General features: G+C 68.5%; 58 protein-coding genes and 4 tRNA genes (2 of these 62 cut by a window edge). 46 read left to right on the top strand and 16 right to left on the bottom strand.

Going from position 1 to position 54,787, the window contains the following annotated elements:
* From dapB to gshB, 13 genes are all read left to right on the top strand, one after another.
* Positions 1 to 611 carry the 3' portion of a 4-hydroxy-tetrahydrodipicolinate reductase gene (gene dapB / locus EZ313_RS08485; RefSeq protein WP_135262731.1) on the top strand. It extends 217 nt beyond the left edge of the window, so 611 of the gene's 828 nt are visible here — the last part of the coding sequence; its start codon lies beyond the left edge, outside the window; the stop codon is at positions 609 to 611.
* Positions 612 to 654: 43 nt separating this feature from the next.
* Entirely contained in the window at positions 655 to 1,305 is a 651-nt protein-coding gene (locus EZ313_RS08480) for a MotA/TolQ/ExbB proton channel family protein (protein ID WP_135262730.1), read from the top strand.
* Entirely contained in the window at positions 1,305 to 1,721 is a 417-nt protein-coding gene (locus EZ313_RS08475; protein WP_135262729.1) for an ExbD/TolR family protein, read from the top strand. Before EZ313_RS08480 ends, EZ313_RS08475 begins: the two co-directional genes overlap by 1 nt.
* Before the next feature lie 47 nt (positions 1,722 to 1,768).
* On the top strand, positions 1,769 to 4,414 hold the full coding sequence (leuS, locus tag EZ313_RS08470) for a leucine--tRNA ligase (protein ID WP_135262728.1): 2,646 nt from the start codon (positions 1,769 to 1,771) through the stop codon (positions 4,412 to 4,414).
* On the top strand, positions 4,414 to 4,899 hold the full coding sequence (locus EZ313_RS08465; protein WP_135262727.1) for an LPS-assembly lipoprotein LptE: 486 nt from the start codon (positions 4,414 to 4,416) through the stop codon (positions 4,897 to 4,899). Before leuS ends, EZ313_RS08465 begins: the two co-directional genes overlap by 1 nt.
* Positions 4,900 to 5,009: 110 nt before the next feature.
* Positions 5,010 to 6,245, top strand: a complete 1,236-nt coding sequence (gene rocD, locus EZ313_RS08460; protein ID WP_135262726.1) for an ornithine--oxo-acid transaminase — start codon at positions 5,010 to 5,012, stop codon at positions 6,243 to 6,245.
* 49 nt (positions 6,246 to 6,294) lie between these two features.
* Positions 6,295 to 7,365 (top strand): DNA polymerase III subunit delta, encoded by a 1,071-nt coding sequence (gene holA / locus EZ313_RS08455; RefSeq protein WP_135262725.1) that lies wholly within the window; start codon positions 6,295 to 6,297, stop codon positions 7,363 to 7,365.
* A gap of 46 nt (positions 7,366 to 7,411) precedes the next feature.
* Positions 7,412 to 8,710, top strand: a complete 1,299-nt coding sequence (locus tag EZ313_RS08450; protein ID WP_135262724.1) for a glutamate-5-semialdehyde dehydrogenase — start codon at positions 7,412 to 7,414, stop codon at positions 8,708 to 8,710.
* Entirely contained in the window at positions 8,710 to 9,726 is a 1,017-nt protein-coding gene (locus EZ313_RS08445) for a DUF6352 family protein (protein WP_240788565.1), read from the top strand. The genes EZ313_RS08450 and EZ313_RS08445 overlap by 1 nt, the downstream gene beginning before the upstream one ends.
* A 93-nt stretch (positions 9,727 to 9,819) precedes the next feature.
* Positions 9,820 to 11,115: a glutamate--cysteine ligase gene (gshA, locus tag EZ313_RS08440; RefSeq protein ID WP_135262723.1), complete on the top strand. Its 1,296-nt coding sequence runs from the start codon at positions 9,820 to 9,822 to the stop codon at positions 11,113 to 11,115.
* 127 nt (positions 11,116 to 11,242) lie between these two features.
* The gene (locus tag EZ313_RS08435; protein WP_135262722.1) at positions 11,243 to 13,111 is read left to right on the top strand and encodes a potassium transporter Kup; all 1,869 of its coding nucleotides are present in this window, start codon (positions 11,243 to 11,245) and stop codon (positions 13,109 to 13,111) included.
* A gap of 78 nt (positions 13,112 to 13,189) precedes the next feature.
* Positions 13,190 to 13,903: a glutathione S-transferase N-terminal domain-containing protein gene (locus EZ313_RS08430; RefSeq protein ID WP_135262721.1), complete on the top strand. Its 714-nt coding sequence runs from the start codon at positions 13,190 to 13,192 to the stop codon at positions 13,901 to 13,903.
* Positions 13,904 to 13,967: 64 nt separating this feature from the next.
* Positions 13,968 to 14,924, top strand: a complete 957-nt coding sequence (gene gshB / locus EZ313_RS08425) for a glutathione synthase (protein ID WP_135262720.1) — start codon at positions 13,968 to 13,970, stop codon at positions 14,922 to 14,924.
* Here the strand turns inward: gshB and EZ313_RS08420 are convergent.
* The 6 genes from EZ313_RS08420 to EZ313_RS08395 form a co-directional block, all read right to left on the bottom strand.
* The gene (locus tag EZ313_RS08420) at positions 14,914 to 15,261 is read right to left on the bottom strand and encodes a DUF1428 domain-containing protein (protein ID WP_135262719.1); all 348 of its coding nucleotides are present in this window, start codon (positions 15,259 to 15,261) and stop codon (positions 14,914 to 14,916) included. The genes gshB and EZ313_RS08420 overlap by 11 nt on opposite strands.
* A gap of 111 nt (positions 15,262 to 15,372) precedes the next feature.
* Positions 15,373 to 16,137 carry a class II glutamine amidotransferase gene (locus EZ313_RS08415; RefSeq protein ID WP_135262718.1) on the bottom strand — a complete coding sequence of 255 codons (765 nt, stop codon included), beginning with the start codon at positions 16,135 to 16,137 and terminating at the stop codon, positions 15,373 to 15,375.
* 27 nt (positions 16,138 to 16,164) lie between these two features.
* The gene (locus EZ313_RS08410) at positions 16,165 to 16,380 is read right to left on the bottom strand and encodes a cysteine-rich CWC family protein (RefSeq protein WP_135262717.1); all 216 of its coding nucleotides are present in this window, start codon (positions 16,378 to 16,380) and stop codon (positions 16,165 to 16,167) included.
* Between the two features lie 45 nt (positions 16,381 to 16,425).
* Positions 16,426 to 17,709, bottom strand: coding sequence for a glutamate carboxypeptidase (locus EZ313_RS08405; RefSeq protein WP_135262716.1), 1,284 nt, complete (start codon positions 17,707 to 17,709; stop codon positions 16,426 to 16,428).
* A 61-nt stretch (positions 17,710 to 17,770) separates the two neighbouring features.
* Entirely contained in the window at positions 17,771 to 19,966 is a 2,196-nt protein-coding gene (locus EZ313_RS08400; protein WP_135262715.1) for a malate synthase G, read from the bottom strand.
* A 41-nt stretch (positions 19,967 to 20,007) separates the two neighbouring features.
* Positions 20,008 to 20,685 (bottom strand): haloacid dehalogenase type II, encoded by a 678-nt coding sequence (locus EZ313_RS08395; RefSeq protein WP_135262714.1) that lies wholly within the window; start codon positions 20,683 to 20,685, stop codon positions 20,008 to 20,010.
* A 208-nt stretch (positions 20,686 to 20,893) separates the two neighbouring features.
* Here EZ313_RS08395 and EZ313_RS08390 point away from each other — a divergent pair, with 208 nt between their 5' ends.
* The 10 genes from EZ313_RS08390 to EZ313_RS08345 all read left to right on the top strand — a co-directional run bounded on the left by EZ313_RS08390 (position 20,894) and on the right by EZ313_RS08345 (position 30,380).
* Positions 20,894 to 21,889 (top strand): LysR family transcriptional regulator, encoded by a 996-nt coding sequence (locus EZ313_RS08390; RefSeq protein ID WP_135262713.1) that lies wholly within the window; start codon positions 20,894 to 20,896, stop codon positions 21,887 to 21,889.
* Complete coding sequence (locus tag EZ313_RS08385; protein WP_135262712.1) at positions 21,886 to 22,338, top strand: DUF2214 family protein; 453 nt, start codon at positions 21,886 to 21,888, stop codon at positions 22,336 to 22,338. Before EZ313_RS08390 ends, EZ313_RS08385 begins: the two co-directional genes overlap by 4 nt.
* Before the next feature lie 44 nt (positions 22,339 to 22,382).
* Positions 22,383 to 24,056, top strand: coding sequence for an arginine--tRNA ligase (gene argS, locus EZ313_RS08380; RefSeq protein WP_135262711.1), 1,674 nt, complete (start codon positions 22,383 to 22,385; stop codon positions 24,054 to 24,056).
* Positions 24,057 to 24,061: 5 nt separating this feature from the next.
* Complete coding sequence (locus EZ313_RS08375; protein ID WP_135262710.1) at positions 24,062 to 24,688, top strand: SPOR domain-containing protein; 627 nt, start codon at positions 24,062 to 24,064, stop codon at positions 24,686 to 24,688.
* Between the two features lie 64 nt (positions 24,689 to 24,752).
* Positions 24,753 to 25,403 carry a thiol:disulfide interchange protein DsbA/DsbL gene (locus EZ313_RS08370; RefSeq protein WP_135262709.1) on the top strand — a complete coding sequence of 217 codons (651 nt, stop codon included), beginning with the start codon at positions 24,753 to 24,755 and terminating at the stop codon, positions 25,401 to 25,403.
* Between the two features lie 107 nt (positions 25,404 to 25,510).
* The gene (lptA, locus tag EZ313_RS08365; protein ID WP_135262708.1) at positions 25,511 to 26,116 is read left to right on the top strand and encodes a lipopolysaccharide transport periplasmic protein LptA; all 606 of its coding nucleotides are present in this window, start codon (positions 25,511 to 25,513) and stop codon (positions 26,114 to 26,116) included.
* Positions 26,113 to 26,907, top strand: coding sequence for an LPS export ABC transporter ATP-binding protein (gene lptB / locus EZ313_RS08360; RefSeq protein ID WP_135262707.1), 795 nt, complete (start codon positions 26,113 to 26,115; stop codon positions 26,905 to 26,907). The genes lptA and lptB overlap by 4 nt, the downstream gene beginning before the upstream one ends.
* 19 nt (positions 26,908 to 26,926) lie before the next feature.
* On the top strand, positions 26,927 to 28,486 hold the full coding sequence (rpoN, locus tag EZ313_RS08355) for an RNA polymerase factor sigma-54 (RefSeq protein ID WP_135262706.1): 1,560 nt from the start codon (positions 26,927 to 26,929) through the stop codon (positions 28,484 to 28,486).
* A gap of 273 nt (positions 28,487 to 28,759) precedes the next feature.
* The gene (locus tag EZ313_RS08350; RefSeq protein ID WP_135262705.1) at positions 28,760 to 29,989 is read left to right on the top strand and encodes a THUMP domain-containing class I SAM-dependent RNA methyltransferase; all 1,230 of its coding nucleotides are present in this window, start codon (positions 28,760 to 28,762) and stop codon (positions 29,987 to 29,989) included.
* On the top strand, positions 29,982 to 30,380 hold the full coding sequence (locus EZ313_RS08345; protein WP_338106296.1) for a PIN domain-containing protein: 399 nt from the start codon (positions 29,982 to 29,984) through the stop codon (positions 30,378 to 30,380). The genes EZ313_RS08350 and EZ313_RS08345 overlap by 8 nt, the downstream gene beginning before the upstream one ends.
* Here EZ313_RS08345 and EZ313_RS08340 read toward each other — a convergent pair.
* From EZ313_RS08340 to apaG, 8 genes are all read right to left on the bottom strand, one after another.
* The gene (locus tag EZ313_RS08340; protein WP_135262703.1) at positions 30,377 to 30,865 is read right to left on the bottom strand and encodes a CinA family protein; all 489 of its coding nucleotides are present in this window, start codon (positions 30,863 to 30,865) and stop codon (positions 30,377 to 30,379) included. The genes EZ313_RS08345 and EZ313_RS08340 overlap by 4 nt on opposite strands.
* A complete protein-coding gene (locus EZ313_RS08335; protein WP_240788564.1) occupies positions 30,862 to 31,401 on the bottom strand; it encodes a phosphatidylglycerophosphatase A family protein in 540 nt (179 codons plus the stop codon). The genes EZ313_RS08340 and EZ313_RS08335 overlap by 4 nt, the downstream gene beginning before the upstream one ends.
* Positions 31,402 to 31,458: 57 nt before the next feature.
* Positions 31,459 to 31,965, bottom strand: coding sequence for a thermonuclease family protein (locus EZ313_RS08330; protein ID WP_135262702.1), 507 nt, complete (start codon positions 31,963 to 31,965; stop codon positions 31,459 to 31,461).
* 46 nt (positions 31,966 to 32,011) lie between these two features.
* Positions 32,012 to 32,995 (bottom strand): thiamine-phosphate kinase, encoded by a 984-nt coding sequence (thiL, locus tag EZ313_RS08325; RefSeq protein ID WP_135262701.1) that lies wholly within the window; start codon positions 32,993 to 32,995, stop codon positions 32,012 to 32,014.
* A gap of 41 nt (positions 32,996 to 33,036) precedes the next feature.
* A complete protein-coding gene (locus tag EZ313_RS08320) occupies positions 33,037 to 33,294 on the bottom strand; it encodes a GlsB/YeaQ/YmgE family stress response membrane protein (protein WP_135262700.1) in 258 nt (85 codons plus the stop codon).
* 132 nt (positions 33,295 to 33,426) lie between these two features.
* Entirely contained in the window at positions 33,427 to 34,605 is a 1,179-nt protein-coding gene (locus EZ313_RS08315) for a YbdK family carboxylate-amine ligase (protein ID WP_240788563.1), read from the bottom strand.
* The gene (locus EZ313_RS08310; RefSeq protein ID WP_135262699.1) at positions 34,598 to 35,851 is read right to left on the bottom strand and encodes a cation:proton antiporter; all 1,254 of its coding nucleotides are present in this window, start codon (positions 35,849 to 35,851) and stop codon (positions 34,598 to 34,600) included. Before EZ313_RS08310 ends, EZ313_RS08315 begins: the two co-directional genes overlap by 8 nt.
* Before the next feature lie 110 nt (positions 35,852 to 35,961).
* Positions 35,962 to 36,342: a Co2+/Mg2+ efflux protein ApaG gene (apaG, locus tag EZ313_RS08305; RefSeq protein WP_135262698.1), complete on the bottom strand. Its 381-nt coding sequence runs from the start codon at positions 36,340 to 36,342 to the stop codon at positions 35,962 to 35,964.
* Between the two features lie 43 nt (positions 36,343 to 36,385).
* On the opposite strand from apaG, the gene rpe reads away from it, so the two are divergent.
* Positions 36,386 to 37,072 (top strand): ribulose-phosphate 3-epimerase, encoded by a 687-nt coding sequence (gene rpe / locus EZ313_RS08300; RefSeq protein WP_135262697.1) that lies wholly within the window; start codon positions 36,386 to 36,388, stop codon positions 37,070 to 37,072.
* 6 nt (positions 37,073 to 37,078) lie between these two features.
* Here the strand turns inward: rpe and EZ313_RS08295 are convergent, their stop codons facing one another.
* Complete coding sequence (locus EZ313_RS08295; protein WP_135262696.1) at positions 37,079 to 37,372, bottom strand: hypothetical protein; 294 nt, start codon at positions 37,370 to 37,372, stop codon at positions 37,079 to 37,081.
* 440 nt (positions 37,373 to 37,812) lie between these two features.
* On the opposite strand from EZ313_RS08295, the gene EZ313_RS08290 reads away from it, so the two are divergent.
* Positions 37,813 to 39,966, top strand: a complete 2,154-nt coding sequence (locus EZ313_RS08290; protein WP_135262695.1) for a catalase — start codon at positions 37,813 to 37,815, stop codon at positions 39,964 to 39,966.
* 37 nt (positions 39,967 to 40,003) lie between these two features.
* The gene (locus EZ313_RS08285) at positions 40,004 to 40,666 is read left to right on the top strand and encodes a phosphoglycolate phosphatase (protein WP_135262694.1); all 663 of its coding nucleotides are present in this window, start codon (positions 40,004 to 40,006) and stop codon (positions 40,664 to 40,666) included.
* On the opposite strand, the gene EZ313_RS08280 is transcribed toward EZ313_RS08285, so the two are convergent.
* Complete coding sequence (locus EZ313_RS08280; protein ID WP_135262693.1) at positions 40,663 to 41,268, bottom strand: chalcone isomerase family protein; 606 nt, start codon at positions 41,266 to 41,268, stop codon at positions 40,663 to 40,665. The two genes, EZ313_RS08285 and EZ313_RS08280, sit on opposite strands and share 4 nt — an antisense overlap.
* A 297-nt stretch (positions 41,269 to 41,565) precedes the next feature.
* On the opposite strand from EZ313_RS08280, the gene trpE reads away from it, so the two are divergent.
* The 20 genes from trpE to rpoB all read left to right on the top strand — a co-directional run.
* On the top strand, positions 41,566 to 43,065 hold the full coding sequence (trpE, locus tag EZ313_RS08275) for an anthranilate synthase component I (RefSeq protein ID WP_135262692.1): 1,500 nt from the start codon (positions 41,566 to 41,568) through the stop codon (positions 43,063 to 43,065).
* Between the two features lie 66 nt (positions 43,066 to 43,131).
* On the top strand, positions 43,132 to 43,689 hold the full coding sequence (locus EZ313_RS08270; protein ID WP_135262691.1) for a GxxExxY protein: 558 nt from the start codon (positions 43,132 to 43,134) through the stop codon (positions 43,687 to 43,689).
* Positions 43,577 to 44,146, top strand: a complete 570-nt coding sequence (locus EZ313_RS08265; protein WP_135262690.1) for an aminodeoxychorismate/anthranilate synthase component II — start codon at positions 43,577 to 43,579, stop codon at positions 44,144 to 44,146. The genes EZ313_RS08270 and EZ313_RS08265 overlap by 113 nt, the downstream gene beginning before the upstream one ends.
* Positions 44,143 to 45,192 carry a low-specificity L-threonine aldolase gene (gene ltaE, locus EZ313_RS08260; protein WP_135262689.1) on the top strand — a complete coding sequence of 350 codons (1,050 nt, stop codon included), beginning with the start codon at positions 44,143 to 44,145 and terminating at the stop codon, positions 45,190 to 45,192. The genes EZ313_RS08265 and ltaE overlap by 4 nt, the downstream gene beginning before the upstream one ends.
* A gap of 8 nt (positions 45,193 to 45,200) precedes the next feature.
* On the top strand, positions 45,201 to 45,851 hold the full coding sequence (locus EZ313_RS08255) for a LysE family translocator (RefSeq protein WP_135262688.1): 651 nt from the start codon (positions 45,201 to 45,203) through the stop codon (positions 45,849 to 45,851).
* Between the two features lie 14 nt (positions 45,852 to 45,865).
* Positions 45,866 to 46,897: an anthranilate phosphoribosyltransferase gene (gene trpD / locus EZ313_RS08250; RefSeq protein ID WP_135262687.1), complete on the top strand. Its 1,032-nt coding sequence runs from the start codon at positions 45,866 to 45,868 to the stop codon at positions 46,895 to 46,897.
* A 3-nt stretch (positions 46,898 to 46,900) separates the two neighbouring features.
* Positions 46,901 to 47,692, top strand: coding sequence for an indole-3-glycerol phosphate synthase TrpC (trpC, locus tag EZ313_RS08245; RefSeq protein ID WP_135262686.1), 792 nt, complete (start codon positions 46,901 to 46,903; stop codon positions 47,690 to 47,692).
* On the top strand, positions 47,689 to 48,438 hold the full coding sequence (locus EZ313_RS08240; RefSeq protein WP_240788562.1) for a uracil-DNA glycosylase: 750 nt from the start codon (positions 47,689 to 47,691) through the stop codon (positions 48,436 to 48,438). Before trpC ends, EZ313_RS08240 begins: the two co-directional genes overlap by 4 nt.
* A 79-nt stretch (positions 48,439 to 48,517) precedes the next feature.
* Positions 48,518 to 48,603, top strand: a tRNA-Tyr gene (locus EZ313_RS08235).
* A 143-nt stretch (positions 48,604 to 48,746) separates the two neighbouring features.
* A tRNA-Gly gene (locus EZ313_RS08230) sits at positions 48,747 to 48,820 on the top strand.
* Positions 48,821 to 48,850: 30 nt separating this feature from the next.
* Positions 48,851 to 48,925 (top strand) — tRNA-Thr (locus tag EZ313_RS08225).
* A 92-nt stretch (positions 48,926 to 49,017) separates the two neighbouring features.
* The gene (tuf, locus tag EZ313_RS08220) at positions 49,018 to 50,208 is read left to right on the top strand and encodes an elongation factor Tu (protein WP_135262685.1); all 1,191 of its coding nucleotides are present in this window, start codon (positions 49,018 to 49,020) and stop codon (positions 50,206 to 50,208) included.
* Positions 50,209 to 50,274: 66 nt separating this feature from the next.
* Positions 50,275 to 50,350: transfer RNA gene (locus tag EZ313_RS08215), tRNA-Trp, on the top strand.
* A gap of 113 nt (positions 50,351 to 50,463) precedes the next feature.
* The gene (gene secE / locus EZ313_RS08210; protein WP_135262684.1) at positions 50,464 to 50,847 is read left to right on the top strand and encodes a preprotein translocase subunit SecE; all 384 of its coding nucleotides are present in this window, start codon (positions 50,464 to 50,466) and stop codon (positions 50,845 to 50,847) included.
* A 6-nt stretch (positions 50,848 to 50,853) separates the two neighbouring features.
* A complete protein-coding gene (gene nusG, locus EZ313_RS08205) occupies positions 50,854 to 51,453 on the top strand; it encodes a transcription termination/antitermination protein NusG (RefSeq protein WP_135262683.1) in 600 nt (199 codons plus the stop codon).
* 140 nt (positions 51,454 to 51,593) lie between these two features.
* Positions 51,594 to 52,025, top strand: coding sequence for a 50S ribosomal protein L11 (gene rplK / locus EZ313_RS08200; RefSeq protein ID WP_135262682.1), 432 nt, complete (start codon positions 51,594 to 51,596; stop codon positions 52,023 to 52,025).
* The gene (gene rplA, locus EZ313_RS08195) at positions 52,026 to 52,730 is read left to right on the top strand and encodes a 50S ribosomal protein L1 (protein ID WP_135262681.1); all 705 of its coding nucleotides are present in this window, start codon (positions 52,026 to 52,028) and stop codon (positions 52,728 to 52,730) included.
* A gap of 260 nt (positions 52,731 to 52,990) precedes the next feature.
* Positions 52,991 to 53,491, top strand: coding sequence for a 50S ribosomal protein L10 (gene rplJ, locus EZ313_RS08190; RefSeq protein WP_135262680.1), 501 nt, complete (start codon positions 52,991 to 52,993; stop codon positions 53,489 to 53,491).
* A gap of 46 nt (positions 53,492 to 53,537) precedes the next feature.
* Positions 53,538 to 53,921: a 50S ribosomal protein L7/L12 gene (rplL, locus tag EZ313_RS08185; protein ID WP_135262679.1), complete on the top strand. Its 384-nt coding sequence runs from the start codon at positions 53,538 to 53,540 to the stop codon at positions 53,919 to 53,921.
* Positions 53,922 to 54,206: 285 nt separating this feature from the next.
* Positions 54,207 to 54,787, top strand: the 5' portion of a protein-coding gene (rpoB, locus tag EZ313_RS08180) for a DNA-directed RNA polymerase subunit beta (RefSeq protein WP_135262678.1). It continues 3,532 nt past the right edge of the window; only the first 581 of its 4,113 coding nucleotides appear in the window; it begins with the start codon at positions 54,207 to 54,209; its stop codon lies off the right edge, out of view.

Raw genomic sequence — 54,787 nt, 5'->3', positions numbered from 1 at the left:
GCCTCGCGCGGGCCAAGGTGCTGATCGACTTCACCCGCCCCGAGGGCACGATGACCCACCTCGCGGCGTGCCGCGAACTCGGCGTCAACGCGGTGATCGGCACCACCGGTTTCTCGGCCGACCAGAAGACGCAGATCGCCGAGATCGCGCGGGACATCGCCATCGTCATGGCGCCCAACATGAGCGTCGGCGTCAACGTCACGCTCAAGCTGCTGGACATGGCGGCCCGCGCGCTGGCCACCGGCTACGACATCGAGATCATCGAAGCGCACCACCGCCACAAGGTGGACGCGCCCTCCGGCACCGCATTGAAGATGGGCGAGGTGATCGCCGAGGCGCTCGGCCGCGACCTGAAGTCGTGCGCGGTGTACGCGCGAGAGGGCGTCACCGGCGAGCGCGATCCTTCCACCATCGGCTTTTCCACCATCCGCGGTGGCGACATCGTGGGCGACCACACGGTGCTGTTCGCGGGCACCGGCGAACGCATCGAGATCACGCACAAGTCGGCCAGCCGCGCCACTTACGCGCAGGGAAGCCTGCGGGCCGTCCGCTTCCTCGCGGGCAAGCGCAGCGGCCTGTTCGACATGTTCGACGTGCTGGGCCTCAATTAAGGCGAGCCAGCGCGCCCGGCGCGCATGAGGGGAGAGGGCGACGATGGACATTCCGCAGCTGTTCAGCCAGGCCGACGCGATCGGCCGCGCGGTCGCGCTGCTGCTGCTCGTGATGTCCGTGGCCAGCTGGGTCGTGATCCTCTGGAAGGGCTGGCTGCTGCGCCGCGCATCGTCGGACGTCGCGCGGGCCACGGCCGCGTTCTGGCAATCCCCGTCGCTGGCTGAGGCGCAGCACCGCGTGTCCGGCTTCGACCGCGAGCAGCTGGTGGTGCCGCTGATCGCGGCCACCCGCGCGCAGCCCGCAGGCTCGCTGGCCGCCGCGGGCGATCGCGCCCAGCAGCTCACGCGCGTGCTGCGCGACGCCTTGCATGCGGTGCTCGACAAATTGCAGTTCGGCCAGGTGCTGCTGGCCACGGTGGGTTCGACGGCGCCCTTCGTCGGCCTGCTGGGCACCGTCTGGGGCATCTACCACGCGCTCACGGGCATCGCGGCTGCCGGCCAGATCAGCATCGACCGCGTCGCAGGTCCCGTCGGAGAGGCGCTGATCATGACCGCCGCCGGCCTGGCCGTCGCCATTCCCGCCGTGCTGGGCTACAACATCTACGGCCGCCGCATCGGCCGCATCGAAGCCGACCTGGAAGGCTTCGCGCGCGACCTGCGCGAGTTGGTGGCGCAGCATCCGGAGGCGGGCTGATGGCCTTCGGCCGGCTCGAGCGCACCGAGGGCCCGCGCCCGATGAGCGACATCAACGTCACGCCACTGGTCGACGTGATGCTGGTGCTGGTCGTCATCCTGATCATCACCGCGCCGCTGATGGCCAGCTCGCTGCGGCTGGATTTGCCCAAGGCCGAAGGCGCGAAGCCGCAGGACGCGCCCAGGTTCGTGACCGTGGGAATGGACGGCAAGGGCGGCCTGTTCCTGGACGACAAGCCCGTCACGCCCGAACAGCTGGCCCAGGGCCTGGCCGCGGCGGCCCGGCAGAACCCCGAGACCGAGGTGCAGCTGCGCGCCGACCAGTCCGTCGCCTACGGCAAGGTCATCGAGGTCATGGGCGCCGCGCAGAAGGCGGGCCTGTCCCGCATCGGCTTCGTCGCCGAGCCCCCGCGCTGAAGGCCTTGCGCCCCGGGCTCGCAGCAGGCCCATCCTAGAATTCCGCCATGCAAGAAAAGTACAACCACCTCGAGGTCGAGCGGGACGCGCAGGCGCACTGGACCGCGCGCGACGCCTACCGCGTGGTCGAGGATGCGCGCAGGAAGAAGTTCTACGCCTGCTCCATGCTGCCCTACCCCAGCGGCAAGCTGCACATGGGCCACGTGCGCAACTACACGATCAACGACATGTTGACGCGCTACCTGCGCATGAACGGCTACAACGTGCTGATGCCCATGGGCTGGGACGCCTTCGGCCTGCCGGCGGAGAACGCGGCGCTGAAGAACGGCGTGCCGCCGGCGAAGTGGACGTACGAGAACATCGCGTACATGAAGGGCCAGATGCAGGCGATGGGCCTGGCCATCGACTGGTCCCGCGAGGTCGCCACCTGCGATCCCGATTACTACAAGTGGAACCAGTGGCTGTTCCTCAAGATGCTGGAAAAGGGCATCGCCTACCGCAAGACCCAGGTCGTCAACTGGGACCCGGTCGATCAGACGGTGCTGGCCAACGAGCAGGTGATCGACGGCAAGGGCTGGCGCACCGGCGCGGTGGTGGAAAAGCGCGAGATCCCGGGCTACTACCTCAAGATCACCGACTACGCGGGCGAGCTGCTGGACCACGTGCAGCACAAGCTCCCGGGCTGGCCGGAGCGCGTCAAGCTGATGCAGGAGAACTGGATCGGCAAGAGCGAGGGCGTGCGCTTCGCGTTCACGCACGACATCCGCGACGCCGAGGGCCGGCTGATCGGCGACGGCCGCATGTACGTCTTCACCACGCGCGCCGACACCATCATGGGTGTCACGTTCTGCGCCGTCGCGCCGGAACATCCGCTGGCCACGCACGCGGCGCGCAGCAACCCGAAACTCGCCGCCTTCATCGAGGAATGCAAGAGGGGCGGCACCACGGAAGCGGAGCTCGCGCTGCGCGAGAAGGAAGGCCTGCCCACCGGGCTGGCGGTGTTCCATCCACTCACCGGCGAGCCGATCGACCTCTGGGTGGGCAACTATGTCCTCATGGGCTACGGCGACGGCGCCGTGATGGGCGTGCCGGGCCATGACGAGCGCGACTTCGCGTTCGCGCTCAAGTACAACCTGCCCATCCTGGAGGTGGTGCACGTCGACGGCGAGACCTACGACTACCACCGCTGGCAGGAGTGGTACGCCGACAAGGAACGCGGCATCACCATCAACTCCGACAACTTCAGCGGGTACAACTACCAGCAGGCCGTCGATGCCGTGGCCCATGCGCTGGAGCAGAAGGGCCTGGGCGAGAAGAAGGTGACCTGGCGCCTGCGCGACTGGGGCATCAGCCGCCAGCGTTACTGGGGCACGCCGATCCCGATCATCCACTGCGAGCAGCACGGCGCCGTGCCCGTGCCGGAGAAGGATTTGCCGGTGGTGCTGCCGCAGGACTGCGTGCCCGACGGCAGCGGCAACCCGCTGAACAAGCGCGAGGACTTCCTTGCCTGCAGCTGCCCGGTGTGCGGCAAGCCCGCGCGGCGCGAGACCGACACCATGGACACCTTCGTGGATTCGTCCTGGTACTTCATGCGCTACTGCGACCCGAAGAACGACCGCGCCATGGTGGGCGAGGGCACGCAGTACTGGATGCCGATGGACCAGTACATCGGCGGCATCGAGCACGCCATCCTGCACCTGCTGTACGCGCGCTTCTGGACCAAGGTGATGCGCGACCTGGGGCTGGTGAAGATCGACGAGCCCTTCACCCGCCTGCTCACGCAGGGCATGGTGCTCAACGAGGCCTTCTCGCGCACCGGCGACAAGGCGGGCCGGCAGTACTACTGGGCGCACGACCTGGACATCGTGCGCGACGAGCACGCGCGCGTGGTCTCCGCCACCGCCAAGGCCGACGGCAAGCCGGTCGTGTACGAGGGCTGGACGACGATGTCCAAGTCCAAGAACAACGGCGTCGACCCGCAGGACCTGATCGAGAAGTACGGCGCCGACACGGCGCGGCTGTACACCATGTTCACGGCGCCGCCGGAGGCGACGCTGGAGTGGAACGATGCCGCGCTCGAAGGCAGCTACCGCTTCCTTCGCCGTGTGTGGCAATGCGGTCATCGCCTCGCGGGCGCTGCTTCGGTGGCGGGCTACGTGCAACGCCTGGGCGCCGCCGGCCACTTCGGCAAGCAGACGAAGGCGCTGCGACGCGAGGTGCACACGGTGCTCAAGCAGGTGGACTACGACTACGTCCGCATGCAATACAACACCGTCGTGTCGGGCGCGATGAAGATCCTGAACGCGCTCGAAGACTTCAAGGGCGCGGGCGAGCAGGGCGCCGACACCGCGGTGGCCGAAGGCTTCGGCATCCTGCTGCGGGTGCTCTATCCGGTCACGCCGCACGTCACCCATGCGCTGTGGGAAGAGCTGGACTACATCGGCTCGCACGGCGAGCTGCTCGACGCGCCCTGGCCCAAGGTGGACGACGGCGCGCTGGTGCAGGAAGAGGTCGAACTGGTGCTGCAGGTCAATGGCAAGCACCGCGGCTCGGTGTCCGTGCCGGCGGGCGCGAGCAAGGAGGAGATCGAGCGGCTGGCGGTCGCCAGCGAGGCCTTCGCCAAGTTCGGCGGGGGTGCCACGCCCAGGAAGGTGATCGTCGTGCCGGGCCGGCTCGTCAACGTGGTCGTGTGATGGAACGCCGCCTGTTCCTGGCCGGCTGCGCCGCGCTAGCGGGATGCGGCTTCGAGCTGCGCAAGCCGCCCGACTTCGCCTTCCGCAGCATCGCCATCCCCGCCGCCGGTCCGCTGGCGAACGAGCTGCGCCGCACCATCGGTTCGGCCGGCGCCGTGCAGGTGACGCCTCGCCAGGCCCCGCCCGAGCAGGCGCAGGTCGTGCTGGACCTGCTGAACGAGCAGCGCGAAAAAGTGGTGGTGGGCCTCAACGCGAGCGGCCAGGTGCGGGAGTTCCAGCTGCGCTCGATCATCCGGTTCCGCCTGCGCACGCCGCAGGGGCGCGAGCTGATCCCCGAGACCGAGCTGGTGCAGCAGCGCGACATCAGCTTCAGCGAATCCGCCGTGCTGGCCAAGGAGGCCGAGGAGTCGTTGCTCTACCGCGACATGCAGACCGACCTGGTGCAGCAGTTGATGCGGCGCCTGGCGGCGGTCAAGACCGTTTAGCGCTTAACCCTGACGGGCTATCGGCTCGAGGCGTTCTCCGACGCTGTTGGACGGGACCGAGGCCTAGACTGGCTCAACAAGGGCCGTTCCCCGGCCCTGGGAGAGCCGCCATGGACAGCCAGGCCGGACCCGGAAGCCGCGACTACGTCGCGCTGGAGGCGCGCTACGGCGCGCGCAACTACCACCCCGTACCCGTTGTCGTGGACCGGGCGCTCGATTGCCTGGTGTGGGACGTCGAAGGCCGCGAGTACATCGACATGATGGGCGCGTACTCGGCCGTGAGCCATGGCCACCTGCACCCGCGTCTGGTCGCAGCGGCCCAGCGGCAGCTCGGGAAGGTGGCGGTGACTTCGCGCGCCTACTACGGCAACACGCTCGGCCCCTTCCTCGCCAAGCTGTGCTCGATCGCCGGGTTCCAGCGCGCGCTGCCCATGAACACGGGCGCCGAAGCCGTCGAGACCGCCATCAAGTGCGCGCGCCGCTGGGGCTATCGCGTCAAGGGCATCCCGGACGGGCAGGCCGAGATCCTCGTCGCGCGCGGCAACTTCCACGGGCGCACCAACACCATCATCGGTTTCTCCAGCGAGCCCGAGTACCGTGCCGGCTTCGGTCCGTTCGCGCCGGGCTTTCGCCACTTCGACTTCGGCGACATGGCCAGCATCGAGGCGGCGGCCACGCCCAACACCTGCGCCGTGCTGATCGAGCCGATCCAGGGCGAGGCCGGCGTGATCGTGCCGCCGGCCGGCTTTTTCCGCGAGCTGCGCGACTGGTGCACGCGCAACCGCGTGCTGCTGATCGACGACGAGGTGCAGGCGGGCCTCGGGCGCACCGGCCGCTGGTTCGCGTTCGAGCACGAGGGCATCCGGCCCGACGCGCTGATCCTGGGCAAGGCGCTCGGCGGCGGGCTGCTGCCGGTCAGCGCCTTCCTGGCGGACGACGCGGTGATGGACGTCTTCAATCCGGGCAGCCACGGCTCCACTTTCGGCGGCAACGCACTCGCGGCGGCCGTGGCGCTGGAAGGGCTGCGCGTGATCGAGGAAGAGCGGCTGGTCGAGCGGGCCGCCGAGATGGGGCCTTATTTGATGCGCCGGCTGCAGGACGTGCAGGCAGCCGCGGGCCCGCTGATCCGCGACGTTCGCGGCCGCGGCCTGTGGATCGGCGTCGACATCGACCCGGCGCATGGCAGCGCGCGCCGACTGGTCGAGCGTCTCGCCGAGCGCGGCGTGCTGTCCAAGGAAACGCACGAGACGGTGATCCGCTTCGCGCCGCCGCTGACGATCACGCGTGAGTTGATCGACAGGGCGGTGGACATCTTCCGCGGAGTGGTGCTGCAAGGGCGGCCCTGACGCTCCATCGCGGCCGGGAATCGAGGGGCGCCACCTACAATCTGCGCCCATGCAGCTTGCCGCCGCCCAGCTGGCCGCCCATCTCGCCAAGGGCCTGAAGTCGCTGTACGCCCTGCACGGCGACGAGCCGCTGCTGGTGCAGGAGGCGGCCGACGCGATCCGCGCCACGGCGCGCACGCAGGGCTACACGGAACGCACCGTCCACACCGTGGCGGGCGCGCATTTCGACTGGAGCGAGGTGCTCGCCGCGGGTGGGTCCCTGAGCCTGTTCGCCGAGCGGCAGATCGTCGAGATCCGCATTCCCTCCGGCAAGCCGGGCAAGGAAGGCAGCCCCGCGCTGCAGCAGCTCGCGCAGAGCGCCGAAGGCAACGACAGCACGCTCACGCTGGTGCTGCTGCCCAGGCTGGACAAGATGACGCGCACCGGCGCGTGGTTCGGCGCGCTGGACAGCTACGGCGTGACCATCCAGATCGACGGCATCGAACGCGCGGCCCTGCCCCAGTGGATCGCGCAGCGCCTGGCCAGGCAGGAGCAGCGTGTCGCGACCGGCGAGGAGGGCCAGCGCACGCTGCAGTTCTTCGCCGATCGCGTCGAGGGCAACCTGCTCGCGGCGCACCAGGAAATCCAGAAACTCGCCCTGCTGTACCCGGCGGGCGAATTGAGCTTCGAGCAGGTGGAAAGCGCCGTGCTCAACGTCGCCCGCTACGACGTCTTCAAGCTCTCCGAAGCCGTGCTCGCCGGCCAGCTGGCGCGCGTGCAGCGGATGCTCGACGGACTTCAGGCCGAGGGCGAGGCGGAGGTGCTGGTGCACTACACGCTGGCGGAGGACATCCGCGCACTGAAGCGCGTCAAGGACGCGATGAGCGCGGGCCGGCCGCTGCCGATCGCCCTGCGCGAGCAGCGGGTCTGGGGGCTGAAGGAGCGGCTGTTCGAGCGCGTGCTGCCGCGCCTTTCCGGCACCGCGCTGGACAACCTGCTGCACGCCGCCCATGTGGTGGACGGCATCGTCAAGGGCCTGAAGGCCCCGGGCTGGCCCACCGACGGCTGGCAGGCGCTGCACCGGCTCGCGGGCGACCTGTGCCGCGAATGCGCGCCGGCCGCCGCGGCGCAGCGGCGCTGAATCCCGCATCCGGCGGGCGATCTCCCTGCAAGGGATAATCCCCCTCGTGAACGCGCTGAACGTCGCCGAATACATGCAGACGCTGGGCTTGCAGGCCCGGCAGGCCGCCACGCGCATGTCGTCCGCGAACGCGGCCGCGAAGAACGCGGCGCTGCGCTCGCTCGCGGCCAAGCTGCGCGCATCGACCGCGGCCCTTTTCGCCGAGAACGCGAAGGACATCGAACGCGCCCAGGCCGCCGGCCTCGCCGCGCCGATGGTCGATCGGCTGAAGCTCACGCCGAAGATCGTCCAGACGCTGGCGGAGGGCTGCGAGCAGCTCGCGGCCATGCCGGACATCATCGGCGAGATCCGCGGCATGACGCAGCAGCCCAGCGGCATCCGCGTCGGGCAGATGCGCGTGCCGATCGGCGTCTTCGGCATGGTGTTCGAAAGCCGCCCCAACGTGACCATCGAAGCGGCCAGCCTGTCGATCAAGAGCGGCAACGCCTGCATCCTGCGCGGCGGCTCCGAGGCGATCGAATCCAACAAGGGGCTGGCGCGGCTGGTACGCGAAGCTCTCGCCGAAGCCGGTCTCCCCGAGGACGCGGTGCAGCTGGTGCAGACCACCGACCGGGAGGCGGTGGGCCAGCTGATCGCGATGCCGCAGTTCGTCGACGTCATCATCCCGCGCGGCGGCAAGGGCCTGATCGAGCGCATCAGCCGCGAAGCCAAGGTGCCGGTGATCAAGCACCTGGACGGCAACTGCCATGTGTACGTCGACGATCCGTGCGACATCGACATGGCCGTGACCATCGCAGACAACGCCAAGACGCAGAAGTACAGCCCGTGCAACGCCAGCGAAGGCCTGCTCGTGGCGCGCGGCGTGGCGGCGCAGTTCCTGCCGAGGATCGGCGCGATCTATGCATCCAAGGGCGTGGAGATGCGCTGCGATCCCGAGGCGAAGACGATCCTGGCCAGCGGCCTCGACAAGCTCGGCCCGCACGGGCCGTTGCTCAAGGACGCGACGGAACAGGACTGGTACGAGGAATACCTCGCGCCGGTCATCAGCATCAAGGTAGTCGCGGGGCTCGATGAAGCCATCGCCCACATCAACCACTACGGCAGCCACCACACCGATGCCATCGTCACCCGCGACCACGTGCATGCGCAGCGCTTTCTGCGCGAGGTGGATTCGGCCAGCGTGATGGTCAACGCCAGCACGCGCTTCGCCGACGGCTTCGAATACGGGCTCGGCGCCGAGATCGGCATCAGCACCGACAAGTTCCACGCACGCGGGCCGGTCGGCCTCGAAGGGCTGACGTCGCTGAAGTGGGTCGTGCTGGGCCAGGGCGAGATCCGCCGCTGATGGCCATGCCCGACTTCTGGCCCGGCTGCGGCTGGCGACTGCTCGAACACGACGCGGACGGCCAGCTCCTCGTCACCGACGATTTCCTGCGCAGCCTGCTGCTGCGCCCCGAGCTAGCCCCCGTGCCCGAGTCCTGCGACAACGAGCGCGCGCTGCACCACTCGCTGCTCGATTCGCCGCGGCAAGAGGTCGACCCGCGCCGCCTGCAGGCGCTGTCCGATGAAGACGCGCGCGCCAACTACGCGGTCTGGCTGCGGTTCCGCAGCCGGCTGCTGGCGCGCCCGACGCTCGAGGGCAGCTACCTGCAGCTGTTCCGCGCCGACGTCGACGTGCCGCCGGTGCTGGTGCACCTGCTGACGCAGGTCCTGCTGCGCGAAGTGCTGGGCGACAACGCGACGCCGATGGAAGTCCGCGCGGCCGAGATGCTGTTCCGGCCGCAGCGCATCGCGATCCAGGAAGACGGCAACGTGATGGCGGCCGACGAAGAGACCGTCGAGCGGCGCGCGGAGGCCAGCTTCGCCGGCATCGGCGAGCTGCTGCGCAAGGCCGGCGCCACGCCGCGCACCGCGGAACTCGACGTGCTCGGCGAGGCCAACGCCGGCGAGTACTGGAACCGCAGCGAATCCTTCGATTTCGTCGTCAGCCTCAACCACGGCCAGCCCGCGCTCGCCGCGTTGTGCCGTGTGATCGAACGCTGGGTGCGGCATTTCCTCGCTCTGGACGTTCGTGTGCAGCCCGAGGGCGAGATCGACGACGAGCACTGGGTCTGGCACGTGGGCCTGGACGCGCAGGCCACCGCGGTGCTCAATGCGCTCTACCAGGGCGAGGACATCGACCCGGCGCAGGGCAAGCGCATGCTGTGCCTGTTCCGCATGGATTTCGAGGAGCCGCAGGCCCTGCTGCCGCAGGTGGCCGGCCATCCGGTCTACCTGGCGATGGCCATGGACGAAGCCAATCGATTGCGGCTCAAGCCGCAGAACCTGCTGCTCAACCTGCCGCTCGCCCGCCAGGGCTAGAGCCGCCGGCTCCCGGCCGCGGCTTGCAACCGGCGCGGCCGGCCCCAGCTTCCTACAATGGTTCTCGGATAACCCTCCTCGAGAGAGCGCTGCATGGTCCCCCACCTCATCACGGCCTTATCCGGGCCGATCAACGAACTCGAGGAACGCATCCTGGAGTCGATGCCCGCCATCGAGCGCTGGTTCCGGCTCGAGTGGATGGAGCACACGCCGCCGTTCTACACGTCGGTGGACGTGCGCAATGCCGGCTTCAAGCTGGCGCCGGTGGACACCAACCTCTTTCCCGGCGGCTGGAACAACCTGACGCAGGAAATGCTGCCGCTCGCGGTGCAGGCGGCGATGGCCGCCATCGAGAAGATCTGCCCGGAAGCGCGCAACCTGCTGGTCATCCCCGAGAACCACACGCGCAACACGTTCTACCTGGCGAACGTGCTGCAGCTCAAGCGCGTCTTCCACATGGCGGGCCTGAACGTGCGCATCGGCTCCATCAGCCCGGAGATCAAGGAACCGACCACGATCAACCTGCCCACGGGCGAATCGATCGTGCTGGAGCCGGTGGTGCGCAGCAAGACGCGCCTGGGCCTGAAGGACTTCGATCCCTGCACCATCCTGCTCAACAACGATCTTTCTGCCGGCCCTCCGGGCATCCTGGAGGACCTGCACGAGCAGTACCTGCTGCCGCCGCTGCACGCGGGCTGGTCGGTGCGGCGCAAGAGCCGCCACTTCCAGAGCTACGAGGAGGTGGCCAAGCGGTTCGGCAAGATGCTCGGCATCGACCCGTGGCTGATCAACCCCATGTACAACAAATGCGGGGAGATCAACTTCGCCGAAGGCTCGGGCATGGACTGCCTGACCACCAACGTCGACGCGCTGCTCACGCGAGTGCGCAAGAAGTACAAGGAATACGGCATCAACGAGAAGCCGTTCGTGATCGTCAAGGCGGACAACGGGACGTACGGCATGGGCATCATGACCGTGCGCGACGTCAAGGACCTGGACCAGCTCAACCGGCGCGCCAAGAACAAGATGGGCCTCGTCAAGGACGGCCAGGAGGTGCACGACGTCATCATCCAGGAAGGCGTGCAGACCTACGAGCGCATCCATGACGCCGTGGCCGAGCCGGTGGTCTACATGATGGACCGCTACGTCGTCGGCGGTTTCTACCGCGTGCATCCCGAGCGCGGCATCGACGAGAACCTCAACGCTCCCGGCGCGGGGTTCGTGCCACTGGCTTTCGCGGAGAGTACGCACTTGCCTCAGCCGGGGCAGAAGCCCGGCGCCAGCGCGCCGAACCGCTTCTACATGTACGGCGTGATCGGCCGCCTGGCCATGCTGGCCGCCAGCTATGAGCTGGAAGCCACCGACCCCGAAGCCGAAACCTACGACTGACTCCCCCCGGGCGAGTTGCTGCGCTGCAACATGGCCCAACCAAGGCCTTGGCAGCGGCGCAAAATAGCGCTCCCTCAAGGAACGGAACCCCGCCGCCGCCTCAGCCGGCGCCAAGACGGGGCCCCTCGTGCAAAGCTCGAAATCCTCGCTAGCCGCGCTGACCCTCGGCGCCATCGGTGTCGTCTACGGCGACATCGGCACCAGCGTCCTGTACGCCGTCAAGGAAGTATTCGGCTCGGGCCACGTCCAGTTCACGACCGGCAACGTGTACGGGATCCTCTCGATCTTCTTCTGGACGCTGACGGTCATCGTCTCGATCAAGTACGTGGTGCTCGTGCTGCGCGCCGACAACAACGGCGAAGGCGGGCTGGTCGCGATGCTGGCGCTGGCCTCGCAGGCGGTGAAGGACAGGCCGGACCTGCGCCGGGTGCTCCTCGCGCTGGGCATCTTCGGCACTTCGCTCTTCTACGGCGACGGCGTCATCACGCCCGCGATCTCGGTGCTGTCCGCCGTCGAGGGCCTGGAGGTCGTCTCGCCGCGCTTTTCGCAGTGGGTGATCCCGCTGACGCTGCTCATCCTGTTCCTGCTGTTCGCGGTGCAGAAGAACGGCACGGCGGGGGTCGGCCGCTACTTCGGCCCGGTCACGCTGGTGTGGTTCTTCACGCTCGCAGTGCTGGGCGTTGGCAACATCGCGCACCACCCCGAGATCCTGACTGCGATCAGCCCGCACCACGCGATCGGCTTCATGTGGTCGCACCCGGGCACCACCTTCATCATCCTGGGGGCGGTGGTGCTGTGCGTCACCGGCGCCGAGGCGCTGTACGCCGACCTGGGCCACTTCGGCAAGCAGCCGATCCGGATCGCCTGGTTCGCGGTGGCCATGCCGGCGCTCACGCTCAACTACTTCGGCCAGGGCGCGCTGCTGCTCGAACGGCCCGACGCCGTGAAGAATCCGTTCTACATGATGGCCCCCGAATGGGCGCTGCTGCCGCTGGTGGTGCTGGCCACCGCGGCCACCGTCATCGCTTCACAGGCACTCATCACCGGAGCCTTCAGCGTCACCAAGCAAGTGGTGCAACTGGGCTACCTGCCGCGCCTGAACGTGCAGCACACCAGCGTGCGCGAGACCGGCCAGATCTACATCCCGTTCGTCAACTGGGGCCTGTTCGTCGCCATCGTCCTGGCCGTGGTGCTGTTCCGCTCCTCGAGCAACCTGGCGGCTGCGTACGGCATCGCGGTGACGCTGGACATGCTGATCACCACCACGCTGACGTTCTTCGTCATCCGCTACGGCTGGAAGTACCCGCTGTGGCTGTGCATCGCTGCCACCGGCTGGTTCTTCCTCGTGGACCTCGCATTCTTCGCCTCCAACCTGCTGAAGCTGCTGCAGGGCGGCTGGTTCCCGCTGCTGATCGGCGGCGCGATCTTCACGCTGATGATGACCTGGAAGGAAGGCCGCAGCATCCTGAACGACAAGCTGCGCGCCGACGCCATCGACCTGCCGAGCTTCCTGGACGCGGTGTTCACCAGCCCGCCCATGCGCGTCGAAGGCACCGCGGTCTTCCTCACGGCCGAACCCGGCGCCGTGCCCAACGCGCTGCTGCACAACCTCAAGCACAACAAGGTGCTGCACGAGCAGAACCTGTTCGTCACGGTGCGCAGCCACGAGGTGCCCTGGATCGGCTTGAACAAGCGCCTGGACGTGGAGCCCCTCGGCCACAACTGCTGGCAGGTGGTGGTCCACTACGGCTTCATGAACGACTTCGACGTGCCTCGCGCCCTCGAGCCCATGCGCAAGCTGGGCTGCGAAGTGCAGCCGATGACCACCAGCTACTTCCTGTCGCGCGACGTGGTCGTGCCCACGATCGGCGGCGGCATGGCGCCCTGGCGCGAGAAGCTGTTCGCGCAGATGCACCACAACGCCAGCGCGGCGGCCGACTTCCTCAAATTGCCGAACAACGCGGTGGTGGAGCTGGGCTCGAAGGTCGAGATCTGAGCGTGCGGACCGCGTCCTAGCACGCCGCCTGATTCCCCGCGTGCGACGGGCCTTGGGGCGGCCGTGCTACGGTGCCGCATGCCCCAAGACCTCTCCGCCTTTCCCATCACCCGCAAGTGGCCGGCGCAGCACCCGGACCGGCTTCAGCTCTATTCGCTGCCTACACCCAACGGCGTGAAGGTCTCCATCGCGCTGGAAGAGACCGGCCTGCCGTACGAAGTGCACCGCGTCGACTTCGACAAGCACGACCAGCTCTCGCCCGAGTTCCTGTCGCTCAACCCGAACAACAAGATTCCGGCCATCCTCGATCCGGAAGGCCCGGGCGGCCGGCCGCTCGCGCTGTTCGAGTCGGGCGCCATCCTGCTGTACCTGGCCGAGAAGACGGGGAAGCTGCTGCCGCGCGATCCGGCCGAACGCTGGCGCGCCGTCCAGTGGCTGATGTTCCAGATGGGCGGCGTGGGGCCGATGTTCGGCCAGGTCGGCTTCTTCCATAAATTCGCCGGCAAGGCTTTCGAGGACAAGCGTCCCCGCGACCGCTACGTGGCGGAAGCGAAGCGCCTGCTCGCCGTGGTGGACGGGCAGCTCGCGCGCAACGCCTGGATCGCGGGCGAGGAGTACGGCGTGGCCGACATCGCGACCTTCCCCTGGATCCGCAACCTGGTCGGCTTCTACGGCGCCGGCGACCTGGTGGAGTTCGCGGGCCTCAAAAACGTGCAGCGCGGGCTCGACGCATTCCTCGCGCGGCCCGCGGTGCAGCGAGGCCTCGCGATCCCGGCGGCGCCCAAGCCCTGAGCGCCACGGCGCCACGCGTTTTGTGCAACAGTGGCGACGAGCCACCGCACGACCCGATCCCCAGATGAACCTGCTTTTCGTTGCCGACCCGCTGGAAGCCTTCAAGGTCTACAAGGACACGACCTTCTCGATGATGCGCGAGGCGCAGCGCCGCGGGCACCGCATCGCCGCCTGCGAGCCGCGCCACCTGGCCTGGCGCTCGGGCGCGCAGGTGCAGGCGACCGTGCGCGAGATCCAGCTCACGGGCGTCGACGACGACTGGTTCGTCGAATCCGCCACGTCGGTCCGCGCGCTGCGGGAGTTCGACGCGGTGCTGATGCGCAAGGACCCGCCGTTCGACTCCGAGTACTTCTACGCCACCCACCTGCTGGAGCAGGCCGAGCGCGAAGGCGCGCGCGTGTTCAACAGCCCGCGGGCGCTGCGCGACCATCCGGAGAAGCTGGCCATCATGGAGTTCCCGCAGTTCCTCAGCCCCACGCTGGTGACCCGCGACCCGGATGAGGTTCGGCGCTTCCACGCCGAGCACCAGGACGTGATCCTCAAGCCGCTGGACGGCATGGGCGGCATGGGCATCTTCCGCGTGCGCGGCGACGGCCTGAACCTCGGCGCCATCGTCGAGACGCTCAATGGCGCCGGCGCCACCACGCTGATGGCGCAGCGCTTCGTGCCGCAGATCACGCAGGGTGACAAGCGGGTGCTGGTGATCGGCGGCAAGGTCGTGCCCTTCAGCCTGGCGCGCATTCCGCAGGGCAGCGAAGTGCGCGGCAACCTGGCCGCCGGCGGCAAGGGCGTGGCCCAGCCCCTCACGCCGCGAGACCGCGAGATCGCGGAAACGCTGGGACCGGTGCTGGCCGAGCGCGGCCTGCTGCTCGTGGGCCTGGACGTGATCGGCGACTGCCTGACCGAGATCAACGTCACCAGCCCGACCTGCTTCCAGGAGATCACGCAGCAGAGCGGCTTCGACGTGCCGGCGATGTTCGTCGACGCGCTCGAAGCCGCCTGTGCGCGGCTCACTGGCTGACGAGCACCTCGAAGCCGCCGTAGATCATGCGCTTGCCGTCGAACGGCATCTGCATGTCCTTGAACAGCGGATCGGCCATGGCCTTGGCCATGCCCTCGTCGCGCACGGCCTTGGACGGCCACATGACCCACGAGAACACCACCGTCTCCTCCGGCTTGCGCTGCACGGCGAGCGGGAACGAGGTCAGCTTGCCTTCGGGCACGTCGTCGCCCCAGCACTCCACCACGTTCTGCGCGCCGCAGTCCTTCAGGACGCGGGCCGCGGCACGGGCGTGTTCGAGGTAGACGCCGCGGTTGGCGGTGGGCACGGCGACGACGAATCCATCCACGTATTGCATGTCGATCTCCTGTTGAGCCGGGCGACACGCGGGTGCCGCTCCACCGACACGACGAACGGCCGGTGCCGCATTCGACAGCCGCGCGCGACGGGATGGCACAGTCCGCTTGGCTCAGCAGAACATCGCGCCGTCCACGAAGACGCGAAGCTCGCCGGGTTGCATCGGCGTCCACTGTTCGTTGGTCGTCAGCGGCGCCGTCACGACCACGGCCACCCTGTCCTGCGGTGTGGTGTGGTGGGAGAAGTCGATCGACAGGTCCTCATCCTTCAGCCGCGCATGCGCGAACGGGTGCTTGCGCTGCACGTGGAAGAGGTTGGTGGCGCAGTGGGCCCACAGCGCCTCGCCGTTGGACAGCAGGAAATTGAAGGGGCCGTGCCGCGCGATCTGCGGCGCCAGCTCGCGCAGCGTGATCGTCAGCTCGGCCACGCTGGGCACGCCCGCGTGCGACTTCCACAGCTCCTGCATGATCCAGCAGAACGCGCGCTCGCTGTCCGTGCTGCCGACCGGCCGGAAGCTCGCATGCAGGCGCGGCTGGAAATCCTTGAGGTCGCCGTTGTGGGCGAACACCCAGTAGCGGCCCCACAACTCGCGCACGAAGGGGTGGCAGTTCTCCAGCGCCACCTCGCCCTGCGTCGCCTTGCGGATGTGGGCGATGACGTTGCGGCTCTTGATGGGGTAGCGGCGGATCAGCTCCGCCACCGGCGACTGCGAAGCCGGCTGGTGGTCCACGAAGTGCCGAAGCCCCAGCCCCTCGAAGAAGGCGATGCCCCAGCCGTCGGCGTGGTGGTCGGTCCTGCCGCCGCGCTGCGCGAACCCGGTGAAGCTGAACGTGACGTCCGTGGGCGTGTTGCAGTTCATCCCGAGCAGCTGGCACATGGGGTGTCGCGATGCTGCCGTCGGCGCTCAGCGGGCGGGCGAGCCCGCGCAGCCGTTGCAGATGCAGGCTCGCCCGCGCGCTTCCTCAGGCAAGGCGCGCAGGGCTTGCGGATCGAAATCGGCCTGCGTGCACCAGCAGGGCGGCTGCGGCCGGCCGGTCTCGCGCTCCACTTCCATGGCGCAGCGGTTGGGCTGGCCGCAGAGCGGGCAGCGGGTCGCGTCGGGAGTCGCTGCAGTGGGCATCGGGGCAGTTTAGACCGCGGCAGGCGCAGGAACGTGCTGCGCGCTTCAGCGCGCCTTGCCGCTGGCCAGGTCCATGATCAGCCGCGTGGCCAGGTACAGCCGCGGCTGGATCGAATCGACCAGGATGTATTCGGAGTTGCTCGAATGCGCGCCGAAGCCCTGCAGGCCGAAACGCTCGATGACGGGCGCCTTGGTCTGCAGCGCGGCGAAGGCCGCATCGGTGCCGCCGCCTTCCGGCTCGGGATCGACCACCAGCTCCTTGCCCAGTTCCTTGTAGATGCGCTGGGCATGCGTCGCCAGCGCGCGCGAGGCCTCGGTGGCTTCCAGCGGCGGCCGGCGGTTCTCGAACTTCACGCTGACTTCCGATTCGGGCAGCAGCTTCTTCTGGATGCGCTCGCGCATGCGCGCTTCCACGCCCGCCAGGTCGGCGGTCTTGAGCAGGCGGATGTCGGCCCAGGCCTGCGCCCCCGGCGGGATCATGTTGCGCACGACCCCGGCCTTGGACACCGTCCAGTTCACCTTGAGCCCGCGCTCGGGCACCGACAGGTCGCGCAACTGCAGCAGCTGGTGCGACAGCTCGTACAAGGCGTTCACGCCGCGCTCGGGCGCGGAGCCGGCGTGCGAGGCGCGGCCGCGCACCGTGAGTTCGGCCAGCGCGATGCCGCTGGTGGCCAGCGAGATCTTGTCCTGCTCGGCGCGCGAGGCTTCGAACGACATCACGGCATCGTGCGCGGCGCCTTCGGCCGTGATCAGCTTGCGCGACGCGGGCGAGCTGATCTCCTCGTCGCCGTTGATCAGCACGGTGAGCAGGCCCCAGTCGGACACGTTGAGCGCCTTGAGCATGGCGACGGTGTGCAGGATCAGCGCCACGCCCTGCTTGTCGTCGGAGATGCCCAGGCCGTACGCCCGGTTGCCGTCGATGCGGAACGGCTGCTGCGCCAGCATGCCCGCCGGGTACACCGTGTCCATGTGGGCGATCAGCAGGATCTTGCTCGTGCCGCTGCCTTTGAAGCTGGCCTTGACCATGCGGCCGATGCCCTCGGGCTTCTCGGGCGTGTCCTCCATGCGGTAGACGTCGGCGGCGTTCGGCTCGACGTACTGCACCTCGCCGCCGAGCGCCTTGAGCCGCTCGCCGATCAGCGTGGACAGCTTGTCGAGCCCGGCGCGGTTGGTGCTGCCGGTCTCGATCTCGACGAGCGTCTTGAGGGTCTCGAGCAGCTTCGGCTGCTCCGCCGCCGCCAGTTGCGACACGCGCGTGTCGGCCGCTTGCGCGAAGGCGCCGGAAGATGCAAAGGCCACCGCGAAGGTGGCCACCAGGTGCTTGATCATGCTCGGTCTCTCGTCGTTGTCGTTGACGAGGAGTCTAGCGAGGCGCCCGCGCGCCGCGGACTCAACCGCGCGCGGCCTTCACCTTCAACCGCCAGGCGTGCAGCAGCGGCTCGGTGTAGCCCGAGGGCTGCTCCTTGCCCTTGAACACCAGGTCCAGCGCCGCCCGGTACGCGAACGAGCTATCCCAGTTGCCGGCCATCGGCTGGTAGAGCGGATCGCCCGCGTTCTGCTTGTCCACCACCGCGGCCATGCGCTGGAAGGTCTCCATCACCTGCTCGCGCGTCACGACGCCGTGGTGCAGCCAGTTCGCGATGTGCTGGCTGGAGATGCGCAGCGTGGCGCGGTCTTCCATCAGGCCGACGTTGTGGATGTCCGGCACCTTGGAGCAGCCCACGCCCTGGTCGATCCAGCGCACGACGTAGCCCAGGATGCCCTGCACGTTGTTGTCCAGCTCCTGCTGGCGCTCCTGCGCGGTCCACTTCGCTTCGGGAACCACCGGAACCTGAAGCAGGCCGGCCAGCAGGTTCTCGCGCTCGGCGTCGGCGCTGGTCTTCTCCAGCTCCTTCTGCACCGCGGCCACGTCGACCTGGTGGTAGTGCAGGGCATGCAGCGTCGCGGCGGTGGGCGAGGGAACCCACGCCGTGTTGGCGCCCGCCTTCGGGTGGCCGATCTTCTGCTCCAGCATCGCGGCCATCAGGTCCGGCATCGCCCACATGCCCTTGCCGATCTGGGCGCGGCCGCGCAGCCCGCAGGACAGGCCGACCAGCACGTTGCTCTTCTCGTAGGCCTGGATCCAGGCGCTGGACTTCATGTCGCCCTTGCGGAACATCGGGCCGGCCAGCATCGCGGTGTGCATCTCGTCCCCGGTGCGATCCAGGAAGCCCGTGTTGATGAACGCCACGCGCGCGGCGGCTTCGGCGATGCAGGCCTGCAGGTTCACGCTGGTGCGGCGTTCCTCGTCCATGATGCCCAGCTTCACCGTGTTGGCGGGCAGGCCGAGCATCTGCTCCACGCGGCCGAACAGCTCACTGGCGAACGCCACTTCGCGCGGTCCGTGCATCTTGGGCTTGACGATGTAGACCGAGCCGGTGCGCGAGTTGCGCAGGCCGTTGGCTCTATCGCCCTTGATATCGTGGATCGCGATGGTGGTCGTGACCACCGCATCGAGGATGCCCTCGGGAATCTCCTTGCCGCCCTCCCACAGGACCGCGGGGTTGGTCATCAGGTGGCCCACGTTGCGCACGAACAGCAGCGAGCGTCCGGGCAGCGACACCGTGCCGCCGTTCGGCGCCGTGTAGACGCGGTCCGGGTTCAGGCCGCGGGTGAAGGTGCGGCCGCCCTTGGTGACCTGCTCGGTGAGGTCGCCCTTGAGGATGCCCAGCCAGTTGCCGTAGGCCAGCACCTTGTCCTGCGCATCGACGACGGCGACCGAGTCCTCGAGGTCGAGGATGGTGGACAGCGCCGCTTCCAGCATCACGTCCGCCACGCCGGCCGGGTCGGTGCTGCCGATCGGGTGCTTGCGGTCGATCACGATGTCCAGGTGGATCCCGTTGTGCCTGATCAGCACCGACGAAGGCGCGGCTGCGTCGCCGCGGTAGCCGGTGAACTGCGCCGGGTCCTTCAGCGCGCTGCTCGTGCCGCCGCGCAGCGCCACCTGCAGCTTGCCTCCTTCGACCTTGTAGCCGACCGCGTCGCGGTGCGAGCCCGACGCCAGCGGCGCGGCCTGGTCCAGCACCTTGCGCGCGTACTCGATCACCTTGGCGCCGCGCACCTCGTTGTACCCCGGGCCCTTCTCGGCGCCGCCGCTTTCGGGAATGGCATCGGTGCCGTACAGCGCGTCGTACAGCGAACCCCAGCGCGCGTTGGCGGCGTTGAGCGCGTAGCGCGCGTTGAGGATCGGCACCACGAGCTGCGGGCCGGCCTGGATCGCGAGTTCGGCGTCGACGTTCGCCGTCGTCGCCTTCACGCCGGCCGGCGGCGGCACCAGGTAGCCGATCTGCTCGAGGAAGCCGCGGTAGGCCTTCATGTCCTGGATCGGGCCCGGGTGCGCCTGGTGCCAGCGATCCAGTTCGGCCTGCAGCCGGTCACGCTCGGCGAGCAGCGCGATGTTCTTCGGCGCGAGGTCGTGGACGATGGCGTCGAATCCCTTCCAGAACGCGGCGCTGTCCACGCCGGTGCCCGGCAGGACCTTGTCCTCGATGAAGCGATGCAGTTCGGTCGCCACCTGGAGGCGGTGGACGGACGTGCGGGCGGTCATGGAAGGCTCCTTGTCGAATCGAATGGAAGAAAAACGAAAAATCAGAAGAAGGCGAGCACGTCGCGCAGCGTCTCGCCGGTGCGCGTGGGCTGCGTGCCCAACTCCTCGAACGGCAGCCGGTAGCGGTTGACCCACAGCGTGCGATAGCCGAACCACGTGGCGGCCAGCGCGTCCCACGAATTGCAGCTGACGAACAGGATGTCCGCGGCGGGCAGCGCGGTGGCCTGAGTGCCGAGTGCATAGGCCTGCGGATGCGTCTTGTACTTGCGCAGCGGATCGACGCTGAGCACGTGGTCCAGCAGCGGCCCGAGCCCCGCGCTCGCCACTGCGGCCTGCAGCATCGGCGGGTCGCCGTTGGACAGGATGCCGGTCACCACGCCGCGCTCGCGCAGCGCCTGCAGCACCTCGCGCGCTTCGCCGAAGGCGGGCAGCTCGTGGTACTGGTGCATCAGCTGCTGCTCGGAGGCTTCGGTGAGCGCAAGCGCCAGCCGCTTGCAGGCGTAGCGCAGGGCGGCCTGGGTCAGCTCCCGGAACGGGCGGTAGTGCGCGCCGTCATTGCTGGTGGTGACCAGCCGGGTGTACTCGATCTGCTTGTCCCGCCAGAGCACGGCCAGCGCCTGCCCCTGGCCGGGGAACAGGCGCTCCGCGAGCGCGCCGATGCCGTACACGTCGAACAACGTGCCGTAGGCATCGAACAGGACTGCGCGCGGCTTCTCCACGCGCGTCACTGTATTTGAACCTCGCCTCAAGGTTTAGACCGTCGCCGGTGATTAGATTGGTGACCTGTGCGCGGGTAATGTCGAGTCAGCTTTTGGTAGCGGCTCGCAAGCCGAGTGGTGTCTGCTGCGTGGCTTCAAACGAACTCGACAGCAAATCGGCGCGGCAATCTCGTAGATTCAGAACCTCCATGCGCATAATCTGCTCGACATGGACAAGCTGAAGCAGCTCGAGTCGTTCGTCTCGGTGGCCACGCGCGGCAGCCTGACGGCGGCGGCCAAGGCCGAGGGTGTCGCGCCCGCGATCATGGGGCGGCGGCTGGACGCGCTGGAAGAGCGGCTCGGGGTCAAGCTGCTGCTGCGCACCACCCGCCGCCTGACACTCACCCATGAGGGCAGCGCTTTCCTGGAGGACTGCCAGCGCCTGCTGGCCGACATCGCCAATGCGGAAGCCAGCGTCAGCGCGGGCGGCGTGAAAGCCAGCGGCCACTTGCGCGTCACCGCGCCGGCCGGCTTCGGCCGCCGCCACGTGGCGCCGCTGGTGCCCCGGTTCCGGCAGCTGCACCAGGACGTGACCATCTCGCTCAACCTGAGCGACCGGGTGGTCGACCTCGCCGCCGAGGGCTACGACTGCGCGGTGCGGGTGGGCGACCTGCCGGATTCATCGCTGGTCAGCGTCCGCATGGCCGACAACCGGCGCCTCTGCGTGGCCACGCCGGAGTACCTGGAGCGCCACGGCACGCCGCAGCATCCGCACGACCTGGCGCGCTTCGATTGCCTCACCCTGTCGAGCGACGCTTCGCAGGTGCGCGGTTGGGCGTTCCGCGTGCCGCGGACCGCCCAAGGGCGGCTCAAGGAAGGCGTCCTTGCGGACGCGGTGTCCTCGAAGGAGAACTGGGAAGTCATCCACTTCCGCCCCGGCGGCCCGCTGGACTGCTCCGACGGGCAGGTGCTGCACGACTGGTGCCTGGAGGGCCACGGCATCGCCTGGCGCAGCACCTGGGAGGTGGAGGCCGAGATCGAATCGGGCCGCCTGGTCGAGGTGCTGGCCGATTTCGCCGCGCCCCCGAACGGCATCTACGCCGTCTTCCCGCAGCGCAAGCACCTGCCGGTGCGGGTGCGGCTGTGGATCGAGTTCCTGAAAGAGCACTTCAGCCGGCCCGAGTTCTGGCGCCACCCCCCGCCGCAAGCCGCCACCACCGAATGACCATCGAAGCCCTGCTCGCCTACGCCCACATCCTGGCCATCCTCACGCTGGTGGTGTTCATCGCCAGCGAGGCGGCGCTGTGCCGGCCCGAGTGGCTCAATGCCGTGGCCGTCGAGCGGCTGGTGACGGTCGACCGCGTCTATGGCATCGCCGCCGGCGCGGTGTTCCTCACGGGCCTGGCGCGCGTGTTCCTGGGCGTCAAGGGCGGCGCCTGGTATGGCGGCAACTGGCTGCTCTGGCTGAAGGTCGCGATGTTCGTGGCGGTCGGAGTGATGTCGATCGGGCCGACGCGCCGCTTCATCGCCTGGCGCAAGGCCCTGCGTGCGGATGGCCGGCTGCCGCCGCCGGAGGAAGTGCGGCAGGTGCGCCGCTCGGTGATGCGGCAGGCGCACATCATCCCGTTGATCCCGCTGGCGGCGGTGTTCCTGGCGCGCGGCTACGGGAACTGATGCGGGAACAAGGGGCGCACGGGCCGCCTCCTTAAAATCCCGCGATGCTCCTCGTGAAAGAAGAACTGCTCGGCGCGCTGGCGTCCGGGCTGGACAGCCTCTCGCCGGGCGCGGGCTCGAAAGCCGCGTTCGAGTCGCCCAAGGTGGCGGCGCACGGCGACCTGGCCTGCACCGCGGCCATGCAGCTGGCCAAGCCGCTCAAGGCCAACCCGCGCCAGGTGGCGGAGAACCTCAAGGCCGCTCTGCTGCAGTCGCCCGCCTTCCAGCACTGGGTCGATGCCGTCGAGATCGCCGGCCCGGGCTTCCTCAACATCCGCCTCAAGCCCGCCGCCAAGCAGCAGGTCGTGCGCGAGGTGCTCGAAGGCGGTCTGCGCTACGGCCACAAGCCCGCGAACGGCAAAAAGATGATGGTGGAGTTCGTCTCCGCCAACCCCACCGGCCCGCTGCACGTGGGCCATGGCCGGCAGGCCGCGCTGGGTGACGCGATCTGCAACCTGTACGCCAGCCAGGGCTGGGACGTCTTCCGCGAGTTCTATTACAACGACGCCGGCGTGCAGATTGCGACGCTGGCCACGTCGACCCAGCTGCGCGCCAGGGGCATCAAGCCGGGCGACTCGCAGTGGCCCGACGCGGCCTACAACGGCGACTACATCCAGGACATCGCCGACGACTTCAAGGCCCGCAAGACGGTCAAGGCCGACGATCGCGAGTTCACCGCCTCCGGCGACGTCGAGGACCTGGAGTCGATCCGCCAGTTCGCCGTGGCCTACCTCCGCCACGAGCAGGACCTGGACTTGCAGGCCTTCGCCGTGAAGTTCGACAACTACTACCTGGAGTCGAGCCTCTACACCAGCGGCAAGGTCGATGCGACCGTGCGGCGGCTGCAGGAGGCCGGCAAGACCTACGAGCAGGACGGCGCGCTCTGGCTGAAGTCGACCGACTACGGCGACGACAAGGACCGCGTGATGCGTAAGTCCGACGGCACGTACACCTACTTCGTACCGGACGTCGCTTACCACATCACCAAGTGGGAGCGGGGCTTTCCGAAGGCCGTGAACATCCAGGGCACGGACCACCACGGCACGATCGCGCGCGTGCGCGCCGGCCTGCAGGCCGCCGGCGTCGGCATCCCGGCCGGCTATCCCGACTACGTGCTTCACACCATGGTGCGGGTGATGCGCGGCGGCCAGGAGGTGAAGATCTCCAAGCGCGCCGGCAGCTACGTGACGCTGCGCGACCTGATCGAATGGACCAGCAAGGACGCGGTGCGCTTCTTCCTGCTCTCGCGCAAGCCGGACACCGAGTACGTGTTCGACGTCGATCTGGCGCTGGCGCAGAACAACGACAACCCCGTGTACTACGTCCAGTACGCCCACGCGCGCATCTGCTCGGTGCTGGCCATGTGGGGCGGCGACGCGGCCACGCTCTCGCAAGCCGACCTTTCGGCGCTGGACAGCCCCGCGGCGTTGTCACTGATGCTGCAGCTGGCCCGCTACCCGGACATGCTGTCTTCCGCAGCCAACGATTTCGCCCCGCACGACGTCACGTTCTACCTGCGCGAGCTCGCCGCGACGTACCACTCCTACTATGATTCCGAGCGCATCCTCGTGGACGACGAGAGGATCAAGCGGGCGCGGCTGGCGCTGGTGGCCGCCACGGCGCAGGTGCTGCGCAACGGGCTGGCGGTGTTGGGTGTCGGCGCACCCGAGAAGATGTGAGCAAGATGTTGAACAGACAGCGTGGCAATGTGCTCGTGGGCATCATCATCGGCGTGGTGCTGGGCCTGGCGGCCGCGCTCGCCGTGGCGGTGTACGTCACCAAGGTGCCGGTCCCCTTCCTGAGCAAGAACCCGGGCCGCACGGCCGAGCAGGACGCGGCCGAGTCGCGCAAGAACAAGGACTGGGATCCCAACGCGCCGCTGTACGGCAAGAACCCGGCCAAGCCACTGCCGCCCGCGCCCGCGGTGGCTGCACCGGGCGCTCCCGGCGCGGCGCCGGCCCCGGCCCAGCGCCCCGCAGCGGTCGCGTCCGCGGCACCGGCAGCGCCCGCCGCTCGGTCGGGCGACCCGCTGGGCGACCTGGCTGCGGCGCGTTCGTCCAGCCCGGGCGCCGATCCATTCCTGTACTTCGTCCAGGTCGGCGCCTTCCGCACGCCCGAGGACGCCGAGGCCCAGCGCGCCAAGCTGTCGCTCATGGGCGTGGAGGCGCGTGTGACCGAGCGCGAGCAGTCCGGCCGCCAGGTGTTCCGCGTGCGCGTGGGCCCGTTCGACCGCAAGGACGACGCCGATCTGAGCAAGCAGAAGCTCGAGGCCGTGGGCCTGGAGACCGCGCTGGTGCGCGTGCAGCGCTGAGCCGCCGCGGAACCTTTCGCGCGCCGCCGGGCTCAGAACCCGAACTCAAGGAGTGCAAACCGAGATGAACCGACGTGAGTTTTCCCAAGGCGTGGCCTGCGTGGCCGCCGTCGCCAGCCTCGGCCTGGGCCCGGCCGCCTGGGCCCAGAAGAAGCCCGAGGACGGCAGCGAGTACAAGACGCTGGACAAGCGGGTGAACACGGAGGCGCCCGCCGGCAAGATCGAGGTCGTCGAGTTCTTCTGGTACGCCTGTCCGCACTGCAACGCCTTCGAGCCGCAGCTGGAGGCCTGGCAGAAGCGGCTGCCCAACGACGTCGCGCTGCGCCGCGTGCCGGTGGCCTTCCGCGACGACTTCGTGCCGCAGCAGCGCCTGTTCTACACGCTCGAGGCCATGGGCAAGCTCGACGAGATGCACCGCAAGGTCTTCCACGCCATCCACGCCGAGAAGCAGCCCCTGAACAAGGAAGACCTGATCCTGGCGTGGGTCGAGAAGAACGGCGTGGACAAGGCCAAGTTCCAGGAGACCTACAACTCCTTCGCCATCCAGACCAAGGCGCGCCGCGCCACGCAGCTGCAGGACGCGTTCAAGGTCGAGGGCGTGCCCGCGCTGGGCATCGCCGGCCGCTGGTACACCGACGGCTCGATGGCGGGCAGCATGCCGCGCGCGGTGCAGGTGGCCGAGTACCTGATCGCCGAGGCCCGCAAGGCGCGCTGACCCGCTCCGCCACGGCTGTCAAGCAGGACCGAGCCCGCTTCGGCGGGCTTTTTCATTGGCGCACCGCGACCCGTCGCTACAATGCGCGAGCAAGATTCATGCCGTTCATGAGACCCACTCTCTTCATCGCCGTGCTGGCCGCCGCCCTGGGCTTACCCGCCCAGGCCGAGCGCGCGGACCGCAGCCAGCCGATGAACATCGAGGCCGACGCGCTGCGCTATGACGACCTGCGCCAGACGAGCGTGTTCACCGGCCGGGTGGTGGTGACGAAGGGAACCATCGTGATCCGCGGCGCCCGCATCGACGTGCGCCAGGACGCGGAAGGTTTCCAGTACGGCGTCGTCACGGCCGAGCCCGGCAAACGCGCCTTCTACCGCCAGAAGCGAGAAGGCGTGGACGAATGGATCGAGGGCGAGGGCGAGGTGATCGAGTACGACGGCAAGGCCGACCGCGTGAAGTTCATCCGCCGCGCCGAGATGCGCCGCTACCGGGGCGCCACCGTCAGCGACGAGATGGTGGGCAGCCTCATCACCTACGACAACACCACGGACGTTTTCACCGTCGACGGCGGACCGGCCTCCGCGACGCCGGGCGGGCGCGTGCGCGCCGTGCTGTCCCCGCGTGAGTCGGCATCGGCCCCGGCGGCACCGCGGCCGGCCACGCCGCCCGCGCAGCTGCGCCAGAGCCCCGCATTGAGCGAGGACCGCCGGTGAGGGTCGACCCCGCGGAAGCCCTCCGGCCCGCCGGAGCCTCGGCCGGGACACCCAGCCGCCTCGAGGCGCGGCACCTGCAGAAGGCGTACGGCAGCCGCAAGGTGGTCAAGGACGTGTCGCTCGAGGTCGATAAGGGCGAGGTGGTCGGCCTGCTGGGCCCCAATGGTGCTGGCAAGACCACGTCCTTCTACATGATCGTCGGGCTGGTCCGCGCCGACGCAGGCTCCATCTCGATCGATGGCCGCGCGGTGGAGCACATGCCGATCCACCGCCGCTCGCGGCTCGGCCTGTCCTACCTGCCGCAGGAAGCGTCGATCTTCCGCAAGCTCAACGTGGCCGACAACGTGCGAGCGGTGCTGGAACTGCAGCACGACGACCACGGCCGCGCGCTGACGCGCGACGCCATCGAGCGGCGGCTGGACGAGCTGCTGGCGGACCTGCGGGTGGACCACCTGCGCGATTCGCCATCGGTGGCGCTGTCGGGTGGCGAACGGCGGCGGGTGGAGATCGCCCGCGCGCTTGCGACCCAGCCGCGCTTCATCCTGCTGGACGAGCCCTTCGCCGGCATCGACCCGATCGCGGTGATCGAGATCCAGCGGATCATCGGCTTCCTGAAGTCGCGCGGCATCGGCGTGCTCATCACCGACCACAACGTGCGCGAGACGCTGGGCATCTGCGACCACGCGTACATCATCAGCGACGGCCACGTGCTCGCCCAGGGCACGCCGGCCGAGATCGTCAACAACGCGGACGTCCGCCGGGTCTACCTCGGCGAGCATTTCCGCATGTGACGCGGCCCCGGCAGTTCCCATGAAGCAGGGCCTTTCGCTTCGCGTCTCGCAGCACCTGGCGCTCACGCCGCAGCTGCAGCAATCGATCCGCCTGCTGCAGCTGTCCACGCTGGAGTTGTCGCAGGAAGTCGAGCAGATGCTCGGCGACAACCCTTTCCTCGAAGTCACGCTCGACGAAGCCCCGCGCGAGGAGTTCGGCCTCGCGCAGGCCGATGCGCCGCCGCCCGAGTCGGAACGCGAGGAAGCCGCGCTGGAATTCGGCTCCTTCGAAGCCGATCGCTCTTCGCCGTCGGCTTCGCTGGAGAGCGACGCCCCCGCCGAGCCGGTGGAAGCGCCGCAGGACTGGGACGGCGACGGCAGCACGGAGGTGGTGCCGGACGACGGCGAGTGGGGTGTCGAGGCGCAGGCGCGCCGCAACAACCTGGGCGGGGACGACGACGTCGACGCCGCCGAACTGGCGCACGGCCACGAGTCGCTGCAGGCCTTCCTGCACCGCCAGGCGCTGTCGCTGCGGCTCGCGCCCGAGGACCAGGCGGCGCTGCGCTTCCTGATCGAGTCGCTCAACGACGACGGCTACCTGGAGGACTCGATCGAGGCGCTGGCCCATGGCCTGGCCCCCGGCCAGGCCGAGCAGCAGGAGGAGCTGGTGCACCGCTTCACGGTGGCGCTGGGGCTGCTGCACCACCTGGATCCACCCGGCGTCGGCGCCCGCTCGCTGGCCGAGTGCCTGACGCTGCAACTGCACGCGCGCAAGGGCGACGCCGACGAGGAAGCGCGGCAGGCGGCGCTGGCCATCTGCAAGCAGCCGATGGACCTGCTGGCGCGCCGCGACGTCAAGCGCCTCGCCCAGCTGTGCGGCGAGACCGAGGCGGGCATCAAGGCCGGCATCGGCCTGATCACGCGGCTGGAGCCCAAGCCCGGCCGCCGCTTCGTGGACGTGGAACGCAACATCGTCGTCCCCGACGTGCTGGTCAGCAAGGTGGGCCGCGGCAACCAGTTCCGCTTTCGAGTGCAGCTCAACCCCGACGTGATGCCGCGGCTGCGCGTGCACGACGTCTACGCCGGCGCGCTCAAGGCGCACAAGGGCGAGGGCCACCAGGCGCTGCAGCAGCGGCTGCAGGAAGCGCGCTGGTTCATCAAGAACATCCAGCAGCGCTTCGACACCATCCTGCGCGTGTCCAACGCAATCGTGGAGCGGCAGAAGAACTTCTTCGTGCACGGCGAGCTGGCGATGCGTCCCCTGGTGCTGCGCGAGATCGCCGACGAGCTCGGCCTGCACGAGTCCACCATCTCGCGCGTGACCACGGCCAAGTACATGGCCACGCCGTTCGGCACCTTCGAGCTGAAGTACTTCTTCGGCTCCGCGCTGGGCACCGAGACCGGCGGCAACGCCTCGTCGACTGCGGTGCGCGCGCTGATCCGCCAGTTCGTCGCGTCGGAAGACCTGAAGAAGCCGCTGTCGGACAGCCAGATCTCCGAGATGCTCAAGGAGCAGGGCATCGAGTGCGCGCGCCGGACGGTCGCCAAGTACCGCGAGGCGCTTCGCATCGCGCCGGCCAACCTGCGCAAGGCGCTTTAGTGTCCTGTCCCACGAATTCCTGCGCTCTCGCTGCCCCGTATCGGGCCGCAGGCAAGGCGCGGACGCGGGTCAAGCCTGGACGGCTTGACCCGTGGACGCAACGCGGCATGCGGCCCGATACGGGACAGCCCGGAGGGTTCGGCGCCTGCGGGGCGCCCGGCGGCCGGCCAGAGAGGGTCAAGACGGCCAGTCTTGACCCTCTCCGGCCAGCCACCGCTCATCCCCGCATGCATCCGAACGAGAGTGCAGGAATTCGTGGGACAGGACACTAGCTTGTCGAACCTGCAACTGTTCCTGCCCTGCGCGGCCGGCGTCGAGGACCTGCTGGCCGACGAGGTGCATGGCCTCACCGGCCTCTCGGGCGACGACCTGCTGGTCGGGCGCGCCGGTGTGGTGGTGCGGGCGTCCTGGCGCGAGGCGATGCGGCTCAACCTGCACAGCCGCCTCGCCCAGCGAGTGCTCGTGCAGCTGTCGCACACGCCGTATCGCGAGGAGACGGACCTGTACGAAGCGGCCGCGGCCGTGGCGTGGGAAGCGTGGTTCAGCGTTCGACAAAGCTTCAAGGTGGAGCTGACCTCGCAGCACAGCCCGCTCAAGAGCCTCAACTTCGCCGCGCTGAAGATCAAGGACGCGGTGGCCGACCGCTTCCGCTCGCGCGGCGGTGAGCGGCCCGACGTCGACACGCAGCGGCCCGACGTGCGCGTGTTCGGCCATCTCACTTCGACGCACTGCACCCTCTACATCGACACGTCCGGCGAGCCGCTGTTCAAGCGCGGCTGGCGTGAGGACAAGGGCGAGGCGCCGCTGAAGGAAACGCTGGCCGCCGCCATGATCGCGGCCAGCGGATGGCGCGCCGACAAGCCGCTCTACGACCCGTGCTGCGGCAGCGGCACGATCGCCATCGAGGCGGCGCAGATCGCCTGCAACATCGCGCCCGGCCTGCGGCGACGCTTCGCCTTCGAGCAACTGCTGCCGCACCAGGCGCAGGTCTGGACGCAGCTGGAGGAAGAGGCCCGCGCCGCCGGACGCGCGGCGCCCGTGCCGGTGTTCGGCAGCGACGTGGCCTTCCGCATGGTCGACTTCGCGCAGCGCAATGCCGAGCGGGCCGGGGTGGCGCAATCGGTGCAGTTCCGCGGCGGGGACGCGTTGCAGCGCATGCCGCCTTCCGACACGCCCGGCGTGATGCTTCTCAACCCGCCGTACGGCGAGCGCATCGAGACGGCGGGCGTCGCGGGCCGCGTGCAGCGCGGCCGCGAACGCGCCCAGGTGGAGGGCGCGGGCGACTTCTTCGTGCAGCTCGCCGCACACTGGAAGAAGCATTACGCGGGCTGGACGGCCTGGGTGCTGACGCCCGACCTGAAGCTGCCCTCGCGCATGCGGCTGAAGGAATCGCGGCGCGTGCCGATGTGGAACGGGCCGATCGAGTGCCGGCTGTTCCGGTTCGACATGGTCGCGGGCTCGGCCCGCGCGGCGGACAAGGGCGATGCCACCGCTGGTGCTTGACACCAACATCGTGCTCGACGTCTTCGTCTTCGACGACGAGGCGGCGCAGCCCTTGCGCGACGCGCTGTTCGCCCGCCGTCTTCGATGGATCGCCACCGCGGCGATGCGCGACGAACTGCAACGCGTGCTGGCCAATCCGCAGATCGTGCCGCGGCTGGCTTTCCGCAAGCTCGCGTCGGCCGATGTGATGGCGGCCTTCGACCTGCACGCGACGCCAGTCGGCGAGGCGCCCAGGGCGCCGGTCATCTGCAAGGACCCGGACGACCAGAAGTTCATCGATCTCGCCGTGCGCGAAGGCGCGACCTTGCTGAGCAAGGACGGCCAGGTGCTGCGGCTGCGAAAGCGGCTCGCGGAGCTCGGCGTGGCGGCCGGCCCGGAGTTTCCCGGCTAGGTCACCGGCAGCAGTTCGAGCAGGCGCACCAGCGCATGCTTCACGCTCGCCTCGCGCACCGCCTGCCGGTCGCCGTCGAAGCGCATTCTTTCGCTGTGCAGGCGGCCCTCCACCGAAAAGCCGAACCACACGGTGCCCACTGGCTTCTCGACGCTGCCGCCGGTCGGGCCCGCGACCCCGGTCACCGCCACGCTGACCTGCGCCTGCGAGTGCCGCAATGCACCGAACGCCATCGCGCGCGCCGTCACTTCGCTGACGGCACCATGCGCCTGCAGCAGCGCCGGGTCGACGCCGAGCGCTTCCATCTTCGCTTCGTTGGAGTAGGTGACGAAGCCACGCTCGAACCAGGTGCTGGAACCGGACAGCTCGGTGCAAGCCGCGGCGATCAGGCCGCCGGTGCAGCTCTCGGCCGTGGCCAGCATCCAGCCGCGCGCCAGCAGCCGTTCGGCCAGTTCGATGCAGAGCGCGGTGATCTCGGCGTTCATGGGAGATGCCTCCACGCCGCCAGCAGGAACAGGGTGCAGAACGCGGCCACCAGGTCGTCGAAGATGATGCCCAGGCCCCCGCGCCAGCCGAAGCCGTGGAACAACCCGTCGGCCCATCCGACCGGTCCGGGCTTCACTGCGTCCAGGAGGCGGAACACCAGGAAAGCCGCGAGCTGCTCGTCCCAGCCCGCGGGCATCAGCACCCACAGCACCAGCCAGAACGACATGATCTCGTCGGCGACGATGGCGCCCGGGTCGAGCACGCGCATCTGGTCCACCGTGACCGTGCTGGCCCACCAGCCCACCACCACGCTGGCCAGCACGACGCAGCCGAGCGCGAACGGCGAGAGCCAGGCCTGCAGCACCAGGAACGAGCCCCAGGCCCACAGCGTGCCGACGGTGCCGGGCGCGACCGGACTGAGGCCGCAGCCGAAGCCCATTGCGAGCAGGTGGGCCGGATGCGAGAGCAGGAAGCGCCACCCGGGCCGCAGCGGCGCCGGCTGCAGCGGCATTTCGTCGAGGGACAGCTCACGCATCGGCCAATGGTAGCGAGCGGCAGCGCATCGACTGCCGACGCCTCCTCGGACCAGTGACTAGGGCTTCGCGGGCGCGGGCTCGCACGGCCCGTGCAGGCGGCGGAACGTGCGCGGCTCCAGCGGGTGGGCCCCGGCCCAGAGGCCGCGGCGCTCCTGGCGCGCCTGCGACTGCAGCGCGTCGTACGGGCCTGGCTGTCGACGGAAACCCGGAGACCAGGCCATGCCATGGGCCACCATCCAGCTGCCCACGTCCTCGCCTGAGCGCCGCACGTGGGCGATCACGCGCCCGAAGTCGTCGCGCCCGCGCTCCTCGATGAAGACCCGCTTGCGCAGGACCAGCTGCTCCAGCGCGCGCCGCGACTGTTCGCCGAAGCGCTGGCAGATCTCGGGTGCGTCGATGCCCTGAAGCCGCACCTGCACCCGGCCGCCCTGGGTGGGCCGCACCCAGATCGTGTCGCCGTCGCTGACGTGCGTCACCACGGCCGTATAGCCGCGCGGCGGCTGCGCCGGCGCGGCGAGCGGCAGCGACAGGAGGACCACGGCGAGGAGCCGGAGGAGGGGCATGGGTGATTGGATCAACGGCCGGAGGGCGAGTGCCGACTACGGCTCTTCAGGCGAAATGTTCGAAGGAGGCAAAGCTCGAGCGGATTTCGCGTCCCTGCCCGTCGAGCACGCGCAGGCCCGGTTGGGCTTCGATGCGGCCGATGCGGGTCACGGGCGTGGCGGATGCTGCGGCAGCCGACGCCACCGCTTCGCGCCGGGCTTGCGGTGCGGTGAAGAGCAGCTCGTAGTCGTCGCCGCCCGCCAGAACGAACTCCAGCTGCCTGGCTTCATCCGGCAAGTCACCCGGGTCGCCGGCCTTCTCGCGAACGCCGAGCAGCGGCAGGGCGGAGCCGGCCCAGACCGTGGCGCCCACGTTCGAGCCGCGCAGAACATGGCCCAGGTCGCCCAGGAGCCCGTCGCTCACGTCGATGGCCGAGGTCGCGACGCCGCGCAGCGCCTGCCCGAGCGCGACACGCGGGGTGGGCTGCTCCATGCGCGCGCGGGCGAGTTCGAACACCGGCGCCGGCGCGGTGAGAGCGCCGCGGAACACCTCGAGCGCGAGCCGCGCGTCGCCCAGCGTTCCGCTGATGTAGAGGTCGTCGCCCGCGCGCGCACCGCTGCGGAGCAGGGCCTGCCCCGCGGGCACTTCGCCGAAGACGGTGACGGAGATGGCCAGCGGCCCGCGCGTGGTGTCGCCTCCGATCAGCTCGCAGCCGTGCTCGTCGGCAAGCGCGAACAGGCCGCGTGCGAAACCTTCCAGCCAGGATTCATCGACCGAGGGGAGGGCAAGCGAAAGCGTGAATGCGACCGGTCGCGCTCCGCAGGCCGCGAGGTCGCTCAAGTTGACGGCGAGCGCCTTATGCCCGAGCCGGGAAGGATCGACCGTCGACAGGAAGTGACGGCCCTCCAGCAGCATGTCGGTCGACACCGCCAGCTGCATGCCGGGGGCCGGCGCGAGCAGCGCGCAGTCGTCCCCGATGCCCAGCGGCACCGCGCGCGGTGCGGGCCTGGCGCGGCGAAAGAATCGGTCGATGAGCTCGAATTCACCCATGGGCCGGCGAGGATAACCGCCGCGCCCCGGGGCAGGGCGGGTCAGACCCTGTGGCGCGACCCGCGAACCATGCCGTAGATGACCAGCAGGATGACGGCGCCGACGATGGATGCGATCCAGCCGGCCGGCTCACCTTCCGAATACCAGCCGAGGGCCATGCCGGCGTAGCGGGCGATGAACGCGCCTGCGATGCCCAGCAGCGTCGTCATGATCAGGCCCATGCGGTCGTTGCCCGGCTTGATGGCCCGGGCCAGCAGGCCGACGATGAAACCGACGACGATGGTTCCGATGATTCCCATGTTGCACTTCTCCTTGCTTCAAATGCGTGCACCTCGAGGCGCCCCGGGGCATTCTGGAAGTGGCTCGGGCGCCGACCTGTAGGACGGCGGCGGCTGGCGCGATAGGCGCCGCCGCAGACGAGTGTCCGGCCGCTAGCGCCGTCCCTTGAAGCGTTCGCTGCCCTGCCGTACGACTTCGGCCAGCAGGCGCTCGCGCGCCTGGCGCTGGCGCAGCCAGCGGGCATCGTTGGTCCCCAGCTCCGCGTCCTCGGCCAGCAGCTGGATGGACGGGGCCGCTCCCAGCCGCTGTGCATGAGGGGCGAGCCGGCGCAGTGTTTCGAGGATGTGGTCGCGCAGCGGCATGTGCCGGCCCGTGACCGGATCGACGTACACCGCCTCCAGGCCGAAGCGGCAGGCCTGGAAGCGGTTGTAGGTGTAGACCATGTAGTCGTCCTCGGCGGGCACGAAGGGCTGCTCGTGCAGGAACCAGGCCGCGAGCGACTGCACCAGTCCGGCCAGCGCGGCCGCGCGCTCGATCGTGAGCGGCGTGTCGAACACGCGGATCTCGATCGTCCCGTACTCGGGCTTGGGACGGATGTCCCAGTAGAAGTCCTTCATGCTCTTGACCACGCCGGTGCGGGTGGTCTTGCTGAAGAAGGCCTCGAACTCCTTCCACGACAGCGTGAACGGCGCGCGGCCCGACATCGGGAAGGCGAACACCGAGTTCAGCCGCGCCGAATCGAACTGCGTGTCCTGTCCCTGCACGTAAGGCGACGACGCCGACAGCGCGATGAAGTGCGGGATGTAGCGCGACATGCGGTGCAGCATGAGCAGCGCGGCGTCGGCATCCGGGCAGCCCACGTGGACGTGCTGGCCGAAGATGGTGAACTGCTTGGAGAGGTAGCCGTACAGCTCCGACAGCTCGCGAAAGCGCGGCTTGTCGTAGATGCGCTGCTGGTGCCACTGCTGGAACGGATGAGTGCCGCCGCCCACCACCGCGATGTTGAGCTTGTCGGCGCAGCGCACCAGCGCGTCGCGCAGTTGCGTGAGTTCGCCCAGGACATGCGCGGTCGAGTGGCACACCCCGGTGGAGATCTCGATCATGCTGGATGTCATCTCCGGCACGACCGAGCCCGGCAGGTCGAACCTGGCCATCAGGCGCAGCATCTCGTCCGAGTACGGCGCGAGGTCGTAGTCGTGGGTGTTGACGAGTTGCAGCTCGAGTTCGACACCGAGCGTCAGCGGCTCGGAGGCGCGGAAGGGCTCCAGCGCCGGCGCGGCCTGCGGCGACTCGCCGGCCGGCGTGATGTCGGGCAGCACGGGCTCAAGCACGCTGCGCTCCGGACGGTCCGGCGCCGGACACGGGCTCGGGCTGCGAGCTCTCGCGCGCCAAGTGAAGCACGAAGGTGGCGATCACCGCCCCCAGCACTTCCATCAGCAGGATGGCCGGCAGCGCGATGCTCGCGATGCGCGGTCCCAGCGTGAACGAGGCGGACGCGAACTGCGAGACCAGCAGCAGCGCGAGCGAGGACATCGGCGACATCGCCCAGCCGGTCATCAGCGCCTGGCGCCAGGTGGTGCCGCTGCCCGGGTTGGCCAGCAGCACGCCGGACAACTTGGCCAACGCACGCGCGCCGACCAGCGCGAGCACTATGCCGGCCACGGCCGGATTCCACTCGGCCTGCGCCGCGACGACGGAGACGAGCACGAAGCTCAGCATCACGAGAAGCGACGCGGCCGTGCCCAGTTGGCGCGGCCAGGCCCAGGGTCGCGGATTGAGCTGCTTGAGCAGCAGCCCCGCCAGCAGCCCCGCGAGCGCGGCGGACCCGCCGAAGTGCGAAGCGACCGTGGTGCCCGCGGCGATGCTGGTGATCAGCAGGATCGAGGTGTTCTCGCTGTTCGGGCTCATGAAGTGCAGCGCGAAGCGCAGGAACAGCGCAAGGGCAGCGCCGACCACCACCGAGAGGCCCAGCACCACCGCGACGGGGTAGAGCAGCGCGAACAGATCGGTCTCCTCGCGGTGCATCAGGCCGGCGCGCGCCGCGACCAGCGTCAGCGCGTACAGCGCACCCAATGCCGACAGCACGATGGCTCGCTCCGTCACCGGGCCGGTGGCCCGCAGGTCGGTCACGATGCGGCTGAGCACCGCCGGCGAGGAGGCCATCGCCACCAGCGCCAGCGCATCGGCGACCGAGGGCCGCACCTCCAGCCATCGAAGCGTGAAGTACACCGCGGCGTAGGTGAGCACCGCTTCCAGCACGCTCTGCAGCAGCACCATGGGGTTGTAGCGGAACCAGCGCAGCGCGATGCGGCCGCCGGTTTCGAACAGCACCACGGAGACGGCCAGCTCGAGCAGGAACAGGCCGATGCCTTGCAGCGGCCAGGCGGCACCCGTGAAACCGGCCACGCCGGCGATGGCGCCCACCGCCGAATAGCCCACCACCTTGGGCAGGGCCATGTGCCGCTGCACCAGGTGGCCGGCGGCGGCGGCCAGCGCGAGAAGAAGGGACCACTGCACCGTGGGCAGCCCCGCCGAAGGCTTGAGCCACTGGCCCCAGACGGCCATGATTTCGTTCATGCTTGTCCCTCGCGGGGCACTCTAAATGCGGCGCGTGGCTCAGCTTGTAGGACTGGGCGCTGAGCAGCGCCTGCCGCTGCGGGCCGCGCCTCGCGGCGGCGCGGATGCGTTCAGTGCAGAACGCGCTTGGAGCCGTCTTCCAGCAGGAAGGGGGCGATCTCGGTGTCGAAGCGCTGGCCGTCCTCGGCCACGCAGAAGTAGCTGCCCTGCATGGTGCCGCTGGGCGTGGGCAGGCGGCAGCCGCTGGTGTACTGGAACGACTGGCCGGGCTGCAGCAGCGGCTGGTGGCCCACCACGCCGAGCCCGTTGACTTCCTGGATGCCGCCGGCCTCGTCCGTGATGATCCAGTGCCGCGAGATGAGCTGGGCCGCGACCTCGCCGACGTTGCTGATCGTGATGGTGTACGCGAAGGTGTAGACGCCCGCCTCGGGCGCCGACTCCTCGGGCAGGTAGGCGGGCTTGACCTCGACGCGGAACTGGTACTTCGCCATCGCGCCATCGTACCCGCGAGGGGGCATTTGCGAGAATCGCGCCATGAGCAGAACGCATCGCATCGCCCCCTCGATCCTCTCGGCCGATTTCGCCCGCCTGGGCGAGGAGGTGCGCAACGTCATCGCCGCGGGCGCCGACTGGATCCACTTCGACGTGATGGACAACCACTACGTGCCCAACCTCACGTTCGGCCCGATGATCTGCTCGGCCTTGAAGCCGCATTCGAAGCGCGCGGACGGCACGCCGGTGCCGGTGGACGTGCACCTGATGGTGGAGCCCGTCGATGCGCTCGCCCAGGCTTTCGCCGACGCCGGCGCCGACTACATCAGCTTCCACCCCGATGCATCGGCGCACGCGCACCGCAGCGTGCAGGCGATCAAGGCGCGCGGCTGCAAGGCGGGGCTCGTGTTCAATCCGGCGGCTCCGCTGGACGTGCTGGACTGGCTGGTCGAGGAGATCGACCTGGTCCTCATCATGAGCGTCAACCCCGGGTTCGGCGGCCAGGGCTTCATCGAATCGTCGCTGCGCAAGATCGAGGAGGCGCGCAAGCGCATCGATGCAAGCGGCAAGGACATCCGGCTCGAAGTCGACGGCGGCATCAAGGGCGACAACATCGCGCGTGTCGCCGCGGCGGGCGCGGACACGTTCGTGGCCGGCAGCGCCATCTTCGGCAAACCGGATTACAAGGCGGTGATCGACGGGATGCGGGCCGCGCTCGCCCGCCGCTGATCGGCGTCAGGGCCGGAACTTCTTCTCCCCGTCCGGCATGTCTTCGCGCAGCTTGTCGTACGTCGCATCCAGCTCGGCTCCCTTGGTCGTGTCCGCCACGCCCCGTTCCTGATCCCCCTGCGCCTTCTTGCCGACGCGGTCGTGCGAAGGCTCCGCGGCGGGCTGGCTGTCGGCCGACTCGTCACGCTCGTGCGGCATGCGCGGCACCGCGCGCTGATCCTCGCCTTGCGCCGTCGTGGTATTGCCTTGGCGGCCTTCAGGCCGGTCGCTCCCCGTGCCCGTGTCGGGCGGACTGGTCATGCGCTCTCGCATCGCATCGCTCCGGATGATGGGTTGCCTTCATCGTGCCCCGGCCGGGCGTCGGCTGCGGTAGGAGGGACGGTCCGGAACCTGTAGGAGCCCTCGCGGAGCGGCGTCGCGCGATGTAGGCGGCTTCCTACGCGCACTGCCAAGCCGGGCGGACAAACGCGCCCGCTGCCGGGCTACGGTCGACTCCCCATGAGCTTGGCAAAGTGATTGGTCTCGATGCGGGGACTTCGTCCGAAGGAGAGTGGCCATGGAACTGATCGCCGCGGTGCCTGAATGGCTGGTGTGGTGCGCCGCAGGAGGCGCCGGGGCGTTCGCGCTGGCGGTGCTGGCCGGCACCATCGAAGCCGCGCTCGACCTCGAGACCTGAGCCGAACAAGAACCGGCGTGCACCTGCGCCCGAGCGGCGGGGCGGCCCGCCCCCAGGAGAATTCATGGCCCAGTCCAAACCGGACGCCCAGCGCAGATCCCGGTCCGGCGACGCCGCCGCCGCCAAGCAGAAACAGCTGGAGAGCTTCAGCCAGGCCCCCGAGAACATGCTCACGACCACGCAAGGCGTGGTCGTCCCCGACAACCACGGATCGCTGCGCGCCGGCTCGCGCGGCCCGACGCTGCTGGAAGACTTCCTGCTTCGCGAGAAGCTCACGCAGTTCGACCACGAGCGCATCCCCGAGCGGGTGGTGAACGCGCGCGGCGCCGCCGCCCACGGCTACTTCGAGCTCTACAAGTCGATGAGCCAGTTCACCAGGGCGGACTTCCTGCAGGAGGCCGGCCTTCGCACGCCGGTGTTCGTGCGCTTTTCAGGCTTCAGCGGCGAGCGCGGCTCGGCCGACACGGTGCGCGACCTGCGCGGCTTCGCGGTCAAGTTCTACACGCGCGAAGGCAACTACGACCTGGTGGGCGCCAGCGCGCCGGTGTTCTTCATCCAGGACGCGATCAAGTTCCCGGACCTGGTGCATGCGCTCAAGCCCGAGCCGCACCACGGCATGCCGCAGGCTTCGAGCGCGCACGACACCTTCTGGGACTTCGTGTCGCTGATGCCGGAGACCATGCATGCCCTGATGTGGCTCATGTCGGACCGGGCGCTGCCGCGAAGCCTGCGCATGATGGAAGGCTTCGGCGTCCACAGCTTCCGCTTCATCAACGCGCATGGCGCCTCGCACTTCGTCAAGTTCCACTGGAAGCCCAAGCTGGGACGGCACGCGCTGGCATGGGACGAGGCGCAGAAGCTCGCGGGGCGCGATCCGGATTTCCTGCGGCGCGATCTCTGGGAAGCGATCGCGCGCGGCCACTTCCCCGAATGGGAACTGGGCGTGCAACTGGTCGAGGAAGCCAAGGCCGATGCGCTCGGCATCGACCTGCTCGATCCCACCAAGCTCGTTCCGGAGGAACTGGTGCCGGTGCAGGCCGTTGGCAGGCTGGTGCTGAACCGCAATCCCGACAACTTCTTCGCCGAATGCGAGCAGGTGGCGTTCAACCCCGCCCACCTGGTGCCCGGCATCGACTTCAGCAACGACCCGCTGCTGCAGGGGCGCCTCTTCTCGTACCTGGACGCGCAGGTCGGGCGCCTGGGCGGCCCGAACTTCCACGAGCTGCCGATCAACCGCAGCCTGTGCCCTTTCCACAACCTCCAGCGCGATGGCAGCCACCGCACGGGCGTGCCGAAGGGACAGGTGAGCTACGAGCCCAACACACTGGGGACCGGCTCGGAGTTCCGCGTGGACGGCGGGCACGAAGGATTCCAGAGCCATCCGCAGACGGTGGAGTCCGGGAAGGTGCGCCGGCGCAGCGTTTCGTTCGACGACCACTTCACCCAGGCCACGCTGTTCTGGAACAGCCAGAGCCCGGCCGAGAAGGACCACATCGTGTGCGCCTTCCAGCTGGAGCTCACGCGCGTGGAGACGCCGGCGATCCGCCAGCGGGTGGTCGACAACCTGGCGCACGTCGATGCGCGCCTGGCGCGCAAGGTGGGCGAGCCGCTCGGGCTGATGCCGGATGCGAAGGCGGCTGCGGGCCGCGCGGGGTTCCGCGAGCGGCGCGACAAGCTCGCCGTCGAGGCTTCGCCTTCCCTGAGCATGGACAACAACGGCAGCAGCTCGCTCGCCACGCGGCGCGTGGCCGTGCTGGTGGCGGCCGGCGTGGAGATCGGCGCGCTGAAGATCATCCAGCAGGCGCTGGCCGAGCACCAGGTGATCTGCAAGGTGGTGGCCACGCACCTGGGGGTGGTCTCCACTTCTTCGGGCCAGCAGCTGCAGGTGGACGCCTGCTTCCTGACGGCGAGCTCGGTGCTGTTCGATGCCGTGCTCGTGCCCGGTGGCGCAGCGCATGCGCAGGCGCTCGCAGCCAACGGCCGCGCGGTGAACTTCGTGCTGGAGGCGTACCGCCACTGCAAGCCGATCTGCGTGATCGGCGAAAGCGTGGAGCTGTTGCGGGCAGTCGGCATCGACGCGAACACGGCGTCCGCCGAGGGAGTACTGATCGCCAAGGGCGACCCCGCGGGCCGCGTGCCGCTGGCGCAGGATTTCATCGCGGCGATGTCGCGGCACCGGCACTGGACGCGCAGCCGCCTGGAAGCCGTGCCGGCCTGACGCGCGGGACGGCCGCGCGCTGCGGCACACTCGGGCCATGCCCCTTGCCCCAGGATTGCAGGCGGCCATCGTCGACCTCGATGGCACGCTGGTGGACACGCTCGGCGATTTCACGGTCGCACTCAATGCCACGCTCGACGAGCTGTCGCTGCGCCGGCTGACCGCGGCGGACATCGAGCCGATGGTCGGCAAAGGCTCCGAGCACCTGATCCGGTCCGCCTTGTCCGCGGTCGACGCACCGCAGCGGCTGTACGACGCGGCATGGGCCGCCTACCAGCGGCATTACGACGAGATCAACGGCCGGCATTCGGACGTGTATCCCGGGGTCGAAGAAGGCCTCGAGGTCCTGAGACGCTCCGGGCTTCGACTGGCCTGCGTGACCAACAAGCCGACGCGATTCGCCGCGGACCTGCTCCAGCGCAAAGGCCTGGCGAAGGCCTTCGACGCGGTGTTCGGCGGTGATGCGTTCGAGCGCAAGAAGCCCGACCCCCTGCCGTTCGTTCGCACCTGCGAGGCGCTTGGCGCGGCGCCGTCTCGCACGCTGGTCGTCGGTGATTCGAGTAACGACGCCGCAGCGGCGCGGGCCGCGGGATGTCCGGTGGTACTGGTCACCTACGGGTACAACCACGGCGAGCCGGTGGGCTCGGTGGATGCCGACGGCTTCGTGGATTCGCTGGCCCAGATCGGCCGGCTGCTCTAGGCGCCCTGTCCTGCCGCCGCAGCCTTGCCGAGCAAGGCGTCCTTGAGCTTCCAGTCGGCGGGGTTCTGGCCGATCCAGATGCGCAGCAGCGCATTGAAGAACTCCGGCTCCTTGAAAGGCTCGCCCTGCGGCACGCCCTTGACGGTGACCACGGCGCCGGTGCCGGGCACCCAGTCGATCAGGATCGCGTCGCCGGGATGGAGCCGCTTGTGGTCGCTGAAGATCTGGCTCATTCGCAGCACGCCCGGCACGAGCCTGGAGAACGCGGACCGGTCCATGTTGTCCTCCATGCCGCGCGCGAACATCTTGCCGAACTCGGACGAGTCGATCTCGCGCAGCATGGTGATGCTGATGCGCTTGGCGCCCGGCATGGCCAGCACTTCTTCCGGGCTGGCGGCTTTCTTTGGCAGGTACAGCCCGGCGGCATAGACCTTGAACACGGCCTTGTAGCGCACGCCTGCGCCATTGAGCTGCAGCCGGGCGCCGCGCACATCGGCCGCTTCGTCGAACCTGATGCCGGACAGCGTGACGGGCTGCGCTTGGACGGCGGCGGCGAGCGTGAGCACGGCGAGGCCCAGGGCAAGGGTGCGGAATCGATTCATCGGATCTCCAGAGACAAAAAAAGAACGGTCGTTCGCTTTGGTTAGATTGTTGTTCAGCTGGGGGCGATCGCATTCGGGTTTTCGCGCCCGGCGTCGCCTTTGCTACACTCGTCCGCGATGTTCATCCACCGCACCACCATCACAGGTTGCTCCGGCCGGGGAGCCTGGCCCTGGCGCAAGCCTGTCGACGTGCGTTCCTGATCTGCACGGGGCAGCCCGTGCCCCGCGTCCCGGCCCCCGGGACATCCAGATTCAAAGAAAGCGGCCCGCGCCGCATGAGCTTGTGGAGGCTCACCCGTGATCACCGAACTCGAATTCAAGAGCCTGGCACTGCAGGGCTTCAACCGCATCCCCCTCATTGCGGAAGCCTTCGCCGACCTCGAGACCCCGCTTTCCCTCTACCTGAAGCTGGCGCATGCCAAGGGCAACGGCAAGTACAGCTTCCTGCTGGAATCCGTCGTCGGCGGCGAGCGCTTCGGCCGCTACAGCTTCATCGGCCTGCCCGCGCGCACGCTGCTGCGCGCCACCGGCTTCGGCGCCGACGCGGCCACGGAAGTTGTGACGGATGGACAGGTGATCGAGCGAGTCCGCGGCAATCCGCTGGACTTCGTCGCCGAGTACCAGAAGCGCTTCAAGGTGGCGCTGCGCCCCGGCTTGCCGCGCTTTTGCGGCGGACTGGCCGGCTACTTCGGCTATGACGTCGTCCGCTACATCGAGAAGAAGCTGGAGAAGACCTGCCCGCCCGACACGCTGGGCTGCCCCGACATCCTGCTGCTGCAATGCGAGGAACTGGCGGTCATCGACAACCTGTCGGGCAAGCTCTACCTGATCGTCTACGCCGACCCGAGTCGACCCGAGGCCTACAGCAATTCGAAGAAGCGGCTGCGTGAGCTCAAGGACCTTCTGAAGTATTCCGTCAGCGCGCCGCAGGTGCGCCAGACCCAGACCTTCCCGACCGAACGCGAGTTCTCGAAAGCCGACTACCTCAAGGCCGTCGACCGCGCCAAGGAGCTGATCGCCGCCGGCGACTTCATGCAGGTGCAGGTCGGGCAGCGCATCAAGAAGCGCTACACCGAGTCGCCGCTGTCGCTGTACCGCGCGCTGCGGTCGCTCAATCCCAGCCCCTACATGTACTACTACGACTTCGGCGAGTTCCAGGTCGTGGGCGCCTCGCCGGAGATCCTGGTGCGCCAGGAGCAGACCCCCGAGGGCCAGAAGGTGACGATCCGGCCGCTCGCAGGCACGCGGCCGCGCGGCGCCACGCCGGAGCTGGACAAGACCGTCGAGCAGGAGCTGGTGAACGACCCCAAGGAGCGGGCCGAGCACGTGATGCTGATCGACCTGGCCCGCAACGACATCGGCCGCATCGCGAAGACCGGCAGCGTGAAGGTGACGGAGGCGTTCGCGGTCGAGCGATACAGCCACGTGATGCACATCGTGAGCAACGTCGAGGGCCTGCTGAACGAAGGCATGACCAGCATCGACGTGCTGAAGGCGACTTTCCCCGCGGGCACGCTGACGGGCGCGCCCAAGGTGCATGCGATGGAGCTGATCGACCAGCTCGAGCCCAGCAAGCGCGGCCTGTACGGCGGTGCTTGCGGCTACCTCAGCTACGCGGGCGACATGGACGTGGCCATCGCGATCCGCACCGGCATCGTCAAGGACCAGACGCTCTACGTGCAGGCGGCCGCGGGTGTGGTGGCCGACTCTGTGCCGGAGCTGGAATGGAAGGAAACCGAAGCCAAGGCCCGCGCGTTGTTGCGGGCATCGGAGCTGGTCGAGGAGGGGCTGGAATGAAGCCCGGAAGCGGACTCCCGTACGCAGAGGACGCAGAAAGAACGCAGAAAGCGCAGAAATGCGTGGATGGAAAACCAGATTCTGAGTCGGTCGATCATCGGTGCGGCCGTGGAGGTCCAGAGGGTGCTCGGTCACGGGCTGCTCGAGAGGGCCTATGCCGCAGCATTCGCTCGCGAACTGGAGCTGCAAGGGCTGTCGTTTGCTCGCGAGGTCCCGATTCACACGAATTACAAGGACACGCCCATCGGCGTGGGCTACCGTGCGGACTTCATCGTCGAATCGTCGGTGATCGTGGAACTCAAGGCGGTCGACACGCTGCTGGTAACCCACAAGGCCCAGCTGCTCTCGTACCTCCGCCTCAGCAATCTGAAGCTCGGATTGCTGATCAACTTCAACGAGTTCCAGGTCACCAGAGGTGTCCATCGCGTGGTGAACAACCTCTGGTCGGCGTTTTCTGCGCGCTTTCCGCGCTTTCTGCGTACGGCTGTTCCCCCCTCTCGAAGGAACGCGCATGAAACTCCTGATGATCGACAACTACGACAGCTTCACCTACAACCTGGTGCAGTACTTCGGCGAACTGGGCGCGCAGGTGGAGGTGTTTCGCAACGACGAGATCACGGTTGAGGGCATCGCCGCGCGATCGCCCGACCGGCTGGTCGTGTCGCCCGGGCCTTGCTCGCCCGCCGAAGCGGGCATCTCGGTCGCGGCGATCCGCCACTTCGCCGGCAAGCTGCCGATCCTGGGCGTGTGCCTGGGGCACCAGAGCATCGGCGCCGCGTTTGGCGGAAAGATCGTGCGGGCGGCGCAGCTGATGCACGGCAAGACCAGCGAGATCACGACGACGCGGCAAGGCGTCTTCGCGGGGCTGCCGGAACGCTTCACGGTCAACCGCTACCACTCGCTGGCTATCGAAAAGGACAGCTGCCCGCCCGAGCTGGAGACGACCGCCTGGACCGACGACGGCGAGATCATGGGCGTGCGCCACCGGGAGCTGCCGATCCAGGGCGTTCAGTTCCATCCCGAATCCATCCTCACCGAGCATGGGCACGCGATGCTGAAGAACTTCCTGGAGCAGGCATGAGCGCGGCGCTTGTCGACCTGCGCAGCGACACCGTCACGCGGCCGACCGCGGCGATGCGCGAGGCCATGATGACGGCGCCGCTGGGCGACGACGTGTTCGGCGACGATCCCAGCGTCAATGCGCTGCAGGAAAAGATCGCCGCGATGCTCGGTTTCGAGGCGGCGCTGTTCATGCCGACGGGCACGCAGAGCAACCTGTGCGCCGTGCTCTCGCATTGCCAGCGCGGCGACGAGTACATCGTCGGCCAGTTCCAGCATTGCTACCGCTGGGAAGGCGGCGGGGCGGCGGTGTTCGGCAGCGTGCAGCCGCAGCCGCTGGACCACCAGCCGGACGGCACGCTGGCGCTGGAGGCCATTGACGCGGCGATCAAGCCGGACGACCCGCACTTCGCGCGCACGCGGCTGCTGGCGCTGGAGAACACGCTCGGCGGCAAGGTGATGCCGCTCTCGTGGATCGAGCAGGCCACCGGGCTCGCACGCAAGCGCGGGCTCGCCACCCATCTCGATGGAGCCAGGCTGTTCAACGCAGCCGTCGAAGTCGCGGCGCGTGACGGCGGCGGGGCGCAGGCGGCAGCGCGGCGGATCGCGCAGCACTTCGATTCCGTGTCGATCTGCTTCAGCAAGGGCCTGGGCACGCCGGCCGGCTCCGCGCTGTGCGGCTCGAAGGACCTCATCGCGCGGGCGCGTCGCATCCGCAAGATGGCGGGCGGCGGGATGCGGCAGGCGGGGATGCTGGCGGCTGCGGCGTCGCACGCGCTGGACCACCACGTCGAGCGGCTGGCGCGGGATCACGCGCTGGCCGCACGTCTGGCGAAGGGCATGGCCGGCATCGACGGCGTGCAGGTCGAAGCGCCGCAGACCAACATCGTGTTCGTCGATCTCACCGGCGTGGCGCGCGAGCGCGGGCCGGCGCTGATCGAGGCGTTGAGAAGCGAGGGCGTCCTCGCCACTGGCCTGTACCGGCTGCGGTTCGTCACGCACCTCGATGTCGACGAAGCCGGTGTCGATCGCGCGATCGCCGCCTTCCGCCGCTTCTTCAAGGCCTGAGCCACGCCATGCCGGACCCGCAGCAGCTGCTGATCTTCATCGCCGCCGGCTGGCTGCTGAACCTCACGCCGGGCCCGGACGTCCTCTACATCGTCACCAACGCGCTGCGCTCGGGCGCGCGCGCCGGCATCGTCGCGGGCCTGGGCATCACGGCGGGGTGCTTCGTGCATGTCTTCGCCGCTGCGCTGGGCGTGGGGGCGCTGCTGGCCGCATCGGCGACAGCGTTCACCCTCCTCAAGTGGATCGGTGCGGTCTACCTGGTGTGGATCGGCGTGAAGCTGCTGGTCGCGGCGCCGCCGCGGCAGGTCGCGGACCTGCAGGCGCTTGCCCGGTCCGAGCCGGCCTCGCGTTTGGGCGCCGTGTTCCTGGGCGGCTTCTGGACCAACGTGCTCAACCCCAAGGTGGCGATCTTCTTCCTGGCCTTCGTGCCGCAGTTCATCGCGCCCGACGCGACGGACAAGGCGACCGCCTTCGTGCTGCTGGGCGTGCTGTTCAACATCAACAGCATCCCGGTGAATTCCGGCTGGGCGCTGGCCGCGGCCTGGATGGCGCGCCGCGACGCCGTGCAGCGCGGCATGCACTGGCTGGACCGCGCCGCCGGCGCCATGTTCATCGCTTTCGGCGCGCGCCTGGCGCTGTCCGACAATCCGTCCCGCTGACCGAGGAGAGGCCCATGCCCATCACGCCCCAGGAAGCGCTTCAGCGCACCATCGAACACCGCGAGATCTTCCACGACGAGATGCTCAAGATCGTGCGGCTCATCATGAGCGGCGAGCTGTCGCCCGTCATGACGGCCGCCCTGATCACGGGCCTGCGCGTGAAGAAGGAAACCATCGGCGAGATCACCGCGGCCGCCGAGGTGATGCGCGAGTTCTCCACCAAGGTGCACATCGCGGACAAGAAGAACCTGGTGGACATCGTCGGCACCGGTGGCGACGGCTCGCACACCTTCAACATCTCGACCTGCTCGATGTTCGTGGCCGCCGCGGCCGGCGCGAAGGTGAGCAAGCACGGCGGGCGCAGCGTGTCGAGCAAGTCCGGCAGCGCCGACGTGCTGGAGAGCCTGGGCGTGAACATCAACCTGGCACCCGAAGCGATCGCGCGCTGCGTGCAGGAAGTGGGCATCGGCTTCATGTTCGCGCCCAACCACCATCCGGCGATGAAGAACGTCGCGCCCGTGCGCAAGGAGCTGGGCGTGCGCACCATCTTCAACATCCTGGGGCCGCTGACCAATCCCGCGGGCGCGCCCAACATCCTGATGGGCGTCTTCCACCCGGACCTGGTCGGCATCCAGGTGCGGGCGCTGCAGCGGCTGGGCACGGAGCACGCGATGGTGGTCTACGGCCGCGACGGCATGGACGAAGTCAGCCTCGGCGCGGCCACGATGGTGGGCGAACTCAAGGACGGCCAGGTGTCCGAGTACGAGATCCATCCCGAGGACTTCGGCCTGCCGATGGCGAGCAACCGCGCGCTGAAGGTCGAGACGGCGGACCAGTCTCGGGCGATGCTGATGTCGGTGCTGGACGACCAGCCCGGCGCGGCCCGCGACATCGTCGTCTTCAATGCCGGCGTGGCGCTGTACGCGGCCAACGTGGTGGGTGACATCCGTGCCGGCATCGAGCGTGCGCGTGAAGCGGTGGCGTCCGGCGCGGCGAAGTCGCGGATGGAGCGGCTCGTCACGCTGACGAAGCAGCTGGCCGCTTGAGACATGGCTGACATCCTCGACAAGATCGTCGCCGTCAAGCGCGAGGAGATCGCGGCGGCGAAGCGGAAGGTGTCGCTGGAGGAGATGCGCGCGGACGCCGAGAGCCGCGTGCTCACGCGCGACTTCGAAGGCGCGCTGCGGCGCAGGATCGCGGCCGGCCGCAGCGCCGTGATCGCCGAGATCAAGAAGGCCAGCCCGAGCAAGGGCGTGCTGCGCGAGGAGTTCATCCCGGCAGACATCGCGCAGAGCTACGCGGAGCACGGCGCCGCCTGCCTGTCGGTGCTGACGGACCGGCAGTTCTTCCAGGGCCGGCCGGACTACCTGAAGCAGGCGCGGGCCTCGTGCGACCTGCCGGTGCTGCGCAAGGATTTCATGGTCGATGCGTACCAGGTGTACGAGTCGCGCGCGATGGGTGCGGACTGCATCCTGCTGATCGCGGCCTGCCTCGATGACCCGCAGATGGCCGAGCTGGAGCAGATCGCGCGCGGCCTCGACATGGCCGTGCTGGTCGAAGTGCACGACCCGGCCGAGCTGCAGCGGGCGCTCAAGCTCAAGACGCCGCTGGTGGGCATCAACAACCGCAACCTGCGCACGTTCGAGGTCTCGCTCGACACCACGCTGGGCATGCTCAAGGACGTGCCGGCCGATCGCCTGCTGGTCGCGGAGTCGGGCATCCTGGGTCCGGCGGACGTGCGGCGCATGCGCGATGCGGGCGTGCACGCGTTCCTCGTGGGCGAAGCGTTCATGCGCGCGCCGGAGCCCGGCGAGGCGCTGGCGGCGCTGTTCGGCGGGTGAGCCAGGCGTCGTTGCCGCTCGAGGCGGCCGCACCTGCGCAGCTGGTCGACTGGGAACCGGCTGCCCTGAAGCTGGCGCCCGGCTGGCAGCCGGTGGTCGAGCGTTTCTTCGCGAGTGGAACGGGTAGAGCGCTGACGGAGTTCCTGCGGCAGCGGATCGCGGCCGGCGCGGTGATCTACCCGCCGCGGCCGCTGCGCGCGCTGGAGACGACGCCGCTCGAGCAGGTCCACGCGGTCATCCTCGGACAGGACCCGTACCACGGGGCCGGACAGGCGGAGGGGCTCGCGTTCTCCGTCCCGGCGGGCGTGAAGCCGCCCCCCTCGCTGCGAAACATCTTCAAGGAGCTTGCGTGTGCGAACCCGGCGCCGCCGCCGGCCAGCGGTTCGCTCTTGCGCTGGGCCCAGCAGGGCGTGCTGCTGCTCAACGCGGTGCTGACCGTCGAGGACGGGCTGCCCGGCAGCCACGCGAAGAAAGGCTGGGAAGCGCTGACGGACGCGCTGCTGGCCGAGGTGGCGGCGCATGCCAGCCCGTGCGTGTACCTGCTGTGGGGCGCGTACGCACAGGCGAAGGCCGGGCTGATCACCGCGACGGCCGAGCAACACGGTCGCCAAGCGCTGGTGCTGCAGGCGAATCACCCGTCGCCGCTGTCGGCTTCGCGGCCGCCGGTGCCCTTCCTCGGCTGCGCCCATTTCGCCTTGGCCCGCGACTGGCTTGCGGACCGCGGACATCCCGGGTTCTTCAGCTGAGGGCCGCCCCGGGCGCGGCCCTCGCCGTGGCAGCGATGGGCTTCGAACGGCCGAAACATGGTATATTTCGAGGTTCGCCGGAGGGGTGCCCGAGTGGCTAAAGGGGGCAGACTGTAAATCTGTTGGCTTACGCCTACGTTGGTTCGAATCCAACCTCCTCCACCAGACTTCCCGCAGAGGAAGTCCGGCGAACGTGCAAGAGATCGAGTGGTAGCGAAGAAGGAGATCGGCCGGATGAGTCCGGCGGATCGAGAAGCCGGCGGCAGAGCCGCCGGGCCGCCCCGGGGCCCAGAGGAACCACGCCCGATGCGGGAGTAGTTCAATGGTAGAACCTTAGCCTTCCAAGCTAATGACGCGGGTTCGATTCCCGTCTCCCGCTCCACGGATCGATTGCGCCCGGCGGAAGAATTCCGCCCTTGTGGCTCAGTGGTAGAGCACTCCCTTGGTAAGGGAGAGGTCGCGGGTCCGATTCCCGCCAAGGGCACCAGGTCAGTTGTTGGTTAGTCGGAGGGGGCGGAGCAGCGCGCACTTGCTCGCTGGTCCATCCCCAGGTCATTCGATGTTTCGGAAGGCGAAAAAATGGCAAAAGGTAAATTCGAGCGCACCAAGCCGCACGTGAACGTCGGCACGATCGGCCACGTGGACCACGGCAAGACCACGCTGACGGCGGCGATCACGACGGTGCTGTCGAGCAAGTTCGGCGGCGAAGCCAAGGCCTACGACCAGATCGACGCGGCTCCGGAAGAAAAGGCGCGCGGCATCACGATCAACACCGCGCACGTGGAGTACGAGACGGCCAACCGCCACTACGCGCACGTGGACTGCCCGGGCCACGCCGACTACGTCAAGAACATGATCACCGGCGCCGCCCAGATGGACGGCGCCATCCTGGTGTGCTCGGCCGCCGACGGCCCGATGCCGCAGACGCGCGAGCACATCCTGCTGGCCCGCCAGGTGGGCGTGCCCTACATCATCGTGTTCCTGAACAAGTGCGACATGGTGGACGACGCCGAGCTGCTGGAGCTGGTGGAGATGGAAGTGCGCGAGCTGCTGTCCAAGTACGACTTTCCCGGTGACGACACCCCGATCATCAAGGGCAGCGCCAAGCTGGCCATGGAAGGCGACAAGGGCGAGCTGGGCGAAGGCGCCATCATGAAGCTGGCCGAGGCGCTGGACACCTACATCCCCACGCCCGAGCGCGCCATCGACGGTGCGTTCCTGATGCCGGTGGAAGACGTGTTCTCCATCTCCGGGCGCGGCACCGTGGTGACGGGCCGCGTGGAGCGCGGCATCATCAAGGTCGGCGAGGAAATCGAGATCGTGGGCCTGAAGGCCACGCTCAAGACCACCTGCACCGGCGTGGAGATGTTCCGCAAGCTCCTGGACCAGGGCCAGGCCGGCGACAACGTGGGCATCCTGCTGCGCGGCACCAAGCGCGAGGAAGTCGAGCGCGGCCAGGTGCTGTGCAAGCCCGGCTCGATCAAGCCGCACACGCACTTCACCGCCGAGGTGTACGTGCTCTCGAAGGACGAAGGCGGGCGCCACACGCCGTTCTTCAACAACTACCGTCCCCAGTTCTACTTCCGCACGACGGACGTGACGGGCGCCATCGAGCTGCCCAAGGACAAGGAGATGGTGATGCCCGGCGACAACGTGACGATCACCGTCAAGCTGATCGCCCCGATCGCCATGGAAGAAGGCCTGCGCTTTGCCATCCGCGAAGGCGGCAAGACCGTCGGTGCCGGCGTCGTGGCGAAGATCATGGAGTAACAAGGCGCGAAGGACGGCCCCGCGAAGTGCCAACGAAGCGGGGACGTTGAATCCGTCAAAGGACCTAGGGGTATAGCTCAATTGGCAGAGCGTCGGTCTCCAAAACCGAAGGTTGTAGGTTCGATTCCTACTGCCCCTGCCACCTGAGTGGCACCCGAGCCCGAGAGGGCGCGAGCAAAAAAACCAAGCCCGTCTTCGTGACGGGCTTCACCGTTTCCAGGAAACGGGTCGATCACAAGCAGGAACCCGCCTTTCATGGCCACTTCGCAGCAAGTTGATACCGTCACCACCGGCGCCGACAAGGCCCGCCTGGGCGCGGCCGCCGCCCTGGTGATCGCCGCCGTCGCCGGCTTCTACCTGCTCGGCCGGCAGGGCCCCGTCGCCCAATGGGGCGCGCTGGTGGTCGGCCTGGCCGCGGCCTTCGTCGTCTTCATGACGTCGGAGACCGGCAAGGAGTTCGCCGCCTTCGGCCGCGACGCCTGGAAGGAAGTCAAGAAGGTCGTCTGGCCCACCCGCAAGGAAGCGATCCAGATGACCGCCTACGTGTTCGGCTTCGTGGTGGTCATGGCCCTGTTCCTGTGGCTGACGGACAAGACCCTGGAGTGGGTGTTCTACGACCTGATCCTGGGCTGGAAGTAAAAAGACATGAGCGAAACCGAAACGCCGCAAGGCGGCTCCGCCGAGGCGGGCGCGCCCGCCAAGCCGGTCAACCCCGACCTTCGCTGGTACGTGGTGCACGCCTACTCCGGCATGGAGAAGGCCGTGGAGCGCAACATCCGCGAGCGCATCAACCGCGCCGGCATGCAGGACATGTTCGGCGAGATCCTGGTGCCCACCGAGGAAGTGGTGGAGATCAAGAACGGCCAGAAGCGCACGTCCGAGCGCCGGTTCTACCCCGGCTACGTGCTGGTGCAGATGGTGATGAACGACGACACCTGGCACCTGGTCAAGCACACCAACAAGGTGACCGGCTTCGTCGGCGGCGCCAAGAACCGGCCCGCGCCGATCTCGGAGGACGAGGTCGCCAAGATCCTCGGCCAGATGGAAGAGGGCGTCGAGAAGCCCCGCCACAAGGTCGAATTCGTGGTGGGCGAGTACGTGCGCGTCAAGGAAGGCCCGTTCACCGACTTCAACGGCACGGTCGAGGAAGTCAACTACGAGAAGAACAAGGTGCGGGTGTCCGTCACCATCTTCGGCCGCGCGACGCCGGTCGAACTCGAATTCAGCCAGGTCGAGAAGACCTGAAGCACGCGAGGCCCTCGCGCCTTGCCTGATGTTTCCGATCCGCGTCTTCAGCTCGCGCGGGTTTCAAGAAGTCGAGCTGCAACCCCGGGGAGCCGAGGTCCAAGACCAAGGCGTTTGCACCCGCAAGGAGTACCTGAACCATGGCGAAGAAAATCGTCGGTTTTGTCAAGCTGCAAGTGCCGGCTGGCAAGGCCAACCCGTCGCCCCCGATCGGCCCCGCGCTGGGCCAGCGCGGCCTGAACATCATGGAGTTCTGCAAGGCGTTCAACGCGCAGACCCAGGGTGTCGAGCCGGGCCTGCCGCTGCCGGTGGTGATCACCGCCTACGCGGACAAGAGCTTCACCTTCATCATCAAGACCCCGCCGGCCACGACGCTGATCAAGAAGGCGATCAAGCTGGACAAGGGCTCTTCCAAGCCGCACAGCGACAAGGTCGGCAAGATCACCCGCGCCCAGCTCGAGGAGATCGCCAAGACCAAGCTGAAGGACATGAACGCCGCCAGCATCGACGCGGCCGTCAAGACGCTGGCGGGCTCGGCCCGTTCGATGGGCGTCACCGTGGAGGGCGTGTAAATGGCCAAGCTGACCAAGAAGCAGAAAGCCCTGCAGGGCAAGGTCGACAGCACCAAGCTGTACCCCCTGACCGAGGCGCTGTCCATCGTGAAGGACGCAGCCACCGCCAAGTTCGATGAGTCCATCGACGTGGCCGTGCAGCTGGGCATCGACGCCAAGAAGTCCGACCAGGTCGTTCGCGGCGCGGTCGTGATGCCCAACGGCACCGGCAAGACCAAGCGCGTGGCCGTGTTCGCCCAGGGCGCCAAGGCCGAGGAAGCCAAGGCCGCCGGCGCCGACGTGGTCGGCATGGACGACCTGGCTGCCCGCGTGAAGGCCGGCGACATGCCGTTCGACGTCGTGATCGCCGCCCCCGACGCGATGCGCGTGGTCGGCACGCTGGGCCAGATCCTCGGCCCGCGCGGCCTGATGCCGAACCCCAAGGTCGGCACCGTGACGCCCGACGTCGCCACGGCGGTGAAGAACGCCAAGGCCGGCCAGGTGCAGTTCCGTGCCGACAAGGCCGGGATCATCCACGCCACCCTGGGCCGCCGCTCGTTCGACGCCAACAAGCTGCAGGGCAACCTGGTGGCGCTGATCGACGCGCTGAACAAGGCCAAGCCGGCCACCAGCAAGGGCGTGTACCTGCGCAAGGTGGCGGTGTCGTCGACCATGGGCCTGGGCGTCCGCGTGGACACGCAGACGCTCATGGGGCAGCAGGCGTAAGAGAGAGAGATTCGGCCGGGCCCGGAAGGGCGCGGCCGGTGTGGTGGGCTGCCGGGACCGCAAGGAACCGGCAGGCCATCCAGGACCGCTGGCGCGGGGCGACCCGCTTAATCGCCAGAGCACGGAGGTCGCCTCCGGCTCCGGCCAGCGCAGATGGCGATCCCGCCGAGATGGAGTCGAGAAGTTCCTTCGAGGTTGGTCGCTGCAACAAGAGCGTGCCGGACGGCGCAAGCCCGAAGGCGCATTGGAAGGAGTAGACCTTGAGTCTGAATCGCAGTGAGAAGCAAGCGGTCATCGACGAAGTGACCGGCCTCGCCGCTAAAGCTCAAACGCTGGTGATGGCGGAATACCGCGGCATCACGGTCGCCGACATGACGAAGCTGCGCAACGAAGCGCGCAAGCAGGGCGTCAGCCTGAGTGTTCTGAAGAACACCCTGGCACGCCGTGCGGTTGCGGGCAGCCAGTTCGAAGTCGTCGGTGACCAGATGACCGGTCCGCTGATCTACGGCTTCTCCGTGGACGCTGTGGCCGCCGCCAAGGTGGTGGCCGACTTCGCGAAGACCAACGACAAGCTGGTCATCCGCGCGGGCGCGTTCGCGGGCAAGGCCCTGGACGTCAACGGCGTGAAGCAGCTGGCCAGCATCCCGAGCAAGGAAGTGCTGCTGGCCCAGTTGTGCGGGCTGCTGATGTCGCCGATCTCCCGCACCGCCGTGGTGCTGGGCGCGCTGGCGGCCAAGAAAGGCGAGGCGGCGGCCGCCTGAAGGCGCGCCGTCCCCAAGTAAACCAACCCATCTCTAGGAACGAAAAATGGCATTCGACAAAGACGCATTCCTGACCGCGCTGGACAGCATGACGGTCATGGAACTCAACGACCTGGTCAAGGCGATCGAGGAGAAGTTCGGCGTGTCCGCCGCCGCGATGGCCGCCCCAGCCGCCGCCGGTGGTGCGGGCGGCGGCGCTGCCGCGGCCGCGGAAGAGAAGACCGAGTTCACCGTGCAGTTGCTGGAAGCCGGCGCCAACAAGGTGTCCGTCATCAAGGCCGTGCGCGAGATCACCGGACTGGGTCTGAAGGAAGCCAAGGACCTGGTGGACGGCGCTCCGAAGCCCGTCAAGGAAGGCATCGCCAAGGCCGACGCCGAGGCTGCCAAGAAAAAGCTGGAAGACGCCGGCGCCAAGGTCGAACTCAAGTAAGCGACCCCGGCACCGGAGGCTGGAGACGCCCGAAAGGGCCTCCAGCCTTTGGTGCTTCTAAGTGCGTGTCCTGAACGCACCCGAAAGCCCTGGGACAATAGCGGTCTTCCCCCCCAGAGTTTTCGAGTGCCTTCTGACCCGACTGCAGAAGGCGCCTTGGTTCGGGCCGTGTGCAATGCACGGCCGTCCGCCATGGTTGGTAGTGGCCAACCCGCCAAGCAACGCCGGGCCCCTCCACGGGTCCGGCGCGTCAGTTGCGCAAGAGCTCAATAGCCCGGAGATCTCATGGCCTACTCTTACACCGAACGCAAGCGCATCCGCAAAAGCTTCGGCAAACGCGACAGCGTGCTGGAAGTGCCGTACCTGCTGCAGATGCAGAAGGACGCGTACACCGCCTTCCTCCAATCCGACGTGGCGCCTTCCCGGCGCACCGTCGAGGGCCTGCAGGCCGCCTTCGATGCGGCCTTCCCCATCGTCTCGCACAACGGGTTTGTCGAGATGAAGTTCATCGAATACAACCTGGCCAAGCCGGCCTTCGACGTGCGCGAATGCCAGACGCGCGGCCTGACGTACGCGTCGGCCGTGCGCGCCAAGGTGCAGCTGATCATCTACGACCGCGAGTCGTCCACGCCGCAGAGCAAGGTGGTCAAGGAAGTGAAGGAGCAGGAGGTCTACATGGGCGAAGTGCCCCTGATGACCGACAAGGGCTCCTTCATCATCAACGGCACCGAGCGCGTGATCGTGTCCCAGCTGCACCGCTCGCCCGGCGTGTTCTTCGAGCACGACAAGGGCAAGACGCACAGCTCGGGCAAGCTGCTGTTCTCGGCGCGGATCATCCCGTACCGCGGCTCCTGGCTGGACTTCGA

Origin of the sequence: Ramlibacter henchirensis (genome assembly GCF_004682015.1) — a bacterium.
Lineage (GTDB): Bacteria > Pseudomonadota > Gammaproteobacteria > Burkholderiales > Burkholderiaceae_C > Ramlibacter > Ramlibacter henchirensis.
The sequence above is the reverse complement of the archived record's forward strand: the minus strand, read 5'-3'. Positions and strand labels throughout refer to the sequence as shown.

Excerpts from the sequence above, each read along its gene's own strand:
- EZ313_RS08480 (WP_135262730.1), top strand. The coding sequence starts at position 655 with ATGGACATTCCGCAGCTGTTCAGCCAGGCCGACGCGATCGGCCGCGCG.
- EZ313_RS08475 (WP_135262729.1), top strand. The coding sequence starts at position 1,305 with ATGGCCTTCGGCCGGCTCGAGCGCACCGAGGGCCCGCGCCCGATGAGC.
- leuS (WP_135262728.1), top strand. The coding sequence starts at position 1,769 with ATGCAAGAAAAGTACAACCACCTCGAGGTCGAGCGGGACGCGCAGGCG.
- EZ313_RS08465 (WP_135262727.1), top strand. The coding sequence starts at position 4,414 with ATGGAACGCCGCCTGTTCCTGGCCGGCTGCGCCGCGCTAGCGGGATGC.
- rocD (WP_135262726.1), top strand. The coding sequence starts at position 5,010 with ATGGACAGCCAGGCCGGACCCGGAAGCCGCGACTACGTCGCGCTGGAG.
- holA (WP_135262725.1), top strand. The coding sequence starts at position 6,295 with ATGCAGCTTGCCGCCGCCCAGCTGGCCGCCCATCTCGCCAAGGGCCTG.
- EZ313_RS08445 (WP_240788565.1), top strand. The coding sequence starts at position 8,710 with ATGGCCATGCCCGACTTCTGGCCCGGCTGCGGCTGGCGACTGCTCGAA.
- gshA (WP_135262723.1), top strand. The coding sequence starts at position 9,820 with ATGGTCCCCCACCTCATCACGGCCTTATCCGGGCCGATCAACGAACTC.
- EZ313_RS08430 (WP_135262721.1), top strand. The coding sequence starts at position 13,190 with ATGCCCCAAGACCTCTCCGCCTTTCCCATCACCCGCAAGTGGCCGGCG.
- gshB (WP_135262720.1), top strand. The coding sequence starts at position 13,968 with ATGAACCTGCTTTTCGTTGCCGACCCGCTGGAAGCCTTCAAGGTCTAC.
- EZ313_RS08420 (WP_135262719.1), bottom strand. The coding sequence starts at position 15,261 with ATGCAATACGTGGATGGATTCGTCGTCGCCGTGCCCACCGCCAACCGC.
- EZ313_RS08415 (WP_135262718.1), bottom strand. The coding sequence starts at position 16,137 with ATGTGCCAGCTGCTCGGGATGAACTGCAACACGCCCACGGACGTCACG.
- EZ313_RS08410 (WP_135262717.1), bottom strand. The coding sequence starts at position 16,380 with ATGCCCACTGCAGCGACTCCCGACGCGACCCGCTGCCCGCTCTGCGGC.
- EZ313_RS08405 (WP_135262716.1), bottom strand. The coding sequence starts at position 17,709 with ATGATCAAGCACCTGGTGGCCACCTTCGCGGTGGCCTTTGCATCTTCC.
- EZ313_RS08400 (WP_135262715.1), bottom strand. The coding sequence starts at position 19,966 with ATGACCGCCCGCACGTCCGTCCACCGCCTCCAGGTGGCGACCGAACTG.
- EZ313_RS08390 (WP_135262713.1), top strand. The coding sequence starts at position 20,894 with ATGGACAAGCTGAAGCAGCTCGAGTCGTTCGTCTCGGTGGCCACGCGC.
- EZ313_RS08385 (WP_135262712.1), top strand. The coding sequence starts at position 21,886 with ATGACCATCGAAGCCCTGCTCGCCTACGCCCACATCCTGGCCATCCTC.
- argS (WP_135262711.1), top strand. The coding sequence starts at position 22,383 with ATGCTCCTCGTGAAAGAAGAACTGCTCGGCGCGCTGGCGTCCGGGCTG.
- EZ313_RS08375 (WP_135262710.1), top strand. The coding sequence starts at position 24,062 with ATGTTGAACAGACAGCGTGGCAATGTGCTCGTGGGCATCATCATCGGC.
- EZ313_RS08370 (WP_135262709.1), top strand. The coding sequence starts at position 24,753 with ATGAACCGACGTGAGTTTTCCCAAGGCGTGGCCTGCGTGGCCGCCGTC.
- lptA (WP_135262708.1), top strand. The coding sequence starts at position 25,511 with ATGAGACCCACTCTCTTCATCGCCGTGCTGGCCGCCGCCCTGGGCTTA.
- rpoN (WP_135262706.1), top strand. The coding sequence starts at position 26,927 with ATGAAGCAGGGCCTTTCGCTTCGCGTCTCGCAGCACCTGGCGCTCACG.
- EZ313_RS08340 (WP_135262703.1), bottom strand. The coding sequence starts at position 30,865 with ATGAACGCCGAGATCACCGCGCTCTGCATCGAACTGGCCGAACGGCTG.
- EZ313_RS08335 (WP_240788564.1), bottom strand. The coding sequence starts at position 31,401 with ATGCGTGAGCTGTCCCTCGACGAAATGCCGCTGCAGCCGGCGCCGCTG.
- EZ313_RS08330 (WP_135262702.1), bottom strand. The coding sequence starts at position 31,965 with ATGCCCCTCCTCCGGCTCCTCGCCGTGGTCCTCCTGTCGCTGCCGCTC.
- thiL (WP_135262701.1), bottom strand. The coding sequence starts at position 32,995 with ATGGGTGAATTCGAGCTCATCGACCGATTCTTTCGCCGCGCCAGGCCC.
- EZ313_RS08320 (WP_135262700.1), bottom strand. The coding sequence starts at position 33,294 with ATGGGAATCATCGGAACCATCGTCGTCGGTTTCATCGTCGGCCTGCTG.
- EZ313_RS08310 (WP_135262699.1), bottom strand. The coding sequence starts at position 35,851 with ATGAACGAAATCATGGCCGTCTGGGGCCAGTGGCTCAAGCCTTCGGCG.
- apaG (WP_135262698.1), bottom strand. The coding sequence starts at position 36,342 with ATGGCGAAGTACCAGTTCCGCGTCGAGGTCAAGCCCGCCTACCTGCCC.
- rpe (WP_135262697.1), top strand. The coding sequence starts at position 36,386 with ATGAGCAGAACGCATCGCATCGCCCCCTCGATCCTCTCGGCCGATTTC.
- EZ313_RS08295 (WP_135262696.1), bottom strand. The coding sequence starts at position 37,372 with ATGACCAGTCCGCCCGACACGGGCACGGGGAGCGACCGGCCTGAAGGC.
- EZ313_RS08290 (WP_135262695.1), top strand. The coding sequence starts at position 37,813 with ATGGCCCAGTCCAAACCGGACGCCCAGCGCAGATCCCGGTCCGGCGAC.
- EZ313_RS08285 (WP_135262694.1), top strand. The coding sequence starts at position 40,004 with ATGCCCCTTGCCCCAGGATTGCAGGCGGCCATCGTCGACCTCGATGGC.
- EZ313_RS08280 (WP_135262693.1), bottom strand. The coding sequence starts at position 41,268 with ATGAATCGATTCCGCACCCTTGCCCTGGGCCTCGCCGTGCTCACGCTC.
- EZ313_RS08270 (WP_135262691.1), top strand. The coding sequence starts at position 43,132 with ATGGAAAACCAGATTCTGAGTCGGTCGATCATCGGTGCGGCCGTGGAG.
- EZ313_RS08265 (WP_135262690.1), top strand. The coding sequence starts at position 43,577 with ATGAAACTCCTGATGATCGACAACTACGACAGCTTCACCTACAACCTG.
- ltaE (WP_135262689.1), top strand. The coding sequence starts at position 44,143 with ATGAGCGCGGCGCTTGTCGACCTGCGCAGCGACACCGTCACGCGGCCG.
- EZ313_RS08255 (WP_135262688.1), top strand. The coding sequence starts at position 45,201 with ATGCCGGACCCGCAGCAGCTGCTGATCTTCATCGCCGCCGGCTGGCTG.
- trpD (WP_135262687.1), top strand. The coding sequence starts at position 45,866 with ATGCCCATCACGCCCCAGGAAGCGCTTCAGCGCACCATCGAACACCGC.
- trpC (WP_135262686.1), top strand. The coding sequence starts at position 46,901 with ATGGCTGACATCCTCGACAAGATCGTCGCCGTCAAGCGCGAGGAGATC.
- tuf (WP_135262685.1), top strand. The coding sequence starts at position 49,018 with ATGGCAAAAGGTAAATTCGAGCGCACCAAGCCGCACGTGAACGTCGGC.
- secE (WP_135262684.1), top strand. The coding sequence starts at position 50,464 with ATGGCCACTTCGCAGCAAGTTGATACCGTCACCACCGGCGCCGACAAG.
- nusG (WP_135262683.1), top strand. The coding sequence starts at position 50,854 with ATGAGCGAAACCGAAACGCCGCAAGGCGGCTCCGCCGAGGCGGGCGCG.
- rplK (WP_135262682.1), top strand. The coding sequence starts at position 51,594 with ATGGCGAAGAAAATCGTCGGTTTTGTCAAGCTGCAAGTGCCGGCTGGC.
- rplA (WP_135262681.1), top strand. The coding sequence starts at position 52,026 with ATGGCCAAGCTGACCAAGAAGCAGAAAGCCCTGCAGGGCAAGGTCGAC.
- rplL (WP_135262679.1), top strand. The coding sequence starts at position 53,538 with ATGGCATTCGACAAAGACGCATTCCTGACCGCGCTGGACAGCATGACG.